This is a genomic window from Limnothrix sp. PR1529 (assembly GCF_002742025.1).
Classification (GTDB): domain Bacteria; phylum Cyanobacteriota; class Cyanobacteriia; order CACIAM-69d; family CACIAM-69d; genus CACIAM-69d.
Window position 1 is genome coordinate 1 of record NZ_LIRO01000025.1, and the last position, 49529, is coordinate 49529.

The 49529-nt window shown below is 55.2% G+C and carries 40 protein-coding genes and 1 pseudogene; 28 read left to right on the plus strand and 13 right to left on the minus strand.

Annotated elements, in window-relative coordinates; translation table 11 throughout:
* Positions 1–211 (plus strand): hypothetical protein (locus tag AMR42_RS21040; RefSeq protein ID WP_234406590.1); only part of this gene is annotated, 211 nt, incomplete at its 5' end.
* A gap of 18 nt (positions 212–229) precedes the next feature.
* Here AMR42_RS21040 and petH read toward each other — a convergent pair.
* Positions 230–1456, minus strand: a complete 1227-nt coding sequence (gene petH, locus AMR42_RS04300) for a ferredoxin--NADP reductase (RefSeq protein WP_099532238.1) — start codon at positions 1454–1456, stop codon at positions 230–232.
* An 825-nt stretch (positions 1457–2281) separates the two neighbouring features.
* Between petH and AMR42_RS04305 the strand changes: the two genes are divergently transcribed.
* From AMR42_RS04305 to AMR42_RS04325, 5 genes are all read left to right on the plus strand, one after another.
* The gene (locus tag AMR42_RS04305; RefSeq protein ID WP_099532239.1) at positions 2282–3283 is read left to right on the plus strand and encodes a phosphoribulokinase; all 1002 of its coding nucleotides are present in this window, start codon (positions 2282–2284) and stop codon (positions 3281–3283) included.
* Between the two features lie 376 nt (positions 3284–3659).
* On the plus strand, positions 3660–7643 hold the full coding sequence (locus tag AMR42_RS04310; protein ID WP_099532240.1) for a PAS domain S-box protein: 3984 nt from the start codon (positions 3660–3662) through the stop codon (positions 7641–7643).
* Positions 7644–8087: 444 nt separating this feature from the next.
* Positions 8088–8873 carry a hypothetical protein gene (locus AMR42_RS04315; RefSeq protein ID WP_143472928.1) on the plus strand — a complete coding sequence of 262 codons (786 nt, stop codon included), beginning with the start codon at positions 8088–8090 and terminating at the stop codon, positions 8871–8873.
* A gap of 305 nt (positions 8874–9178) precedes the next feature.
* The gene (locus tag AMR42_RS04320; RefSeq protein ID WP_099532242.1) at positions 9179–9514 is read left to right on the plus strand and encodes a hypothetical protein; all 336 of its coding nucleotides are present in this window, start codon (positions 9179–9181) and stop codon (positions 9512–9514) included.
* A 119-nt stretch (positions 9515–9633) separates the two neighbouring features.
* A complete protein-coding gene (locus tag AMR42_RS04325) occupies positions 9634–10575 on the plus strand; it encodes a cation diffusion facilitator family transporter (protein ID WP_099532243.1) in 942 nt (313 codons plus the stop codon).
* A gap of 280 nt (positions 10576–10855) precedes the next feature.
* On the opposite strand, the gene guaA is transcribed toward AMR42_RS04325, so the two are convergent.
* Positions 10856–12463 (minus strand): glutamine-hydrolyzing GMP synthase, encoded by a 1608-nt coding sequence (guaA, locus tag AMR42_RS04330; RefSeq protein ID WP_099532244.1) that lies wholly within the window; start codon positions 12461–12463, stop codon positions 10856–10858.
* Between the two features lie 604 nt (positions 12464–13067).
* Between guaA and moaA the strand changes: the two genes are divergently transcribed.
* From moaA to rpoD, 9 genes are all read left to right on the plus strand, one after another.
* Positions 13068–14060 (plus strand): GTP 3',8-cyclase MoaA, encoded by a 993-nt coding sequence (moaA, locus tag AMR42_RS04335; protein WP_099532245.1) that lies wholly within the window; start codon positions 13068–13070, stop codon positions 14058–14060.
* Between the two features lie 328 nt (positions 14061–14388).
* On the plus strand, positions 14389–15135 hold the full coding sequence (locus tag AMR42_RS04340) for a DUF928 domain-containing protein (protein WP_158234350.1): 747 nt from the start codon (positions 14389–14391) through the stop codon (positions 15133–15135).
* Between the two features lie 58 nt (positions 15136–15193).
* The gene (locus AMR42_RS04345) at positions 15194–17536 is read left to right on the plus strand and encodes a CHASE2 domain-containing protein (RefSeq protein ID WP_099532247.1); all 2343 of its coding nucleotides are present in this window, start codon (positions 15194–15196) and stop codon (positions 17534–17536) included.
* A gap of 144 nt (positions 17537–17680) precedes the next feature.
* Positions 17681–19144 (plus strand): cyclic nucleotide-binding domain-containing protein, encoded by a 1464-nt coding sequence (locus tag AMR42_RS04350; protein WP_099532248.1) that lies wholly within the window; start codon positions 17681–17683, stop codon positions 19142–19144.
* A gap of 285 nt (positions 19145–19429) precedes the next feature.
* Positions 19430–19762 (plus strand): DUF2605 domain-containing protein, encoded by a 333-nt coding sequence (locus AMR42_RS04355; RefSeq protein ID WP_099532249.1) that lies wholly within the window; start codon positions 19430–19432, stop codon positions 19760–19762.
* Positions 19763–19826: 64 nt separating this feature from the next.
* On the plus strand, positions 19827–20159 hold the full coding sequence (locus tag AMR42_RS04360; RefSeq protein ID WP_099532250.1) for a DUF2973 domain-containing protein: 333 nt from the start codon (positions 19827–19829) through the stop codon (positions 20157–20159).
* 13 nt (positions 20160–20172) lie between these two features.
* Entirely contained in the window at positions 20173–21006 is an 834-nt protein-coding gene (locus AMR42_RS04365) for a tetratricopeptide repeat protein (RefSeq protein WP_158234351.1), read from the plus strand.
* 236 nt (positions 21007–21242) lie between these two features.
* The gene (locus AMR42_RS04370; RefSeq protein ID WP_099532252.1) at positions 21243–22028 is read left to right on the plus strand and encodes a polysaccharide deacetylase family protein; all 786 of its coding nucleotides are present in this window, start codon (positions 21243–21245) and stop codon (positions 22026–22028) included.
* 729 nt (positions 22029–22757) lie between these two features.
* On the plus strand, positions 22758–23918 hold the full coding sequence (rpoD, locus tag AMR42_RS04375) for an RNA polymerase sigma factor RpoD (protein WP_099532253.1): 1161 nt from the start codon (positions 22758–22760) through the stop codon (positions 23916–23918).
* A gap of 252 nt (positions 23919–24170) precedes the next feature.
* Here rpoD and AMR42_RS04380 read toward each other — a convergent pair whose 3' ends face one another.
* On the minus strand, positions 24171–25271 hold the full coding sequence (locus AMR42_RS04380) for an alpha/beta fold hydrolase (protein ID WP_234406592.1): 1101 nt from the start codon (positions 25269–25271) through the stop codon (positions 24171–24173).
* A gap of 114 nt (positions 25272–25385) precedes the next feature.
* On the opposite strand from AMR42_RS04380, the gene AMR42_RS04385 reads away from it, so the two are divergent.
* Both AMR42_RS04385 and sat read left to right on the plus strand, forming a co-directional pair.
* Positions 25386–26057: a hypothetical protein gene (locus AMR42_RS04385; protein WP_143472929.1), complete on the plus strand. Its 672-nt coding sequence runs from the start codon at positions 25386–25388 to the stop codon at positions 26055–26057.
* A 130-nt stretch (positions 26058–26187) separates the two neighbouring features.
* Positions 26188–27372 (plus strand): sulfate adenylyltransferase, encoded by a 1185-nt coding sequence (gene sat, locus AMR42_RS04390; RefSeq protein ID WP_099532255.1) that lies wholly within the window; start codon positions 26188–26190, stop codon positions 27370–27372.
* A 181-nt stretch (positions 27373–27553) separates the two neighbouring features.
* Here the strand turns inward: sat and mutY are convergent, their stop codons facing one another.
* The 3 genes from mutY to AMR42_RS04405 form a co-directional block, all read right to left on the minus strand.
* Positions 27554–28681, minus strand: coding sequence for an A/G-specific adenine glycosylase (gene mutY / locus AMR42_RS04395; RefSeq protein ID WP_234406594.1), 1128 nt, complete (start codon positions 28679–28681; stop codon positions 27554–27556).
* 41 nt (positions 28682–28722) lie between these two features.
* The gene (locus AMR42_RS04400) at positions 28723–29070 is read right to left on the minus strand and encodes a DUF760 domain-containing protein (protein WP_099532256.1); all 348 of its coding nucleotides are present in this window, start codon (positions 29068–29070) and stop codon (positions 28723–28725) included.
* 267 nt (positions 29071–29337) lie between these two features.
* Positions 29338–29544 (minus strand): DUF2949 domain-containing protein, encoded by a 207-nt coding sequence (locus AMR42_RS04405; RefSeq protein ID WP_099532257.1) that lies wholly within the window; start codon positions 29542–29544, stop codon positions 29338–29340.
* On the opposite strand from AMR42_RS04405, the gene AMR42_RS20220 reads away from it, so the two are divergent.
* Complete coding sequence (locus tag AMR42_RS20220) at positions 29539–29703, plus strand: hypothetical protein (RefSeq protein ID WP_158234352.1); 165 nt, start codon at positions 29539–29541, stop codon at positions 29701–29703. The two genes, AMR42_RS04405 and AMR42_RS20220, sit on opposite strands and share 6 nt — an antisense overlap.
* A gap of 403 nt (positions 29704–30106) precedes the next feature.
* On the opposite strand, the gene AMR42_RS04415 is transcribed toward AMR42_RS20220, so the two are convergent.
* Positions 30107–30919: an ABC transporter permease gene (locus AMR42_RS04415; protein ID WP_099532275.1), complete on the minus strand. Its 813-nt coding sequence runs from the start codon at positions 30917–30919 to the stop codon at positions 30107–30109.
* 612 nt (positions 30920–31531) lie between these two features.
* Here AMR42_RS04415 and AMR42_RS04420 point away from each other — a divergent pair.
* The 3 genes from AMR42_RS04420 to AMR42_RS04430 all read left to right on the plus strand — a co-directional run bounded on the left by AMR42_RS04420 (position 31532) and on the right by AMR42_RS04430 (position 33732).
* On the plus strand, positions 31532–32587 hold the full coding sequence (locus AMR42_RS04420) for a lysophospholipid acyltransferase family protein (RefSeq protein WP_234406596.1): 1056 nt from the start codon (positions 31532–31534) through the stop codon (positions 32585–32587).
* Between the two features lie 295 nt (positions 32588–32882).
* Complete coding sequence (locus tag AMR42_RS04425; RefSeq protein ID WP_099532259.1) at positions 32883–33194, plus strand: DUF433 domain-containing protein; 312 nt, start codon at positions 32883–32885, stop codon at positions 33192–33194.
* 199 nt (positions 33195–33393) lie between these two features.
* A complete protein-coding gene (locus AMR42_RS04430) occupies positions 33394–33732 on the plus strand; it encodes a DUF5615 family PIN-like protein (RefSeq protein WP_143472930.1) in 339 nt (112 codons plus the stop codon).
* A gap of 110 nt (positions 33733–33842) precedes the next feature.
* Here AMR42_RS04430 and AMR42_RS04435 read toward each other — a convergent pair whose 3' ends face one another.
* The 5 genes from AMR42_RS04435 to AMR42_RS04460 form a co-directional block, all read right to left on the minus strand.
* Entirely contained in the window at positions 33843–34115 is a 273-nt protein-coding gene (locus AMR42_RS04435; protein ID WP_143472931.1) for a hypothetical protein, read from the minus strand.
* A 112-nt stretch (positions 34116–34227) separates the two neighbouring features.
* A complete protein-coding gene (gene msrP / locus AMR42_RS04440; protein WP_099532262.1) occupies positions 34228–35226 on the minus strand; it encodes a protein-methionine-sulfoxide reductase catalytic subunit MsrP in 999 nt (332 codons plus the stop codon).
* 385 nt (positions 35227–35611) lie between these two features.
* Positions 35612–36592: an NAD(P)-dependent alcohol dehydrogenase gene (locus AMR42_RS04445; RefSeq protein WP_099532263.1), complete on the minus strand. Its 981-nt coding sequence runs from the start codon at positions 36590–36592 to the stop codon at positions 35612–35614.
* Positions 36593–36901: 309 nt separating this feature from the next.
* The gene (locus tag AMR42_RS19745) at positions 36902–37381 is read right to left on the minus strand and encodes a hypothetical protein (RefSeq protein ID WP_158234353.1); all 480 of its coding nucleotides are present in this window, start codon (positions 37379–37381) and stop codon (positions 36902–36904) included.
* 445 nt (positions 37382–37826) lie between these two features.
* Positions 37827–38801 carry a restriction endonuclease gene (locus AMR42_RS04460; protein ID WP_099532266.1) on the minus strand — a complete coding sequence of 325 codons (975 nt, stop codon included), beginning with the start codon at positions 38799–38801 and terminating at the stop codon, positions 37827–37829.
* Between the two features lie 412 nt (positions 38802–39213).
* Here AMR42_RS04460 and AMR42_RS04465 point away from each other — a divergent pair, with 412 nt between their 5' ends.
* Entirely contained in the window at positions 39214–40431 is a 1218-nt protein-coding gene (locus AMR42_RS04465) for an ABC transporter permease (protein ID WP_099532267.1), read from the plus strand.
* A 14-nt stretch (positions 40432–40445) separates the two neighbouring features.
* Entirely contained in the window at positions 40446–41552 is a 1107-nt protein-coding gene (locus AMR42_RS04470) for a glycosyltransferase family A protein (RefSeq protein ID WP_099532268.1), read from the plus strand.
* 346 nt (positions 41553–41898) lie between these two features.
* Here AMR42_RS04470 and AMR42_RS20225 read toward each other — a convergent pair whose 3' ends face one another.
* On the minus strand, positions 41899–42339 hold the full coding sequence (locus AMR42_RS20225) for a hypothetical protein (protein ID WP_158234354.1): 441 nt from the start codon (positions 42337–42339) through the stop codon (positions 41899–41901).
* 16 nt (positions 42340–42355) lie between these two features.
* On the opposite strand from AMR42_RS20225, the gene AMR42_RS04475 reads away from it, so the two are divergent.
* The 5 genes and pseudogenes from AMR42_RS04475 to AMR42_RS04495 all read left to right on the plus strand — a co-directional run.
* Positions 42356–43258, plus strand: coding sequence for a Calx-beta domain-containing protein (locus AMR42_RS04475; RefSeq protein ID WP_158234355.1), 903 nt, complete (start codon positions 42356–42358; stop codon positions 43256–43258).
* A 574-nt stretch (positions 43259–43832) separates the two neighbouring features.
* Complete coding sequence (locus AMR42_RS04480; protein WP_099532270.1) at positions 43833–46157, plus strand: Calx-beta domain-containing protein; 2325 nt, start codon at positions 43833–43835, stop codon at positions 46155–46157.
* Positions 46158–46201: 44 nt separating this feature from the next.
* Positions 46202–47434: a hypothetical protein gene (locus AMR42_RS04485; protein WP_099532271.1), complete on the plus strand. Its 1233-nt coding sequence runs from the start codon at positions 46202–46204 to the stop codon at positions 47432–47434.
* Between the two features lie 78 nt (positions 47435–47512).
* The gene (locus AMR42_RS04490; protein ID WP_099532272.1) at positions 47513–49024 is read left to right on the plus strand and encodes a cobyric acid synthase; all 1512 of its coding nucleotides are present in this window, start codon (positions 47513–47515) and stop codon (positions 49022–49024) included.
* Positions 49025–49028: 4 nt separating this feature from the next.
* A pseudogene (locus AMR42_RS04495) lies at positions 49029–49529 on the plus strand (hypothetical protein); the annotation flags it as partial.

A 49529-nucleotide genomic window follows, 5' to 3' on the forward strand; every position in this document is an offset into this window, starting at 1 on the left:
GGTAGAGCTTGAATTGGTAGAGCTTGAGTCGGTAGAGCTTGAATTGGTAGAGCTTGCACTCGCCATTCAACGCCCATTCAACCCAAAGCCAATCAAACTCAATACCCAATACAATACCCAATACAAAGGGGCCGTCGCGATCGCAACGGCCCCCTCAATTTCGTGGCAATCTCTAAACCAACTCAGCCATTCCAGCCCAAAACCGGGGTAGGAGCTGAATCCTCAAGGTTTAGTAGGTTTCCACGTGCCAGCGCTCTTCCTTGCGCATCTGCTTCTGATAATCCGCCCAGTTCACACCAAACTTAGACGCGGCCGCCGACATCCCCTCATCAATGCCCGGCTCCATACCGCGCAGACCGCAGATGTAAACATGGGTATTGGGTTGTTGCACCAACGCCCACAGCTCATCCGCATTTTCCTTAATGCGGTCTTGGATGTACATCTTGCCGCCTTGGGCGTTCTTCTGTTCCCGGGAAATGGCGTAGGTGATCCGGCAGTGGTCAGGGTTTTCCGCCTGCATTTTTTCCAGATCGTCCTTGTACAGGACGTTGCCGGTATAAGCCACACCAAAGAACAGCCAAGCAAGACCCTTGAATTGGTAATCCGGGTTGTTTTCCTTAAACATCCGCCACAGGAAGGCGCGGAACGGTGCAATCCCGGTTCCAGTCCCCATCATGATGATGTTGGCACTCGGATCCACGGGCAACAGCATTTCCTTGCCCACGGGCCCCGTGATGGTCACGTCATCGCCGGGCTTCACGTTGCAAAGGAAGGTGGAACAAACCCCTTCAACCCGCTCGCCCGCTTCGTTGGTGTAAACCAATTGGCGAACACAGAGGGAAACCGTTTTGTCATCGAGCAAGTCACCATGCTGCGTCGAGGCGATCGAGTACAAACGCAGCTTGTTGGGTTTGCCGTTCTTGTCCGTTCCGGGCGGGATAATACCGATGCTTTGGCCTTCCAAATAGCGCAGGTTGCCGCCGCTCAGGTCAAAGGTGATGTGTTGCACCACCCCTTCGCCACCTTCGCGCACCAGACCTTCATTGGAAATCACCTTGCCCGTGAAGGGATTTTTGGGCTTGTAGGTGTTGACCGGTACATTAGTGGGGAAAATATGCTCATGGCTGACGGCGGCGGGCGGCTCGGCCGGAGCACTAGGGGTCGGTTCCGGAGCGGCGGCGGCGGCCACCGGAGCGGCTGGGGTCAAGCCATCATGGCCCGAATCCACGGTCACCGCCACAATGTTGACGATTTTGCCCCCGAGCCGAGCGATGCGACGCATGAAATCATTCATGCGGCTGTAGGGCACGTTAAAGAACACGCTGCCACTCTTGCGAATCGCGTAACCGTTTTTATCGGATTCACTGCTTTGACGTAACCCGGTTACTTCGTAACGAAATACGCGGTTTCCGGCAGTTGTGTTGCTGGCGCTCCCGGCTGCACTGGGACTATACATGACTTGCTATGACTCTAATCAACGTTTAGGAGTGGGTTTCGATCTGCAAAGATTTTAGCCCCTCTGATGCAAGGCCTTCGCTGGGATTCGAGAAACGGTTGCGCTTGCGGGGGCAATGGCAGCTCGCTGGCCAGGTAAAGAATGGGGCGATCGGCCAGGCAAGACCCCCATTAACCTAAACTTGCACGAACGATATCAGTCTGATACGCTACTGACGGTTCGCTTGGTAAAAATACTTAACGAACTATTAATTTTAGACAACGTGCTCGTTAAACAACTTGTGCGATCGCAACGTTGCGGTTAACGCTTGCGGAAGTTGCTTGGGGAGCACTGGTTTCCAGCAATCCTTTGGTCACCAATCCCCTGGTAACCGGCTTCCGGTAATGCCTTTCGGCAATGCCCTGCTTCCGGTAATGCGTTGATGACCGATCGCGGTTTCGTTATTTCGCAACGGTAACTTCGCAACGGTCACCCAGCAATTGACGAAACAGTTCGATCGGCCCCGGCCCTGCACATCGCTGGTCGCAGCGATCGCGACAGGTCAATGGCCGCTTCATTGGGGTCTCGAATCAGCACTTGCTGCCCTCTCCTTTGGAGATCATCAATGGCCGATTCATTTCCCAAAGCAACGGTTCTCGGTGTAATTCATGCCCTTGGGGTTCATGCCAAATAGAGCGCAGACCCGATGTCGTGCATGATTTTGATCGAGTCGCTTTGATCGTGCATCAATTGACTGCGATAATTGCAGGGATTTTCTTAGGCGTTGTTCGCTGCCGAGCACGCCACACATCCCAGCCAAAGTGTCTAGTGATATAGAGGAAACTTATGACCAGCAAGCCAGATCGCGTCGTCTTAATTGGTGTGGCCGGCGATTCCGGGTGCGGTAAATCGACCTTTTTGCGTCGCCTAGAAGACTTGTTCGGCGCAGAGTTAATGACCGTGATCTGTCTGGACGATTACCACAGTCTAGACCGCAAGCAACGTAAGGAAGCGGGTGTGACGGCTCTGGATCCGAGAGCCAATAACTTTGATCTGATGTATGAGCAGATCAAAGCCCTTAAGAATGGCGAAACCATCAATAAGCCCATCTACAACCACGAAACCGGCCTGATCGATCCGCCGGAAGTGGTACACCCCAACCACATTGTGGTGATTGAGGGCTTGCACCCGCTCTATGACGAGCGCGTTCGCAGTCTGTTGGACTTTAGCGTCTACCTCGATATCAGCGATGAGGTGAAAATCGCTTGGAAGATTCAACGCGACATGGCTGAACGGGGTCACACCTATGAGGATGTGCTGACCGCGATCGAGGCCCGTCGTCCGGACTTTGAAGCTTACATTGACCCGCAAAAGACCCACGCCGATGTGGTGCTGCAAATTCTGCCGACGCAGTTGATTGCCAACGACGAAGAGCGCAAGATCCTGCGGGTGCGGATGATGCAGCGCACGGGTGTTGAAGGATTCGAGCCGGTGTATCTGTTTGATGAAGGCTCCACGATCCACTGGACTCCCTGCGGCCGCAAGCTGACCTGCTCTTACCCCGGCATGAAGCTGTTCTATGGGCCTGACACCTACTACGGCAACCAAGTTTCGGTGCTGGAAGTGGATGGCCAGTTCGAGAATCTCGAAGAAATGATCTACGTAGAGAGCCACCTGAGCAACACCTCTGCGAAGTACTACGGCGAAATGACGGAGCTGTTGCTGAAGCACCGTGACTACCCCGGCTCGAACAATGGTTCGGGTCTGTTCCAAGTGCTGACGGGTCTGAAGATGCGGGCGGCCTATGAGCGTTTGACCCAAAAGACGCTGGTGGGTGTGGGTCTGTAAGCGTTCTGAATTCTGGCCTCGAAGCTGGTTCGAGACTAGGCTGAGGAAACAGATAGAAACCCGCCTCGAAGCAGGTTTGGAAACTCAATTTCTGGATCCTTTTCGTTGAAATCCGGGGATCTGAAACAATTTGAAGATAATGGTGGGGATGTTCCATGGGGACATCCTCCTTTTTTGTCGATCGGGATGTCGATCGGGGTGGAGATCGAAGTGGCGATCAAGGTGGTGATATTGGATTGATGATTTTGTTGATTAAGCTAGGACATGAGCGCAGGACAAACTGGACGCAGCGAGGCTGATGGGCTGACCAAAGCCTGATAAAAGGGGTTGGGGCCGCGCGATCGGGTTGCCCAACGGCCACAAAGGAACGAAGCGAATGGGTTTGGTGGGAGGACAGACAGGCGATGGCATCGGCGGCAGCCCAAGGCGGTTGTCGTTGCGTTGGCTGCTGGGGCTGGGGGTGGTGCTGCCGGTGGGGGTGGCGTTGGTGATTAGCCAAGGGATCTACGGCTGGCAGGTGCGCGATTTAAGCGATCGCACGGCCCAACGATGGCAGCAGGTGTTGGGGGCCCGGGCTAGCGATCGACTGGTGAGCCACTTGCAAGGTGCAATTCAGCTTAATCAATCCTTGGGCGATGGGGCCCGCTGGGGCCAGTGGGCCCAAAGTCCCCAAGACCTGGAGCGTTGGCTGTGGCAACAGTCCCAGCGGTCGCGGTCCCTGCGATTTGCGGCCTTTGGCCGAGACAATGGGGCCCTGACGGCGGTGGAGCGCACGGAAACGGGATCTTTGCTGCTGTGGGCTGCGCCGCCGAAACCGAATCAGGGGCTGGCCATTTACAACACCAACAGCCAAGGAGATCGATCGGGTCTGCTGCGCAGCCAGGGCGATTTTGCGATCGAGCGGGAGGCTTGGTTTCGGGCAGCCACCTTGGCGGGCCGGCCCACTTGGTTTCTGTGGCCCCTGAGCGAACAGACGGCAACCCCGATCGCGGCGATCGCGGAGCCGGTGGTGGGGGCCGATGGCCGGCGCTTGGGGGTGTCGGTGTCGGCGGTGTCTTTGCAACCGTTGGGGGTGGAACTGGCCCAATTGGGGGATGTGGATGTGGCGGTGGTGGATCGATCGGGGCAACTGTTGGCCCTGAGTGAGCGATCGACCCAGGCCGGTCAGCCGTCAGCCCGCAATCGCTGGCCCCTGTTGTTGGAGCGTTGGCAGCAGGCCAGCGGCCCCTTGGAACAGTGGGATGGGGAGCGATCGACCACAATTCGCCTGGGCAACCAAACCTATCGCCTTTGGGCCCAACCCCTGAAGAATCCGAATTTACCTAACTGGGTGGTGTTGGTGGCCGCCCCGATCGATAGCCTCAGCGATCCGGGTAGCAATGCCCTCACCGTCGCCGTTCTTTTCCTTTCCCTGGGCTGTGCCCTGGGTGTGGCCTGGTTGTTGCTGCGGCTGATTGAGCAGCCCTTAGCCCGGTTTGCCCAAACGGCCCAAACCATGGCCAGCGGTCACATTACGGGGCCCATTGAACCCACGGGACTACGAGAGCTAGATGAAGCGGCCCGCCAAGTGCGGCTGATGATGCGGGAGTTGCGGGCGGCCATGGCGGCCTTTGAGCGCGATCGGGACACCCTCCAAGAACGCATCCGTGAACGCACCAGCGCCCTCAGCCTTTCCGAAACCAAGTTTTCCAAAATCTTTTACGCCAGCCCCAGCGGCATTTGTCTGATGCAACTGGATAACAGTTGTGTTTTGGACTTCAACGACAGTTTCCTCGACATTTTTGGCTATAGCTTCGAGGAAATGATGGGCTTTGCCAGCATGGAATTCAACATCTGGCTGCGAGCGGAAGATCGCCTGGCCGTGATGCAGGCCCTGCAACGGGGCAGCAGCATCCGCAACCAGGAAATTCCAGTCCGCACTAAGGGCCGAGATATCCGCACGGTGCTGCTGTCGGCGGAGTTGCTCTACCTCCACGGAATGGAATGCGCCCTGTTGGTAGTCCATGACATCACGGACTACAAAGGCCTAGAAGAAGACCTGCGCTATTCCCAACAGCGCCTGGAGGAAATGGAGCGGCGGCGGGCCTTGGCGCTGTTGGAGGTGTCCCGCGATGAGTTGCGATCGACCCTAGAGAAGCTGGAAACGGTTCTTGGCTCCGTACGCGATGCCCTCGTTTGGACGGATCCAGCGGGCAAGGTGCAATGGTGTAATCCTGCCTTTGAGCGGTTAGTCCAGCAGTCCCATGAGCAAGTCATTGGCCAAGATTTAATTGACTGCTTGCCTCTGATCCATCGTGGCAAACAACTGCCCGCACCTCTGCATCCGGTCACCCGGGCGTTGGAAATCGGTTCGGGCAACACGGCTTATGAATTTCACAACTCAGCAGGCGATCGCTATTCCCTGGAAATTGCTTGGTCTAATGTGACGCTACCGGATCCCGACGGCGCACCCAACCACAACCAAACCAGTGCCGTTCTGGCGATTCGAGACATCACCGAGCGCAAGCGGCTGATTGCCGAGGTGCTGCGGGCCAAGCGCTTCATCGACGGCATCATTGAACATATTCCGTTGGCGGTTTATGTCAAGGATGTGCGGCAGAATTTCCGGTTTGTGCTCTGGAATCGAGCCAGCGAAAAGCTCTTTGGCATTCCGCGCGATCGGGCATTGGGCAAAAACGCCGATGATTTGTTTCCCATTAAGCGAGCCACCACCATCCTGGAACAGGACGTGCAGGCCGTGGAAGAACGGCGCGAGCTGGAAATTCCCGAAGAGCAGGTGACTGGGCCCAATGAATCCCTGGTGTTGCGCACGGTGAAAGTGCCGCTGTTTGATCCCAACGGAGGCGTGGCATATCTGCTTTGCATTACGGACAACATCACCCAGCGCAAACAGGCGGAACAGGCCCTCAGTGAAAGCCAAGCCCAATTCCGAATGCTGACGGAACAGGCCAGCGGCGACCTGATGTTGGTGCATGACGTGCATGGGCAGATTTTGGATGCGAACCAACAGGTTTGCACCGTGTTGGGCTACTCCAAGGCGGAGTTGCTGCAAATGAATGTGCGGGCGATCGACACCCTGGCTTCCTTGGATCAGCACGATCGAATCTGGGCCATGATGAAACCGGGGCAACCCGTGACCGTAGAAGGCATGTATCGCTGCAAGAGCGGCCGCACTTTGCCCGTGGAAACCCGGGTGGGAATGCGCGAATCCCAAGGCCAGAAAATTTTCCTGGCGATGGCCCGGGATGTGACCGATCGCAAGCAAATGGAAGAGGCCTTGCAACGGGCCGAAGAAAACTACCGCAGCATTGTGGAAAACGCGGTGGAAGGGATTTTTCAGTGCGCCCCCCATGGTCAGTTTTTGGGGGGTAACCAATCCTTGGCCAAGATGTTTGGCTTTGACTCGATCGAGGAAATGCTCGGCCCCTTGGGCTTAAACCGCACCCGCCGATTCTATGTAGATCCAGAACGATGGGGCAGCTTCCTCACGGTCATTGCAGATCGAGGCACGATCTATAACTTTGAGTCGCAAGTGTTCGATCGCGATGGCGATACCTTTTGGGTTTCCGAAAATGCCCGCACGGTGTTTGATGGGGATGGGCGACTGCTGTATTACGAAGGCACAATCCAAAACATCACCGAGCGCAAACAGGCGGAAGAAGCCCTGGTGATGGAGCAAGAAAAGTCCGATCGCCTGTTGTTGAACATTTTGCCCAAGGCGATTGCCGAGCGACTCAAACAGGGCGAAGGATCCTTGGCGGAACAATATGCCGAAGCAACCATTCTGTTTGCCGATTTGGTTGGTTTCACGCCCGTTTCTGCCCAAATGCGCCCGATCGAGCTGGTGAACCTCCTCAATCAAATCTTCTCCACCTTTGACCAACTGGCCGAAAACCACGACCTCGAAAAAATCAAAACCGTCGGGGATGAATACATGGCCGTGGGCGGCTTGCCCGTCCCCAAGCCCGACCATGTGCAAGCCGTGGCCCAACTGGCCTTGGACATGCAAGCGGCCATCTCCAAATTCACCACCCCCAGTGGCAAGCCTTTCCAAATTCGGATTGGGATCAACACCGGCTCCGTGGTGGCCGGGGTGATTGGCATCAAGAAATTTGCCTACGACCTGTGGGGCGACACGGTGAACGTGGCCAGCCGCATGGAAACCCAGGGGGAACCCGGCAAAATTCAGGTTACCGAAGCGGTTTACGAAATTTTGCGCCAAGAATTCCTCTTAGAGCCGCGCGGTGAACTGGAAGTCAAAGGACGCGGCATGATGACCACCTATTGGCTCTTAGGTCGTAAACCCCAATCTCAAAGCGAAACGGATGAGGCTGAGGCCATGTCTATTTTTAGCAATTAGCAATGAATAGCAAACAAGCGGGTTGGCCAATGGCAAATAATGAATAAATCATTGGCAAATCATTGGCAAGTTAATCACTAGTAAATGGCTGGCGATCAAGGCGCTAGTCACGAGTCGATGATCGCTGGTTCATGCTTGCAATGTTGCTGTCACGAATGAATCGCAATCATGGTTACCAGCAAACGGCAATGATTAGCAGTTACGAAGCCATGATGGAGCAATTCTGAGTGACAGTTCATGAACTTGAGTCTTCCTTTTCAAAGAATTTGGGTTATGAAGGATAAGGAACGGTAGTCTGAGTGATCACCGAGGTATTTTCAGCCATCTCAGGTATTGATCAGCACCGATTCTGATAGGCGATCGATCCATAGGTAATTTCCCTGATGGCCCCGATCGCCCCAATGCTTCCCCTCCCCAGAACGCTACTTTCTAGAAGGCTTGCCCATGTCTTGTGTTGCATCTCGTGAATACAAAGTAATTTTGCAGGCTAATCAATTTACCGATCGAGCGGCTGGAGTCGATCGATTTTGGTTAGTTGTGCGCAACCTCGCAGAAGGTTTGGGTCTGAAGGTGACAGGCGAACTCAGCGAATTGGTGAAGCGAGAAGTGGTGTTTTTGGACACACCAGAACATGACCTGCTCGACACCGGCTACATCGTGCGCCGTCGGGTGGAACTGAAGGCTGGCAAACCCGCCCGCACGAAGGTGATGCTGAAGTATCGATCGCCCGATCGCTACATTGCCTGGGGTGCAGATGTTTCCACCCCCACGCTCAAGGGCGAAACCAAATTTGAAGAGGACATTGTTCCCCCCTTCCGCAGTCAGTTTTCCCATTCCACGAGTGCCGTTGTGGAATCAGCAAATTGGACAACGATCGGGGACTTGGCCACCAACTTCCCGGGGGTTGATTCCCTGGAGCTATCGGCCAGCAAACCCTTGACCGTTGTGAATCAGTTTGTTGCCAAAGAGTTTGTGCAACGCGGGGCGATCATTGACTTTGGCAAACAGGATGCAGAAGTGGCCCTCACCGCCTGGTATGTAGACCCCGATCGCCAAAAGCAGCCTTCAGTGGTTGAGTTTTCTTTTGCTTACGGAGAAGACGCGGAAAACTTCTCCGCCCGCAGCGCTCTCCGGGCCAAAAAACTGTTTGATGGACTCCAAGCCCTCACCGATTGGTATGACCCGAAGGCGATTACTAAAACACAGTTTGCCTACCAGTTTTCGGGCTAGTTTTCTGGTTGGTTTTTGGTTGTCTGGTTGGTTTTCTAGTTAATCTTCTGGTTGGTCTTCTAGTTAATCAGCCAAACTCATTCACCAGAAAGATAATTGGCTGGCAAATCAGTTAATTCACATCAGTTAATTCACACTGAACTGGCGCTGAATTGATGGTGATTTATTCTGAGTTTGCACTTGTGAATGAGTTACCGATGAACTAGCTGACAATAGACTAGTTACTAACCAACAAGTCACTAACCAACAAGTTGCCAACCAACAAGTTGCCAAACACCCCATCTTTCCAATCACTGACAAGGCTCATGGAAACGCTCGATGCTGGTTTGCAGTTCCTTTATGGTTGGATGCCCATCCTAGCGGCCCTCGCAGGCATCTGGATTTGGCAACGCTATGGCCAATTGGGTTGGGGTTTGTTTGGCACGATCGCCCTGTTGCAATTCGTTGCTCCCTACGTTTGGCCAGCGGTGGCCCTGGGCGCTTCTAACGATCGCGTGAACTGGTTTGCGATCGCCCTGGTGTCGTTTTGGTCTGCTGGCATTTGGCAACAATTCCAAGAACAACGGGCGAAAAAGTTGGATGTTGAATCTGCTCCCGATCGCCCCGCCCTCGATGCATCCAGTCACTCTGATGAGTCTTGATGCCCAGAAGCAATGCCCAGAAGTAATGCCCAGAAGCAATACGCAAAAGTGATGCCCAAAAGCATCAATCCTTTTTCAACCTCCCTCGCGGTCCCTTGGCTTGACCACCGCCTAACACCATGTCTGCCTCTGCCAGTTTCCTTAGCCCCGATAAACGTCAGCGAAAGATTCGGTATATCCTGTGGCTGACGCTGCTGCTGAATCTTTTGGTGTTGGTGATCAAAGCCCTCGTGGGTTGGGCCACCGGTTCCCTGAGCCTGTTGGCCGATGCCCTGCACAGCGTGACGGACAGCGCCAGTAATGTGCTGGGGTTGGTCACCAGCCAGCTCGCCGATCCTCGCCCCGATCGGGAACATCCCTACGGTCACCAAAAATACGAAGCCCTGGGAGCCTTGGGGATCGCTGCGTTTTTGGGAGTGGCTTGCTTTGAAATTACGCAAGGGGCGATCGAGCGATTAACCGGCCAGGGCGAGGCCGTGAACGTCTCCGGCCCTGCGATCGGGCTGACCGTGCTGGTGTTGGGGATCAATATTTTGGTGGCCCTCTACGAACGCCATTGGGGCCAAAAGCTCCACAGCAACATTCTGCTAGCCGACGCTCGCCACACCATGGGTGACGTATGGATCACGATGACCGTGATTGGGGGGTTATTGGGCGTTTGGTGGGGACAGCGCTGGCTGGATGTGGCCCTGGCGTTCCCCGTGGCCCTGTTGGTGTTCAAGAGTGGCTGGGATGTGTTGCGATCGAACCTGCCTTGGTTGATTGATGCCATGGCTGTTCCCCCCGAAGAAATTCACAGTCTGGTGATGAGCGTGCCGGGTGTGGTCAATTGCCACGACATCGCCTCACGGGGCGTATTGGGGCGGCAAGTCTTTATGGAAATGCATTTGGTGGTGGAGGCGGAGGACGTGCGCCGGGCCCACGACATCACGGAAGCGGTGGAGTCAGCCCTTTGCGATCACTACCATCCCGTGCGCATGACCATCCACGTGGAACCCAACGGTTATCAGAGTGATCAGTTGACCTACAGCATGGACTCACTCACCCATAAGGAAGTTTAAAGAAGATTTAATAATTGGTTAAAAATCCTGAGTTTTCCACAAGAGCGGCCGAGTTTTCCACAGAAAATGTTTAGTTTTCCACAGGATAACCGTCCCCGCATCAACGAATTGAGCGGGGAAATTGGGGGGCGATCGGTTTAATTGGGGAAATTTCGTTAAGCTGAAGGATTTGCTTTGGAGAGCACCTGGTTCGATCGACCTCAAGGGATCTCGATCAAGCTCCGTGAATCGAGGTCAATCGAGATTAATCAAGGTCGATCGAGCTAACCCCTAATCAGCCCTATTCCCACTCGATCGTGCCCGGCGGCTTGGAGGTCACATCATAGACCACCCGGTTGACCCCTTCCACCTCGTTCACAATCCGGTTGGAAATGGTCTCCAGCAAATCGTAGGGAACCCTGGCCCAATCGGCGGTCATGCCGTCTTCGCTGGTCACCATCCGCAGCACGATCGGGTAGGCATAGGTGCGCTTATCGCCCATCACCCCCACACTACGCACGGGCAACAACACCGCAAACGCCTGCCAAACGTCGTTGTAAAGGCCGGCGCGGTTAATTTCTTGCCGCACAATCAAATCCGCATCCCGCAGAATATCCAGCCGCTCATCGGTGATTTCGCCCAAGATCCGAATGGCCAAGCCCGGCCCGGGGAAGGGCTGCCGCTTCACGATCTCTTCGGGCAAGCCGAGGGCCCGGCCCACCTTGCGTACTTCATCTTTGAACAGCTTCCGCAGCGGTTCCACCAGCTTGAAGCGCAAGTTGTCTGGCAACCCGCCCACATTGTGGTGACTCTTGATTTTCACGGCAACGCGCTCGCCGGTTTTGGGATCCATGTTGGTGTCCGCCGACTCAATCACGTCGGGGTACAGGGTTCCCTGCGCCAGGTAATCGAAGGGGCCCAAGCGGGTGGATTCTTCTTCAAAGACGGCAATGAATTCATGGCCAATGATTTTGCGCTTCTGCTCAGGATCGGAAACTCCATCCACAGCATTGATGAAGCGGCGACGGGCGTTGACATATTCCACGGGAATGTGAAATTCCTCTTGGAACAGCTTCAACAGTCGCTCTGGCTCGCCTTTGCGCATGAAGCCCTGGTCAATGAACATGCAGGTGAGGTTGTCCCCGATCGCCTTGTGCAGCAAAAAGGCCAAGGTGGAAGAATCAACCCCGCCCGACAGGGCCAACAGCACCCGCTTATCGCCCACGCGGGCCCGCACTTCGCGCACGGACTCTTCCACAAAGGCTTCCGTGGTCCAGGTGGGTTGGCAATGGCAGATGTGATAAACAAAGTTGCGAATTAGGGCCGCGCCTCCGACGGAATGCACCACTTCCGGGTGGAATTGCACGCCGTAGAGTTTGCGTTGGTGATCGGCGATCGCGGCGCAGGGGGTGTTGTCCGTGTGGGCCAAAACCTCAAACCCGCTGGGCAACTGGGTGCAAGAATCGCCGTGGCTCATCCACATGGTGGAACCGTCTTCCACATTGGTGAGCAAGTCGGTGGGATCATCCACAAACAGGGCCGCTTTGCCATATTCGCCCCGATCGGCTGCTTCCACGAGGCCGCCCAACTGCTGCACCATCAACTGCATTCCGTAGCAAACGCCCAGCACAGGAACGCCCAGGTTCCAGAGTTCCGGGTCGCACAGGGGCGCACCATCGGCATAGACGGAACTGGGGCCGCCAGAGAGAATGATGCCCTTGGGGCTAAGTTGCCGCAGTTGCTCTGCGGAGGTGCGATAGGACAGAACTTCGGAATAAACCTGGGTTTCGCGAATCCGACGGGCAATCAGTTCGGAATATTGGGAGCCAAAGTCCAAAATGGCGATGAACTGGCGATTGACTCGGGAGTCAGGCGCAGCGACGGTGGGCGATAGGGTTTCGGTAGTCACGGGTCGTCAGCGAGAAGGTAGACGGAATAGCATATCGGACAGCCTCGCTGCCAGCGGCCATTTTGATGAAGAAATCAATAGGGGCGATCGGGCTAGGCCAGTCAGTTACCGTGACTGCCAAGGCAGGATGCTGCGGCCCGACGCTAGGTTATGAAAACTGGTTGATCCGAAAAATCCGCAAAGTCCGAAAGATTGGACTCAGGATTGGACTCAGGATTGGACTAAAAAATTTATAAATTGCGGCGGCTGAATGGAAGGCCCTGAGCTGGCGAATCGTTGGCTGGCAACGAAGACACCAAGCGCGATCGACCAAACCGAATGAAGCGGGCGGGCGATCGGCGGCGGCTCAGTCCACGGCGGACAGCGCGGGCACAGCCAGCCCTGAGGGGCTAACGAGCCAAAAGAAGTGTACCAACCTAGATGGCCGTTGAATGCCCCGATGATAACCCATGGGGCGGATGAATGAACCAAGTAAACCGGTTAAGGATAACCCATTAGGTATGAACGAACCCGTCAAGAAAAAGCACGGATTTTGGTCGAGATCCTGAATAATGATTGGCCACATCGCCACGAACAAGTTCGTCAGGAACTGGGTTGGGCACTTATGGCCGCTGAAACGATTGATTATCTGCGCATCAGTTTGATTGACCGCTGCAACTTCCGCTGCCAGTACTGTATGCCTGAGGGAACAGATTTGCAGTTTGCGTTGCAACAGGATTTGCTGACCGATGGGGAGTTGCTGCTGTTGTTGCGGGAAGTGCTGATGCCGGCGGGGTTTCGGCGCTTTCGACTCACGGGGGGAGAACCCCTGTTGCGGCCGGGGGTGGTGGAAATTACCCAGGCGATCGCGCAGTTTCCAGAAACCCTAGACCTGTCCCTCACCACCAATGCCTTTTTGCTGAAGGATTTGGCCCAACCGCTCTACGACGCAGGATTACGACGGATTAATATCAGCTTGGATTCCCTGATTCCAGAAACCTTCGATGTCATTATTGGGAATCGGGGGCGATCGCGCTGGCAACAGGTTTGGGATGGAATCCAAGCGGCTCACCGGGTGGGCTTCGATCCGCTGAAGCTGAATGTGGTGGTGATCCCGGGCATCAATGACCAAGAGGTGGAAGCCTTGGCCGCCCTGACGCTCGATCGCCAGTGGCATGTGCGGTTCATTGAGTTCATGCCGATCGGGAATCAGGATCTGTTTGCCGATCGGGGTTGGATTGATTCAGAGCAGTTGCGCCAACGGATCCGATCGCGCTGGGGCCTGACCACGGGTTGGGTCACCGGCAATGGCCCCGCCGATGTGTTCCAAATTCCGGGGGCCAAGGGCACGATCGGCTTCATTAGCCAAATGTCTGAATGCTTCTGCGATCGCTGCAATCGAATGCGCCTTTCGGCCGATGGCTGGTTGCGCCCCTGTTTGCTGAATGAGTCGGGGCAAATTGACCTCAAAAGCCAACTGCGATCGGGCGTTGACCTCCAGGACTTGCGGGCCCAAGTCAGCCACCTGATCCAAGCCAAACCAGAGATCAACTTCAAAAATCGCGAATCAGGAACCACCGGACGCTACGCCCGTACCATGTCCCAGATTGGTGGCTAGGGGCAAACTGAAAACAGCCAGCTAAGATTGGAATCAGCCATTACCAGCCATTACTAAGATTCCATTTCTATTGCCCAGAAGCGGCGAGATCCAGGGCAGTCAGACCATTTCAGGGCGCTGGCTCCCCGCTGATCTCACCGTTGCCAACCTCGCCCTTGGAACCTGTGGCACTCCTTCTCTCGTCCAAAACTCCTATCGCAGGGTGTAATCACCCCGTCAGGCAATGCAGGTGCAAGCCAGTGCAACACACGCTGGAGAACCAGTCATGAGCGACCCTCAGAATAAAACGCCCACTCGGAACCCATTGGCAACCCGAAGCGCAGTTGCCATGCTGCTATGCGGTGGCATTGCCCTCTCCCTGGCCCCTGCCCAGGCCGCCTCGATCGCAGGGCCCGCTTTCCCCAACACCGAAAACCGGGGCGGCCCCAACCGCACGATCGGGGGTGGCACTCGCTTTGGGGCACCTCGCTCCGGGCTGCGGTTTCCCCAAACGGAAGATCGCGGCGGCCCCAATCGCACCACTGGCGGTGGCACTCGAGGCGGTGAATGTATTGCGGCCACGGGGCCCAACTTGACCCTGTTGTTGCCCCAAAACCAGTCAGGCCAAGCCACCAGCGCCAACCCAACAGTCTTCGTTTACGTGCCCTCCACGGTGGTCAAAACCGCAGAGTTGGTGGTGGCCGATCAAGACGGCAATTTGATCGATCGCCAGGCCGTGCCGCTCACCGGCCAGGCAGGGATCTTAAAAATTTCCCTCCTCAGCCCTGGCAAGGCGCTGCAAACGGGCAAAACCTACAACTGGGCTTTTTCGATTGTTTGTGACCCCAGCGATCGAGCCAGCGATGTGGCCGCGATCGGGGAAGTGAAACTCGTGGCCCTGCCGGACAGCGTTAACCGCCGCCTCAGCGCAGTCCGCGATCCCTTCCAACGGGCCCAAGTCCTGGCAGAAGCACGCCTGTGGTACGACACGTTGGCCACGGCCATTGCCCTCCAAACCACCCAACCGGATCAATGGCAAAGCCTGTTGGAATCGGTGGGACTGCAAAGCCTCGCCAGCGCTCGACTCCTGAATTAGCCTGAATTAGGTTGCCCATGCCGCTTCCCCCATCCGGTTCTATGGTTAATCGGTAGTCATGAAATCCTGGGCCAAAATGCTCAAACGGTGGGTTTGGCAGTGGCGGGGCGTGCTGCTGGCGGTTCCCACGGCCACCGGCTTCGTTTTGGGAATGCGGGAGGTTGGCCTCCTGCAAGGGCTGGAATGGTTGGCCTATGACCAAATGCTCCAAGCCCGGCCGGCCGAGGCTCCCGATCAGCGCGTGGCAATTGTGGGGATCACCGATGCCGACTTGCAACGGTTTGGCACCACAACCCTGCCCGATGGGGTCTATGCCCAGGCGATCGAACGGTTAAAGGCCATGGGCCCCCGGGCGATCGGGCTGGATATTTACCGTGACTTGCCCCAGGAACCCGGTCACGCCAGCCTGGTGCGCCTGTTTAACAACACGGATTACCTGGTGGGCATTGCCAAGGTGCGGGGGGAAACCGCCGCCGATCGGGTTGCCGCGCCACCCGCCCTGGCCGCCAAAGGGCAAGTGGGCACTAATGATTTTGTGGTGGATGCGGATGGCAAAGTGCGGCGGGTTTTGATTGATACCCAAGACACCGAAAACAACAAAATCTACGGTTTGGGTCTTTACCTAGCCCTGCTCTATCTGGATCCAGAAAACATTGCGCCCGAAATCGTGGCCGCCGAACCCGGAGCCTTTCAGCTCAAAAACGCCATTTTTCGGCGGTTTCGGAGCCATGACGGCGGCTATATTCGGGCCAACGATGCGGGCAATCAACTGCTGCTGAACTATCGCGGCGGGAGTGGCTCCTTTGAAACCGTTTCCTTGCGGGATTTGGTGGATGGCAAACTCCCCACCAACTGGGCCCGCGATCGGGTGGTACTCATTGGCAACATCAGCGAGAGCGGCCGCGATCTATTCCTCACGCCCTACAGCGGCAAACCCCTAGAGCTGCCCCAAAGAATGGCCGGGGTTGAAATCCATGCCCACTTCACCAGCGAAGTAATTGCCGCCGCCCTCGACAATCGCCCCCTCCTCACCACCTGGCAGGAGCCGATCGAGTGGTTGTGGATTGTGGGCTGGGCTGCCATTGGTTCCACCCTGGCCTGGTTGTTGCGACTGCCAGACTCGCGCCGTTGGATTGCCATTTGGGGCATTGGAGGTTCCGGCGGTCTGGTGTTGCTGTTGTGGGGAATTTGCCAAGGGGCCATGATTCAAGGCCTGTGGATTCCCTTTGTGCCGCCCCTGTTGTCTTGGTTGGTGGGAGCGACCATGGTGGCCCTTTACCTGGCCCGCACCGCCGGACAGATCCGCAACACCTTTGGCCGGTACCTGAACAATGAAGTCGTCGCCAATCTGCTGGAAGATCCCGAGGGCCTGAAAATGGGCGGGGAGCGGCGCAAAATCACCATCTTGACCTCCGATTTGCGAGGGTTCACGGCCACCGCCGAACGGTTGCCCCCGGAAAGGGTGATCGAAATCATTAACCTTTACCTGGAAGCCATGGCCGATGCGATCACGGACTTTCAGGGCACGATCGATGAGTTCATGGGGGATGGGATTTTGGTGCTGTTTGGGGCCCCCACCACCCGATCGGACGATGGCAAACGGGCGATCGCCTGTGCGATCGCCATGCAGCAAGCCATGGGCGGCGTGAACGCCAAAATGCGCGAAATGGGCTACCAACCCTTGGAAATGGGCATTGGCATCAACACGGGCGAAGTGGTGGTCGGCAACATTGGTTCCTACAAACGAGCCAAATATGGCGTGGTGGGGGCCCAAGTCAACCTGACCTATCGCATTGAGTCCTACACGATCGGGGGGCAAATTCTGATTACCGAATCGGCCCTTGAAGAAGCTGGCGGCTCCGATTACGTCAAAATCGCTGCCACCCAACAGGTGCAGCCCAAGGGCGTTCCTGAACCGATCACCATCTATGACGTGGGTGGCGTGGGTGCGCCCTATCACCTCACCCTGGAACGGGCCCAGGAAACCTACTACCCAATCGCCCCCCTCCAATTCACCGCTCAGCCCCTGGATGGCAAACATGTCAGCAGTCAGGCTTGGGCCGTTGCCTTGGTGGAACTGTCTACCAAAGGCGGTTGGCTGAAAATCCAAGGGGCAATCAACCCGGCCAGCAAGGCCCCGGCCCCGAACCCCCAGGCCTTAACCAAGCCCCTAACGAATCTCAAGCTGAACCTGGCGGAAGCCTCGGCCCCAGATACCTTGCCCCCAGGCCCGGAAAACCGCGAAGTTTACGTCAAAGTGCTCCCCAGTCCCGATCGCCCGGATCACGTTTTGGTGCAATTCACATCTAAGTCTCCGGCCCTGGGTCAATGGCTGCAATCCCTGGGCGATCGGGCCCAGGCCACAGCCTCAGAATCGAACACCACTGCCCCTCAAGCTTAAAAATCACCGGTTCCCGGCTGAAAAATCACACTATTCTTGCTTCAGCATCAATTCCTCACCCGAGCAACTCAACTACAGTAGTGCGGTCAAATAACGGCTAGTCTGGCTTGATTTCAGCCTCTAGGTTGCTCACCTCTCCCTAACATGAACTGGTTCAAACCCCTTCAGCAAGGCCTTCTGGATTTGCTGCAAACGCCCCTGTTTCAATTGGGCGAAACGGTTATTTCGCTCGGGTTTTTACTGCAACTGGTGCTCTACAGCGCCCTGGTTTACGGCGGTGCGCAAATCATCAAGGGATTTCTGCAAAACCGCCTGCTTGCCAAACTCCGCATTGATGAGGGCAATCGCGGCCCGATCGCCGGCATTGTTAGCTACGGCATCGGCGTTTTGATTTTCGTTGCGCTCTTACAAAGTGCCGGATTTAATCTCAATTCCCTCGCTGTGCCGGCCGGCGCTTTGGGGGTGGGCGTGGGTTTGGGCCTGCAAAACATCACCAAAAACTTTGTGGGCGGCTTAAACCTGCTGTTGGAACGCAAGCTGAAGGTGGGGGATTTCATTGAATTCGATGGGCTGGCGGGTCATGTGGTGGAGGTGGCCCTGCGATCGGCCGTGATTCGCACCCTGGATGGGGCCCATGTGATCGTTCCCAACAGCGATTTAGTGGAAAAACGGGTCATTAATTGGCACTACAACGACCTGGCCGCAAGGCTGCATATCAAAGTCAGCGCGGCCTACAGCAGTGACCCGTTGGTGGTGACGGAATTGCTGTTGGATGTGGCCTATTCCGAGTCCATGGTGCTGGATGATCCGGCTCCCACGGTGATTTTGCTGGGGTTGGGCGATCATGGGCTGGACTTTGATCTGCGGGTTTGGATTCGGGGCTATGAACGGGAGTTTGATGCTCGCCATGCCCTCAACTGCGCGATCGAGTATCGATTTCATCAACAGGGCATTGAAATTCCCTTTCCCCAACGGGATTTGTGGCTTCGGAACCCGGAAGTGCTCTATCCCCTCGGGCGCGGCAGTGATCCAACGGCTGCTATATCCCCTGCACCCTTGGCCCAACGCCAAATTTCCAGCGAAACGCGATCGAGCCTGCTGACGGAAGCCCTGAAACGGGTTCACTACTTTTCGCATTTGAATGATTTGGATCTGCGGCGGGTGATTGAGTGCGGTTATCGTCAGCGCCTCAAGCCAGATGAGCTGCTGTTTCGGGAAGGGGATCCGGGCAATAGTTTTTACATTGTGCTGTCGGGATCGGTGAAGGTGTTTGTGGCGGAGTTGGATAAGCACCTGACGGATTTGGAGGCGGGGAGCTTTTTTGGGGAGCTGGCGCTGATGCTGGGCATTCCGCGCACAGCAACGGTGAGCGCCACTGAGGAAACCTTGCTGTTTGCCATTAATCAGCGGGGGTTCACGGAGTTGTTGCAAAAACATCCCCCGATCGCGGAGGTGATTGTGCGGGAACTGTCCGTGCGCCAAGAGGAATTGCGCGATCGACAGGCCCAGCTTCGGGCCTTGGGTTTGATTGCGGCCGATGAAGATGACAGCAACCCGGTGCAGTGGGTGCGCAAGCGGATTGCTCGCCTGTTTGATTTGGGGCTTTAGGGCTAGTTGTCCAATTGCCCGAAACCCTGATTCCACCGTGACGAGTCGTGGGGGCAAGGGGCTTAAGCCCCTTGTCTGGGGTGGTTAGGGCATGGAAGAGTAGCCGGTTTTGCGTGATCCCAAGACATGACGACTGGCCCCATCCTGACCATGGCTTGGCCCTTGGTGCTGAAAGAGATGAAAGGGAAATCGCTGAAAGAGACGATGCGAAATCTTCCAAAAAAATGTTACGAAAGATGAATAGCGTTAAGCTTGTATGTAGATTGGTTAGTTTCTACTTTGCCTATGTCGGCTCCTACCCCTCCCGATCCCAATCTGCTGAAGACCGTCTTGCAGCCGCTGCTTGAAGATTTTCAATATTGGTTTGGGCGATCGCGCACCTTGCTGGAATCGGAGCGCTTGTCGTTTCTGAGCGATGAGCAACAGGAAAGCTTGCTGGCAAGGGTCAAGCAGGCCCAACAGGAAGTGAGCAGCACTCAGTTGCTCTTTGAGGCCATGGGGGCCCAGGTGGGTGTTGAAACGTCAACCCTCATGCCTTGGCACAACCTAGTTCAGGAATGCTGGCATGTGGCAATGCGGTTCCGGGCTGAACAGAATCCTTCGGGTTCGGCGGGGTAATCGCCTTCTCAGATCATGTTAGAGACTATTTATTTAGAGATCATCCGTTAGGGAGACGACGGCCGTGCTACAGGTGTTGTATATCCTGGCCTTTGCAGTGTTGGCATTCTTGGCGATCGGGAATTTAGTCCGCAATCTCTTCACACTGGGAACTGAGGCGGGCCGCACGGCCGATCGAGTGGATCATTCAGCGCGGGCGGTGGCTCCGGCCCAACCGCCCATCTCGTTGCACCCGGAAATGTTGGACGATCGGGGGCAGCCGATTCGTGAACCCCTGTTGGTGATGAAGTCAATCACGGTTGAAGATGCCCGCAGCCGTCTGGATGCGTTGTTTGATGCTTCGCCGGGAGATTCGTCTAACCCTTCTTCTAACTCTCAACCGACGGATGAGGCTTAAGGATCCACAACGATTGACTCCACCGGTTCTCGGGCAATTTCCGGGCGATCGGAATGGCCGACCTAGGGGTGAGTGGTCTGGGTTCGGCTGGCAGCCATTCAACGGAAAGGGGCGGCGATTTTGCGTACTTTTGGGGGCGATCGGGCTGCTTGGGTGGCCGATCGCGCCGGCCGCTCAGGCCCAAGGGCCATCCCAGCCGCGCCGTCCCCAACCGACCAACCCGACCCGCTCCCGATCGCCCCAACCGGCCCGCAATGCGCCACCGGGCCCGGCACAACCCAAACCAGCCCAGCCCAATGCAGCCCGCAGCCAACAGGCCCAAGCAGCCTATGCCAGGGGAACCACCTTGGCGGCGGCGGGCAAGCTTCAGCAGGCGATCGAGGCTTTTTCAGAATCCCTGCGGCTGAATCCGGCTTTGGTAGAGGCCTATAACGATCGGGCGACGGCCTACGCGGCCCTGGACAATTCCTTGGCGGCCATGGCGGACTACAACCGAGCGATCGAGCTGGATCCTCAATACGCCAACGCCTATTTCAATCGGGCTAATTTGCTGGTGCAACAGCAGGCCTATTTCCGGGCCATTGAGGACTACGATCGCGCCCTGGCGATCGCGGCGGACGATGCGGAGGCCTTTCACAATCGGGCGATCGCCCAAGCGGCCGTAGGCAATTTGCAAGAGGCCGTGGATAACTTGCAACAGGCGGCCCGGTTATTTGCCCGTCGGGGCGATCGCGAGGGCTACGAACGGGCCCTCAACACGCTGCGGCTTTTGCAACCGGCCGAGGCGCTGCCCAATGCCAATCCTACGAACGCTAATCCTCCAAACACCAATCCTACGAACCCGTAACGTTCAGGCGGCACAACCCCTCGCCCCCGTCCGGCGCGATCGCCAATTGAGCTAGCCAACCTAGTAGCGCGGCTGCCCTAATTTGCTGGGTCAACTTACATGGCTGCTACCGTCACCTGATCGTTAAGCAGCAAGGGGCTTAAGCCCCTTGTTACCACGACTGGTTCCGCAACTTTGACCCAATCTATTCAGCCTGTCGCGCTACTAGTTTGCTAATTTAGCTGGCCCATTCAGCAATGCAATTTGCTTGGCTCTATCCACGCCTCTATCCAGTCTTGGCGGCCAGCTTTCCCTTGGGTCTGTGGGCCGGCAATCCCGATCGCCGGGAAATTGCTCTCAGCTTTGACGACGGGCCCCACCCGGAATATACGCCAGACCTGTTGCGCCTGTTGGATCAAGAACAGGTGACCGCTAGCTTTTTTTGGTTGGGCTGTTGGGTCGATCGGGCCCCTGCCGTTGCCAAACAAGTTTGGGACGCGGGCCACTGGCTGGGCCTCCATGGCTACCATCACCGATCGTTTCCTCGCCTCAGCGCAGACGAACTGCAACGGGATTTAAAACGCACCCAACGGGCGATCGCCCAGGCCTGTCAGCTTGATCCGGCTTGGGTGCAACACCATGTGCGAGATGTGCGGCCACCCAACGGGCTATTTTTGCCCGGGGCCTTGGCTCAGTGGCGCAGTTGGGGATATCGGCCAGTCCTGTGGAGCGTTGTGCCGGAAGATTGGACGCATCCTGGGCCGGCGGTGGTGCAGCGGCGGGTTTTGGATCAGGTGCAAAACGGTTCGCTGATTGTGTTGCACGATGGGCCCTGTGGCGGGCGGGATGTGGTCAAAACCGTGGCGCAACTGATTCCGACCCTGCGCGATCGGGGGTGGCGGTTTGTGACGGTCGATCGGCTGTGGGATTCGATCGAGCAAGATGCTCTCAACCCGGCTTCCCCAAAACCAACGGCTCACGAGATCGATCGGGCGATCGATCAAATGCCCAAACAAATGCCCAAACAAATGCCCAATGAATAAATAATCGTTGAATACTTGGTCAATCCTGAGTTGATGAATGCGCGATCGACTGGCCAATCACCCAATCCACAGAACTGTTCTTCACGCCCTGAAGGATGAGCCAATTCAAATCCCAAACATGAAAACTCGAAAAATGAAAACCAAATGAAATCAATAGCCCTGTGATTTAGAAAAGAGCGTGTTACAACAGAGGAAGGCACATGAGAACGTGGAAGCGTCACCTTGGAGGTCTGTAAATCAGCCCCAATCGAGCCTGTCTAGGGAGACAAAATCGCTGGAAGTATTTCAGCGACAATGACCGGGGCGATCGCGAGGAAAAAAGACTGTTCCTCTGCTGACAACATTTGCCGCTTATCCAGGGAAATATCAATAACTCATAACTTAAACCCTAGCCAAATTGCCCACTTCAGCCGACACCAGATCGGTCATGGGCGGCAAATCAGCGTCAAATCGGTTGTTTCGTGCCCGTTTCTTGCCTGTTTGTTGTGATTTTTGGAGTTAATTGCCAGCAAATTTTCGATCGTCCCGGCAAAATTTCGTAAGACAGGCTACAGTTTATTGGGACATTTCAAAAATCTGGGGCTAATCTGGATCTCGGCAAAAAATCCAGCCCAGACTGCGGCGTTGCCAGCCCTTCAGTGCCTGTTTCCGCAACCGTCGCAGTTTCCAACTTCCCACCGATCACTGCATATCTACCCTACTTCGTTGAAAGGAGCGAGAGGACTCGGCATGACCCAGGCCAAAACCGTACTCGAAGAAATGAATGTATTGACTGATGCTGTGGATGATGTAGAGGTCGAACTAGAGCTACTCACCACAGAGGACGAAGATGAGGTCGATATTGATGAGTATGATGACCCGTCTGCCGAACTCGACGAGGAAGACGAAGAGCAGCCTGGCAAAGCGGCCGCATCTCGTCGCCGTACGGCTGCTAAGAAAAAGCACTACACCGAAGATTCAATTCGGCTATATCTTCAAGAAATTGGTCGGATTCGCTTGCTGCGCGCCGACGAAGAAATTGAACTGGCCCGTAAAATTGCTGACCTGCTAGAAATCGAACGGGTTCATGAAAAGCTGCTGGATCAACTCGATCGCGCACCGAACGATCGGGAGTGGGCCGAAGCGTTGAATATGGGCTTGCCGGAATTCCGGAAGCGGCTGTATGTGGGTCGGCGTGCCAAGGACAAAATGGTGCAGTCGAACCTGCGCTTGGTGGTTTCGATCGCCAAGAAATACATGAACCGCGGCCTGTCGTTCCAGGATTTGATCCAAGAAGGTAGCTTGGGTCTGATTCGCGCCGCCGAAAAGTTTGACCACGAAAAGGGCTACAAATTCTCCACCTATGCCACTTGGTGGATTCGGCAGGCAATCACCCGGGCGATCGCTGACCAATCTCGGACAATTCGCCTACCGGTGCATTTGTACGAAACCATTTCGCGGATTAAGAAAACCACCAAGTTGCTGTCTCAAGAAATGGGTCGCAAACCCACGGAAGAAGAGATTGCAACGCGGATGGAAATGACGATCGAGAAGTTACGGTTCATTGCCAAGTCGGCTCAGTTGCCAATTTCGCTGGAAACCCCGATCGGCAAGGAAGAAGATTCGCGCCTGGGCGATTTCATTGAATCTGACGGCGAAACGCCGGAAGATCGCGTTTCCAAAAACCTGCTGCGGGAAGATCTAGAAAGCGTGCTCGATACGCTCAGCGCCCGCGAGCGTGATGTGCTGCGGTTGCGCTACGGCTTGGATGACGGTCGGATGAAAACCCTGGAAGAAATTGGGCAAATTTTCAACGTGACCCGCGAGCGAATTCGCCAAATTGAAGCGAAGGCCCTGCGGAAGTTGCGCCACCCGAACCGCAACAGCATCTTGAAGGAATATATCCGCTAGGAAGCTGGGTTCAATTCATCTCGCATGGGGCGATCGTCTGAGGGCGATCGCCCTTTTTTGGGCCTGTCAATCTGAACCGCGAGGATACGGCCTTTATCTCAAATAATTGGCACGCCATATCGCAGATGCCATGAAGCAACGACTCGGTGGGCAGTGCCCACCCTACGGACTACTGAGAATTGCGATGGGGAACCATCTGAAAAGCCGAAACTGATCCCTGATTGATCCCATTATTGAAGTGATTCACAGACCCTATTTTTTCAAGAAATTTTGAATTGCTTGGGCTGTGCGATCGGGCTGTTCCAAATGGGGCACATGGCCGCAATTTTCCACCCAAATAAATTGACTTTTGGGCAGCGCTGCTTGGAATTTTTGGGCAGTGGCTTTGGGCAAAATTTGATCGCGATCGCCCCACAAAATCAGGGTTTCTTGGGGCAGTTGGGCAATGCGATCACCCGTAATGGTGTAACCACCGTTGCGAGTGAAGGAAATGAGCGCCTCACTCCATCGGGGCATTCCCAAATGCAACGCACCGCAACGATAGGCCTCTTCGGTGGCACAACGATCGGGGTCGGCGTAGGCCTTGCGCCCAATGCCCGATCGAACCTTTTTATTCGCCAAAAATTGCGTGGCCCATTGTCCCAAGGGCGGAATCAAAAACCGACTGGCAATCGGTTTGCCCACAAATCCAGCACTATCCAGCAACACCACTTTCTGCACCGCCTCCGGATAGGTGAGGGCAAAATCCATCACGGCTGCACCTCCCATGGAAGCCCCCACCAACACCATCGGCCGCCCAATGATTTGCTGCCAAAAGCAATATAAATGGGTGCGAATTGCTTCAGCGGTAAATTCCAACTTCTCAGGGCGATCGGTGAACCCAAACCCCAACAAGTCCACGGCCCAAGTGACAGATTGCTGAACTAGGCGTGGGAACAATCGACGATATTCCAGCAGTGAACTGTCAAAGCCATGAACTAGCAAAATAGGCGGCGCATCGGGCAATCGATCGCGTGATTCTGGCGGTTGACCCGTGACAAAACTGGTTTCGATCGGCAATACACTATGGGGATAGGGCCAGGAAGTCTGGATCGTTTGGCGCTGAATTTGACGCACAAAGTCGATCGACTCTGATTCCGTTAAATTGGCCACTGCTTCAGGTAAAAATTCCGGAAATTCGCTCATGGCTTCTTGATGAGTTCCCTGACCAGATTCCTGATTGGTGTCCTGATGAACTTCCTGATTAACTTCCTGATTAGTATTTTGATTAATATCTCCCTGCACAATTACCACCTCAAATGAAAATTCAGTCCAAACCCAATGCGCCAAACCATGGATCATCCACCTACCCATCATCGTAGGGCAACACCCCAAAAATCAAATCGCCCTTGTTGGTCTCGTTGGTTTCCGTTTTCCACAATCTATCCCCGCCTAATGATCTGGGTTACAGGCACGATCGCCCTGCTAGTGACGATCGCCCTGCCCCAAGCGGCTTGGGCCAATAGCTGGCCACCCATGGCTGTCCCCCTGTTTAACTTGCCTCTTTTCGCATCATTCATCAGCTTTGGGTGGGGCTTGCTGGCCATCATTGCTATTGAAGCAATCACAATCCTTAAGCGCGAAACTTATTCCTCTAAGCGAGTTTGGATTGCAGTAACTGGCGCTAATTTGGTTTCATCAATCACAGGTCTTGTTTTTTCATTTGGGTTGGTTGGCATACCGTTTTTAAGCTACGGTGATGACTGGAACCGAAGAATTACTTTCGTACTCATTGGCTGCTTAGGTTTAATGGGACTGACAACCTATGATGCTTTACGGCAGCTAACACCCTGGTCTGTTGGCTGGCGATGGCTGTGGTTGTTGTTTTGGCCTTTTAATTTAGTATTGGCATTGGTCATTATTGGCATTATCAATGCCAAGTTTCCCTTTTGGATTGAGCTTTTCTGTGCCTTTACCTATTTTATGATTGGCTGGGCAATGAGTTGGGCGATCGAGGGAGCTTGTCTAGCGAAGTGGCTACCCAACCCTTCAGTTCATCTTGGCCGATCCATTGCCATTGCAAATCTTCGATCCTATGCCTATGTGGTCATTCCCCTCGTGATTGGGCTATATCTACAAACCAGGGCATTTTTTAACTAAAGAGCATTTTTTAACTAAAACGTGGTTGGAGATGAAAAACCCTGGCTATCCCCTAGCCGGCCACAAGGCGACCATTTTAGTGTTGAATTTTTACTGATTATTGTCTTGAAGCAACCTCACCCCGAGTTCCATGACCCGTATAGCCGACGCGATCGCCCCTCACGGCGGCACGCTGATTAACCGCATTGCCAGCCCTGAGCAAAAGGCCGAATTCCTGAGCAAGGCCGACCACCTGCCGCGCATTTCCCTGGACGATCGCGCCGTCTGTGACCTGATCGCGATCGCCATTGGTGCGTTCAGCCCGATCGATGGCTTCATGGGCCAAGCGGACTACAAGACCGTGGTTGACGACATGCGCTTGGCCAACGGGCTGCCCTGGGCCATTCCCGTGACCCTGCCCGTGACCGATGAGCAGGCCAACACCCTCAGCGAAGGGCAATTGGTGCGCCTAGACGATCCCACCGGTCGCTTCATTGGCGTGCTGGAGCTGACGGAGAAATATCACTACGACAAGACCCGGGAAGCCCTCAACGTCTATCGCACCAACGAAGAGAAACACCCCGGTGTGGCGGTGGTTTATGGCCAAGGGGCGACTTATTTAGCTGGGCCCGTTTGGTTGCTGGAGCGCGAGCCGGATTCTCGCTTCCCGCTCTATCAAATTGACCCGATCGACTCGCGCCATGCTTTCCGCGACAAGGGTTGGAAGTCGATCGTAGCCTTCCAAACCCGCAACCCAATCCACCGCGCCCACGAATACATCATCAAGTGCGCCCTGGAAATCACCGATGGCCTGTTCCTGCATCCCCTGGTGGGAGTGACCAAAAGCGATGACATTGCCGCCGATGTGCGGATGCGTTGCTATGAAATCATGCTGGAGCACTATTTCCCCCGTGGCCGGGTGATTTTGGCCATCAACCCTTGCGCCATGCGCTATGCGGGCCCCCGGGAAGCCATTTTCCATGCCCTCATTCGCAAGAACTATGGCTGCACGCATTTCATCGTGGGTCGTGACCATGCGGGCGTGGGTGACTATTACGGAACCTACGATGCGCAGTACATTTTCGATGAGTTTGCGCCGGGTGAGTTAGGAATCATGCCGCTGAAGTTCGAACACGCGTTCTACTGCAAGCGCACCCAAAGCATGGCCACCACCAAGACCAGCCCCAGCGAACCGGACGAGCGGATTCACCTGTCGGGCACGAAGGTGCGCGAAATGCTGCGTCGGGGCGAGTTGCCGCCGCCGGAATTCTCGCGGCCTTTGGTGGCGGCTGAGTTGGCCCGGGCAATGAAAATCCCTGAGAGTTACTCAATCTAGAGCTACTCAATAGACCTCTGACGCGAATTGGCTAGGAGCGTTCATCCCCCAACCCCTTCTCCCAAGGGGGGCTGATGGATGCAAGAGGTCTTGTGAACTGGTTTTCATCAATTCAGATCAAGCAGGGCGCACGATCGTGCGCCCTTATTTTTAGAGCCTGATTTTTTTGGAGCAATCTTCTCTAGGCATCAGGAAAGCGCTGCTTCAGGGCTTCGATGATGGTGGTGTTGGCCTTGGGGAAGGGAAATTGATCAATTTCGGCAAGGGTTACCCAACGCACTTCATCACACGCGATCGCCTGGGGTTCCCCTTGCAGATGCTCGCAAAGATGCACATGCAGCGACACTTTGAAGTGGGTGTAGGCATGATCCACCACAATCAGTTCTTCACCGACGGCAATTTCAATGCCTAATTCTTCTTGAATTTCCCGGCGGATGCAGTCAGAGATCGACTCATTGGGTTCCACTTTGCCGCCCGGAAATTCCCATAGGCCGCCCAATAGCCCTTCGGCGGGCCGGCGATCGATCAAGATTTGCCCCTGGGGATTGCGGATCACGGCCACGCCAATCACTTTGTGGGGAATCGGTGCTTTCGGTTCGCTCACGGGAATTTGCTGCTGCTGGTTGGTTTGGTACGCCTGACAGTATGCCATCCAAGGACAAACCAAACAGGCCGGTTTTCGGGCGGTGCAAACCGTGGCCCCCAAATCCATGAGGGCTTGGTTGAGGTCTCGGGGGCGATCGAGCGAGACGACCGCTTCGGAGGCGGCCCAGAGGCGATCGAGCGCTTTGGCTGGCGCAACGGGCAGCGCAATCAACCGCGCCAACACCCGCTTCACGTTGCCGTCCAAAATGGGCAAGGGCAAATTAAAGGCAGAACTCAGGATGCCGCCGGCCGTGGTGCGGCCAATGCCGGGCAGGGCGATCGCCTCGGCCAGGGTGCGGGGAAATTGTCCCCCATGCCGTTCCATCACCAACTGGGCAGCCCGGTGCAGATTGCGGGCCCGGCTGTAGTAGCCCAGGCCTTCCCAGGCTTTCAGCACCGCTTGCAAATCGGCTCGCGCCAAATCAGCGATCGTGGGGAATCGATCGAACCACCGTTGGTAGTAGGGCAAAACGGTTTTGACTTGGGTTTGTTGGAGGGCAATTTCCGAAACCCAAACCCGGTAAGGATCCAACACATCCGGGGGTTTTCGCCAAGGCAAGTCGCGGCCGTGGCGATCGTACCAATTCAGGAGCGATCGCTGCAAAACCGCCGCCGAAACCGGCAGCGGTTCTGAGGTTTCAGCAATTGAGGAACGCAAAATCACCCAAGGTTCATAAAACAACCGGCTACTGAACCGAATCGGGCCTAATCTGCCGTCGGCGCGTCGCCAGCCAAATCACCCGACCAGTTTTGCAAGGACTTTTCAAAACTCATCCGTTGCTCAGCATTCCGCAAAAAGTAGCCACTCATCATGGCCGAAGCCAGCAGCCGCCCCAAATGTTCGCGGTTGGTGGTGATGGACACATCAAACTGCTCGCCGGGCAACACGCCCAGCAAACCCACGATGTTGTGCTCCATCATCCGAATCGTTTCCGGGGAAGCCGGCCGCGACAGATGGGCGATCGTTTCCGGATTGAGGGATTGGATGTATCGCATCAACGATTCGCTCGGTTCGCGATCGGTGATTGGCTCGCTTTTCCAAAAGTTAGACATGGGGTTCAGTTCTGGGGCCACGATTCAAACCTCGCGGGTGGACGGTGCGCATGGTCTCCGATGAACAAGCACAATCTAACAAGCAAATGAGCAACTGGGGGGTCGTCAGAACCGAACCGCCTTGGCGCGATCGCCCAACGCGCTTTTAAGCCTTGGGCCCTGAATCTGCTTGGCATCGGCTTTGGCTTTGCTGGGAGCTACTTTGCACGGCTCCGAGCTGGGCCAAATTTGTCCAACCACCTGTTCTCAACCGCGCACCGCCAGCCGTTAAATTCCTTCGGGCGACATCCACCGTTCCAGCCAATCGAACACCCGATCGAGCTGTTGCGTGGTAATTGCTCCGTATTGCCACAAAATCGTTGGCAAATTATTGCCACTGTCGGGGTGCTTGAGGGCCAGCGCCAAATCTGCGGCACTCAACTGCAAATCTTCTTGCAAAAACCGAACCAGACCTTCTAATCCCTGACGTTGCATAGCTTTTTACCTCCTAGCCACCGTCGTCAACGGCTGGATTGGATTGGCAACAAGTGCCTGATTCTGACCGGTCTCGATCGCGCCTTGGTTTCGGCGGCAATTAACAGGGTTCACACTGCGATCGAGGCGGGGCTGAATCACCATCCAGCGGTTTTCTGACTCTCTGTTTCGGGGCCCTGGCTCAGGCTCAGGATCACGTTGTCCAGTTTCTGAGCTGTCCTGTGTTGAGGAATGGAAGCACCGGGCGCACCCAACCCAAGCACTGGGTCAAGAGTTGCGAGAGTACAGGGTTAGAGACTATGAAGCGCTCTAGCCTTAAGTTTCGGCCGCAAACCCGCTAGAGTCTGCGATCGCGATCGCCTGATGTTGCGATCTTGATCCCCATTGACTGGGTATGGCTTCTGGCGGTTCCGGCGAACCCATAACGGCTCAGCCAATTACGACCGATCGCCACTGAGGTGCTACCAATCAAGACCGATCGAAACCCAAGCGCGATCGACTGCTGCGAAACCATGGCAACCGATTCCCAGCAATCGCCATCCATTCACCCCGGGGACAGTCGCTAATCTTGCTGCTGAGAAAACCGCTGGGCCCCCAAAAACGCCAACACCGTGGCCACCGCCAGCAAAATTGGGATGCTGTACCAAGGAAACTCGCTCAGGGGAAGGTAAGCAGCCGATCGCAGGCCAATGCTGGTGTAGGTCAAGGGCAGGCAATAGACGATCGGTTTCAGCAGCGGCGGCAACTTAGCCGGGTCAAAAAACGTGGCCCCCAAAAAGGACATGGGCACAATCAGAAAATTGTTGTACAGCCCCACCATTTCCAGGGACTGCACCGAAAGGCCCACAATCACCCCCAAGCCCGCAAACACAGCACAGTTGAGCACCAGCAACAGCAAAAAGAGCGGATTTAAAAAGCTCCAAACCTTGCCCGTAAACAGAACCGCCACCAAAATCACCGAACCAGCCGTCAGCAGGCCGCGCACAATGCCCGCCATCATCCGTCCCAGATGCATGGCCAAGGGATGCACCGGCACAAGCAGCATTTCCTCAAAGGTCTTGGTAAACAGGCGATCGCCGCAAATTGAAAATGTTGTGCCCCCAAAGCTAATGGCCATGGAAGACAGGGCCACCATCCCCGGCAAGATAAATTCCAAATAGCTATCGCCTGCGGAAGGCTTAGCCACGGCATCAAGAGAGGTTCCCAACCCCAACCCGAAAGCCAGGATATAAATCAGCGGGGACACCAGCCCCGAAGCGGCCACCTGCCCAACCCGCACCCGCAACTTCAGCCAGTCGCCCCAAAAAACGGATAGGGCATCGGCCCAAAAGGTTTTGAAAAGGGCGGGCTGGGGTCGATCGCCCTTGGGAGTCATGATGGGGCGATCGTTCGATCGGGCAGTAGCTTCGTACATAGGGTTTTGGCAAAGGATTTAGCAAAAGATTCGGACAGCGCTCAGAAAAAGCCCAACAGGCTCAGGGTTTGCGCAAGCTTGGCTGGGAATCAACTTGGGGATCAGCTCGGGAATCAACTCAAGACCAGTCCAGACCCGCGCAAAAAACTTAATTCAGCAAGATTGAACCATCAGAAAGATTGAACCAACAGGAGCGCGGGATTGAGCCAAGATTTCGCAGGCATTTCGCAGAGATTTTGCAGAAATTGGGTAGAAACCTGGCGGCCATGAGCTGGTAATCGCGATCGGGGTGAAATTCCATAGGGGTGAGATCCCATAGAATGATTATTAAGGATTTGTTACAAAAAGCAATCCACCCATCAACGTACCTGGTCAACAAAGTTGCGCTCACTGCGGGTCTGCCCCAGTTCGCCCAAGGCTTGTGGTGGCGAGAACGCCGGCCCCCAGCCACCGATCCCCGCCCCGGCTCTTGTCCAGACGGTGCATGAACTGGCCAGCAGAATCAACCTGGTATTGTTAGCCTCAGAAACCATGAAGAATATCCAACCGGTCGGGGAACTCTAGCTGCCCATGATGCGTCTAAACTCTGCTTCTACTGAGGTTGTGCCGAACGCCCCGACTGTCCAAGGGCCATCCAGACCGGCCAGCAGCACCGTCACCATGTCGATGGTGAGTGATTCGGTGCCAGGGACGGCGCGGGGGACGGTAATGCAGCTAGACGACCCGCTGAATGCGGAACGCAATCTTTCCTCCAACAACGGCGATCGGGCAGATTCTCCCAGCGAACAGCAGCCCGCCTCCCCAGCAGCGCCGGGGCCAACCCATCAAGCCACAACTCAAGCCCCGACTCACCCAACCCAGGATTGCCAAACCCCGACTCACCCAACCTCGACCCATCAAGCCACGACTCATCAAGCCATGGATCATGTGGTTGATTCTGGGTCGATTCGCTCCTGTGTGTTGCCTTGGCTCGCGCGGGTGCTCTATCCCCTGGCCCGACGGGTTGTGTTGCCAACCTATTTTGGTTCCGTGACGATCGAGGGCTTGGAAAACCTGCCCCAAAACGCCCGATCACTCCTATTTGCCCCCACCCATCGATCGCGCTGGGATGCCTTGGTGGTTCCCTGCGCCATTGGCCGGCCCATCTGCCCCGCCGATTTGCACTTCATGGTTTCGGCCAACGAAGCTTCCCGAGGCCTCCAAGGCTGGTTTATTCAGCGCATGGGTGGATTTCCCGTAGACACCACCAACCCCAGCATTGCCAGCGTTCGCCATGGCATCAAAGTGCTGGAAACGGGCAAGGCCCTGGTGATTTTCCCGGAAGGCGACATTTTCCGCGATGGCCACCTGCACCCCCTCAAGCCCGGTTTGGCGCGAATGGCAATCCAGGCGGAACGCAGCCATTCGGGTGTGCATATCGTGCCGATTCATGTGGAATATGGTTCGCCGGAGGTGGGTTGGCGCTGTGGTGTGCGGGTGATGATTGGGCGATCGCTCCCGTTGGCACAATATCTCGATCGCCCGGCCAAGGTGGCCGCCCCCACCCTGACCCAAGATTTAGCTGATGCCTTGAATCAACTGGCACAGTCTCCTACGGAGCCACTGAACGGCAGTGATTTGCCCCGCTAGTCTCGCTAGTTTGCCCTCCGAATTAAGGGCTTGACCCTGACCGGCAAAGATCCCCGCGCTCTCTTAAAATCAAAGCTTGAACCAGCAATCCAATCACCCGGATTTTGGCCATACTCCTGGCCATGTCATTGGCGGCCCAAAAGCTGACCAAAGTGTGACAATCGCGACGGGGCCGCATCGGAACAGCCTCTCAAAATTTGAGCCAAGTTCAACCTCGATGCGCCGCCAGTACATGTCCAAACATACATGTCAGAAAATACACGTCAAAATGGGTACTCTTGCACAGCCCAGTTCGATGAGTAAAAGCTTGTCACGCCATATTGAAACCACACCGGGGATTCGGGGCGGTCGTCCGCGGCTGGCCGGAACCCGGATTACCGTGACCGATGTGGCCCTGATGCATCTACGACTTGGCCAATCGATCGAGGAAATCGCTGGGCGCTATCAACTGCCCCTGGCGGCCCTCTATGCAGCCATGGCCTATTACTTTGACCACCGCAGTGAAATGGACTTGGCCATTCACGAAGACCTGGCCTTCGTTGCCGGATTTCAGCGAAGCCAAGTCTCCGTTCTTCAGGAGCGCCTCAGTGAGCTACGCGGAGATTAGGGCTGAGTGCGTCCTTAACTGAGCGTTTTTCGGTCAAGTGATTGAGTGCCGATCGAGCCGGTAGCCCACCTCATCCCTGAGCGTTGTGGCGATCGCTCCGGAGCGGCCGCGAAAGGGTGCGGAAAGTTTCAGGAAATTGCAATCGATCGCGCTTCAGGCTATATCCAATCCTGAGATGCTCTTGACACCCCCGCAACCCGTGAGCCAACCACGCTTGGGATTTTACCTAGACGACAGCCTTGATCCCGCCGTCAGCGCAGCCCTGCGCGGCTATGGGGTGCGGGCCACCCGGCCCACAGAGGTGAAGCTCCAGAACCAGAGCGATGCCACCCAGCTTTTGTTTGCCTATCGCCACCAATTGGTTTTCGTGACAGCGGAAGTGACGCTGGTGAAGTTTGCCGGATCGCAAAAAGATCATGGGGGCGTGGTTTATAGTCCGCTGGCCCTCCCGATCGGGCGGATAGTGCGTCAATTGCTGTTGCTCTATGAGACCTTTCAGCCGACGGAATTAGCTGGCAAAATCGAAATTTTGAGCTAATTTTTCAGCAATATGAGCTAATTTTTCAGCAATCAGCGATTCATGCGGCACGGTTCACCAATTGTCAGAAATTCACCATGGGATCAAGGGCAATTAATAAGGGTAATTGATTAGGAATCCGTAGCCGTGGCTTGCCAGGGCGATCGCCAAATTTCACCCCGCACCCGCAACACCAAGCGCTCAATGCCAAGCTGACAGGCCGCTTGATTAAGTTGGGCCCGCTGTTCCCAAAGCTTGTGAGCCGCACTCTGGGCCCGGCAATCAATGGCCAAGACCGATCGCCCCTCCAATACATCCAAATACATGGCATACCCCGCAACGGGTCGGCAGCGGGCCAACTGCCAAAACCGCATCACCAAAGCTCTTTGAAAGTCGATCGGCATTGGATCGCCTCCTCTGCTGGCCGGTAAATCCTGAACTTTGGCCATTGTGGCTTGTGGAGAATTCAGCGGTCGAGGCGATCGTTACAGCTTGATGATCATTGCAATAATTAACCTACGCATAAAGACCAGAAACCCATTGTCCATAGCCGTTGTAGGGACGGGTGGGAACCGTTTTCCAGGCGAGCGGCGGGCCCGATCCCAATAACCGCTCCGTGGCCTGCGACCAGCGGGGGTGGGGAACCAGGGGATCCACATTGGCCTCAAAGCCGTATTCATCAGGAGCCAGAGTGTTCCAAAAGGTCAGGGGCTGCCGGGGCAAAAACTCAATTTTGACGATCGACTTAGCCCCTTTAAAGCCATATTTCCAAGGCAGGACAGCCCGAATCGGTGCGCCATGCTGCTTCGGCAAAATTTGCCCATAGTTACCCACCGCAAAAAAGGCGAGGTCGTTAGCCATTTCCGCCAGCGTGAGGCCTTCGGTGTAGGGCCAAGGGAGGTCGCGATAGGCCCAGGCCGGCCCGATCGCGATGTCTTTGTTGTAGTAGGAGGTGAAGCGGACAAACTTGGCATCGGGCAAAGGATCGACGGCTTCGATCAGTTTGCGCATCGGAAACCCGAGCCAAGGCACAACCATCGCCCAAGCTTCGACGCAGCGAAACCGATAGATGCGTTCTTCAATCTCAAAGGCTTTGATTAAATCCTCGATCGCCCAAGTTTTAGGCTGCTTGACCAATCCCGACACTTCCACGGTCCAGGGATTGGTGGGCAACCGTTGGGCCCGCTGGGCAATGTCCTTTGTGCCGCCAAATTCATAGAAGTTGTTGTAGCGGCCGGCTAAGTCTTGGGGCGTGACAGCTCGCTGCGGATCGGCAAATTGGGAATTGCGCTGCACCCCAACGAAGGGCGATCGCATGGTGGTGGGGCCGGGGGGTGGGGCCGCTTCCAGCTCGCCAGTCGGTGCATTTTGGCAACCCGTCAGCGACAGAACACCACCGGCAATGCTGAACCCGGCGAGGGATTGCAAAAATCGGCGGCGATTGAGAAACAGGGCTGGATCCGTTGCTTCGCGATCGCGCAATTGCCAGTCGGGGCGCAGATTAAAGAAGGTCATGGGATAGACAGGGCGGGCAGTCAGCGCGGTGAGTCGAGCACAGTCGATCGGGTGCGATCGCGGCGGCAACTAGGGCAGGCGATCGCTAGAATTACAGCTTCTCGGGAAAACACCCAAGCCAAAATTATATTCTTCCTCAAGAATACCTAGTAGCACGGCTGCCTTAATTCACTGGGTTAAATGATATGGCTGTTACTGTCACCTGATCGTTAAGCAGCAAGGGGCTTAAGCCCCTTATTACCACAACTGGCTCCGCAACTTTGACCCAATATTTTAAGGATGTCGCGCTACTAGAACCCTTTGTAGTCTAGCGGTTACATTCACCAAGCGCAGACAGGTTTTAGAAGTTAATAGACCCTATTGAAAATTCTGGTGCAGCGCGTTGTTAGGTTTTGTTGCTTTGCGCCACAGTAATGACAACATTCCCTTTCTTGTGTCCTTGTTCAACATACCTGTGCGCTTCGGCAGTCTGTTCCAGTGAATAACGCCTGTCGATGATCGATTTCATCCTGCCCATTTCAATTAACTCTTTCAGGAAAATTAGATCTGCTTTACGCTCGATCGCTACCCCACCTATGACTTTCTTGCTGCTGGTAATTGAAGTCCACAGCCCTCGGACTATCGGCAATAGATTGATATGAACAGCTCTAAGATAGATGCCATTATTTTTTAGCGACCTGAGACAGCCTGAAAATGGACTTTTGCCGCTTGTGTCGAAAATAATATCGTAGGTTTTACCATTTTGAGTGAAATCCTCTTTCGTATAGTCAATAACGTTGTCAGATCCGAGAGATTTCACCAATTCTAACTTCGCTGTACTACACACTCCGGTCACTTGTGCGCCAAAGAATTTGGCAAGCTGCACGGCAGCCATCCCTACTGCTCCAGAAGCGCCATAGATCAAAACTTCCTGCCCGCTCTGAATCTTTCCCTTATCTCTTAGGAAAATCAATGCAGTTGTTGCCCCAAAAGGAATGGCAGCAGTTTCCTCATAGGTCATATTGGTAGGCTTGATCGCCACCGCTCCTGCTTCAGGCAGACAAATATACTCAGCATTTGCACCGAGGCTAGTTCCTGCACCAGCAAATACTTGGTCACCTGCTTTGAATTGTTTTACATTTTCACCAACTGCTTCAATTTCTCCGGCCAGCTCCGACCCAAGTATGGTGTTGTTTTTAGGTCTTGCGAAACCGTAGAAAAATCTTACGGGGAATGGGTCAGCCTTTCGGATGCGAATGTCTGCTGACGTTACTGTTGTTGCATAGATTTTAATTAGCACCTCATTTGCTTTAGGAGTAGGTTTCTCTACTTCTTTAAGCTGCATAGCATCAGGAGATCCATACTTTACACATACAATTGCTTTCATGAATTTTCCTCAAAGATAGCTTTAGTTTGCCATATTTTTTATTCATTGACTTTGCGAAACCCAACGTTTCTGGTCAGCGACTTTAATCCTCGTCACGTTTCTTATAAATCAATTTTCGACAGCCCGCCGCACTAGAATTCTTAGATCATGCCGCTTCGTCAATAACTTGAGAACAATCATCTTACAGCCTTTACCTAAAATAATTGGCACGTCATATTGCACATGCCATGAAGCAACGGTTTGGTGGGCACTGCCCACCCTACAGGCGACTGTGCTTAGTAATCGAAGTAAGGGCTGTATTAGGAGGTATTACTGAAAAGCGCCCTCATTTGATTGACGAATTTTGTTGATAACTTTTAAAATAGCTTCTCGGTTCTTAGCTGATTGAATCCATTTCGGCAAGCGCGAAAATAAGCTACGATTCGACCAAAGATCATTTTCGTCGCGTTGACTTTCTCGCAATCTTGCGCTGACAAATGCTTCAATAAAATCTAAATTTTCAAAATTGTAAGCCCAAAGCGTTTGGCCACAACAAGGCGCTTGCAACCATAAAGGGTAATGAAAATAATCATCTACTGGTGGCTCATTTTTCCAAGTTCTTGAAATTGTGCTTTCAGCCCAATCCTTGTAGGAGCCACAGGCTTTGCAGGAAAACCTGCGAGGAGAAAACCGAAAATTTTCAGGAGTGGTGCAACGCACAACAGCACATGAACCACAATGAGGACAGCGCACAAGAACTTGATCTTGAAATGATTGAACTGTCTCTCCTGTGTCCTGAAATCTTTCCATCATTTAAGTTGAAATACTTCATTTCCTAGCCCAGAGTTTAGCGGTCTAACTCCGGCATTATGGGCGTTGTCCTGTCGCTGCGGAATATGCTCTCATTTACGGGACGTTGACCGCAACTCGTAGGGCGTGGGTCAACGTTGCGGAGGTAGTCGTGGTGATCAGGAGATTAATACCTTCGCTGCCTACCGATCGAGTAGCAGCAACAGTCATTTGACCTGACCGATCGAATTAAAACAGCCGTGCTACTAGGCTCAGCGATCACTAGGATTACAGCTTTTCAGGAAAACACCCAAGCCAAAATTATATTCTTCCTCAAGAATACTTAGAACCTTTTGTCGCATAACGGCAAAATGCAGCGGCAGCAGATAACCTCGAACTCAGTACCAGCAGTTTTCAACTGTCCGCTGCCATGAAGTGTTAGGTGTGCCATACAACACTCAACTCGCTAGATCGTATCTTCAAAAAGAACTTCAGCTAACTTCTCAGGTGGGGACCAAATTCCTGATTTAGCCTTCATATAAGTACGTGAGAGAGCTACTATTTTTTCTTGCTTCCCGAACCGCAATCTCTGTCGCTCTATTTCTGTAAGTTGTTCAAAAGCATTGTCACAAAAACCATAGGTAGATAGGAATAATCCACCATCACGTCCTTCATGAAGGATTACATTGAGAAAATCTCGCAAATCCCCACCTCCAACACGAGAACGAGATCTCCAATGTTTAATTTCCACAATATACTTCTGATGCTGTCCTTGAACTTGACACTTCAGAATTATGTCTTTGCCACCATCTTTACTTGGTGGTGTTAGAGTAACATCAAAACCAAGTCCATCAAAGATTTCAGCTATAGTACGCTCCAGATCTCGCCACTCTAGGTCGTTAAGAATATTTGGCTGCTGGGCAATTAGCATCGCAAATTGCTGGCTAACAATTTTAAGGATCTGTTGAACTTCACCTATGAATTTTTCATCGTCAACCTGCAAACGAGATACCCAAGCACGAAGAGCATCTAAATCAATTAATTCTAGCTGAAGGGGAAATTCGTGTTTTGAAGTTTCTAGTGCAGCCTTTGTAAATCGTGTATTTATAAGAAGAATGGCTCTATCAACTTGATTAAAGAGTGCCGCACCCACCAGTTCACGAACTTTATCAGAACCTATAGCATGACCAGATCGATAGTACTTGAATTGAATTCCGAGTTTTTGAGAAGTGAGAGTCTCAGTAGATGGACGAGTTGCTACAAAGTCGAGTCCTCCATCAGCTAATCTTGCAGTTTTACTAACTTCATATCCATCCTCGATAAGCAGTGGCAGCAGAACATTAGTGTAAATATCTTCTGCTTCAAGCGGACTCAGCTTTGTTGATTCTGAGGCGAGATGATCGATCCTATCTAGAAGCTTGTTTCTGTCTTCCTTCTTCATATTAAAGGACAAAGATTGGGAGAGTAGATTGTACACCTAACTATGTATTAGACCGCAAGTGCAGGATAACTCTCCTCAGCAGGGTGTTGTCAAGCGTGTGCGGTCTAACTCCGATACTACGGGTACTATCCTGTCACTACGGGATATGCCCTCATTTACGGGATGCTGACCGCAACTCGTAGGGCGTGGGTCAACGTTGCGGAGTCAGTCGTGATGATCAGGAGATTAATGCTGCCTGCCGATCGCCTAACAGCAACCATCATTTGACCTGACCGATCGAACTAAAACAGCCACGCTACTAGGCTCAGCGATCGCCGCAGGGTTTTGGGAGTTCGCTAGGATGAACTCTGAAAGCAAAGTCCAAAGCAAATTCCAGTCCCCTCGTTGATCGCCCGGACGATCGCCCTTACCGATGAACCTCTGGGAAAGCCTCAAAATGGCGATCGCCACCTTGGCCGCCAACAAATTGCGCAGCAGCCTCACCATGCTGGGGATTGTGATTGGTAATGCTTCGGTGATTGCCACGATCGGGGTGGGCGAGGGAGCCCAACGGTTTGTGACCGCCGAGGTGCAATCCTTGGGCCCCAATACATTGTTTATTCGCCCCGGCAGCCCGGAGGCCGATCGTCGGCCCCTTTGGCCCCCACAAACCCTGGTGCTGGAAGATGCGGAGGCCATTTCTACAGAAGTGCCCACCGTGGTGGCTGTGGCTCCGGAGCTGACCGGGAACGAGGTGGTGAGCTACCGGGGCCGCAACGCCAGCGTCACCGTCATTGGCACCACGCCGGACTATACCGAAGTGCGAGATTTCCAGGTCGATCGGGGCCGGTTCATTTCCAAGCTCGATGGTCAACGGGTGCAACGGGTGGTGGTGTTGGGGTCTGAGGTGGCGCGGCAATTGTTCAACGGCCAAGACCCGATCGGGCAGTCTGTGCGCATTCGCAACCTGCGGGCAGAGGTGATTGGGGTGATGCAGCCCAAAGGATCCAGCTTTGGCATGGATATGGACATGACCGTGTTTTTGCCGCTGCGCACCATGGCGAACCGGTTGGTGGGTCGTCGATCGCCCTATGGAACCAGTGTTAGTTATATTTCCCTGTCAGCGCGGGATGAAACGGTGATGCGGGCCGCCCAATTCCAAATTGAGAACCTGCTGCGCCGACGACACAAAATTGTGGGCGAGGATGATTTCACCGTTCGTAACCAGCAGGATTTGCAAAACACTCTGGGGGCGATCACCGGCACGTTGCAGGTGATGTTGGTGGCGATCGCCAGTATTTCCCTGCTGGTGGGCGGCATTGGCATCACAAACATCATGCTGGTGTCGGTGGCGGAACGAACCCAAGAAATTGGGCTGCGCAAGGCGATCGGGGCTTCCCAACGGGATATTTTGATGCAGTTTGTGATTGAAGCGACGATTTTGGCTAGTTTGGGCGGGGCGATCGGCACGGCCGTTGGCGTGGGCGGCTTGGCCTTGGTGAGCGCGGCCACGGACTTGGAAGCGGCCCCCTCCAGCACCGCGATCGGGGTGGCTGTGGGTGTCTCAGGCGGGATTGGTCTCTTTTTTGGCGTAATTCCAGCCCAACAGGCGGCCAAGCTGGATCCGATCGTGGCCCTTCGCAGTGCTTAGGTAGCACCTAGATCATGGCCACGGAAGCCACCGAACCCGAAACCAGCAGCACCGAGGACAACAGCACCGAGGACAGCCACCGGCCGCAAGTGTCGATCGTGCTGCCGGTGTTCAATGGGGCAGACACCCTGGCGGATACGGTGGCCTCGATTTTGGCCCAAACGGAACCCGATTGGGAACTGTTGATTATTGACGACGGCAGCCACGATCGCTCCCGGGCCTTGGCTGAGTCGATGGCGGCCGCCGATGGCCGGATTCGGGTTTATGCCTTTGCCAACGGGGGACAGGCGATCGCCCGGAATCGTGGGATCGATCGGGCGCGGGGGAACTGGATTGGGTTTATTGATGCGGACGATCGCTGGCATCCCGACAAGCTGCGGGCCCAACTGGCGGCCCTGGCGGCCAACCCCGCCGCCGGTTGGGTTTACAGTTGGACCCAACTCACCGATGATTCGGGCCGGGCGATCGGGCAGCCGGTCACCAGCCCCTTCAGCGGTTGGATCTATGGGCCCCTGTTGGTCACGGATTTTGTTTCCAGCGGGTCTAATGTGCTGGTGAGTCGATCGGCCTTGAGCCAAGTGGGCGGTTTTCAGCCAGACTTGGTTCCCTCAGAAGATTGGGATTTGTGGCTACGATTGGCTTGGCAGTTTCCAGCGGCCCAAGTGCCCGAATGCCATGTGTTCTATCGCCAACGGCCCACCTCCTCATCGGAAAACGTGTGGCGACAGGAGCGCGTCAGTCGGCAAATTTTGCAAACGGCGATCGCCCGATCGCCCAACCAGCTCACTCCCCATCGGGCAATCATTTGGGGCAACCGCTACAAATATCTGCTCTTTAAGGCGTTGGACGGCCCCGCCCAGCCGCGCCGCGCCAAAACCGCCACCCGCTTTGCCTGGCAAGTGTTGCAGTGCCATCGCGGGGTCTTGAAGCAATGGCCCTTGGTGGCGCAAATCTTGCTCAAGATGGGGCTGATGGGGCTACCGGGGACGATCGGGCAAAGGGCGATCGAGCAACTAGGGCTACAGCGCATCCAGGATCGAATCTTGGCCCTGACCCTCGTGCCCCGCTTTCAGGAGCCAATTCATTGCCAGCTCGATCGGTTCGATCGCCCCAAAGGCTGATCGCTCCTTGGCGTTTGTCTATCCGGCTGTCAATACCCCTTCCGTAAGTCAAAGCAACCGATTTGACGCACCGTGGGTAAAAAATTTGACTCCTGACTTTGCCCGAGGTTAATGCTAGGTGGGAGTATTTCGCCAAAGTGCCCATTGCTTCAATTTTTTCCAATTGAAGCCAACAATCTAATCTGATTCCAAGATCTCAAAAGCCACCTAAGTTACTGATCGAATTGAATTGAATTCACGGAACTTTTTCTGATTATGCATTTTATTTTTCATAATCCATTCTCATCAGAACATAAGCTTTTTTAATTGAAAAGCGTTTTCATGAGTGCGCTTTGGCACTTTGCCTTTACAAAATAAAACTATCTTTTAGATCCGGTTTCAATTCTAAACTTCTGAAGAAAAAATTATATTCCCTAAAAATCAGCCACGACTGACGGAGTTTTCCCATGAACTTTAACGAGTTTGGTGTGGCAAATTTTGCTTGTCGAGAATCAAATTCTGGGGCGCAAACGTTTGAAATCAGCCGCTCCTCGAACCCAAGTTTCCCAAAATTCAGCTTCTGGCACTTGGCATCCAACAATTTCCCAGTCAACCAAGTTTCTAGAAGTGAAAACTCTGTTTCCGAAACGGTTTCAGTAGCGGCTTCAACAGCAGATTTCTTGCTCAATGCGGCAGCGAGCAATTTAGTCGCCAATTCTGCAATTCTGGCCACCACGCCTGTCTCCCCATCCAACGGTGAATTAATCCCCCCGATCGCCCCAGGAACCCGGGAACGCCGCAGCGCCAATGATGGTTTTTATCGTGTGGAGCTAACCACCGAAAACGCCGATTTGGTTCTTGGGGGCATTGGCCGGGACTGGATTCAAGGTGGCGGTGGTGATGACGAATTACACGGCTTGGATGGGGACGATCGCCTGTTGGGCAACCAAGGCCGTGATCAGCTATGGGGCGATGATGGCCATGATTGGATTCAAGGGGGACAAGGGGCAGATAGCCTGTGGGGCGGCAGCGGCAACGATCAGTTACTGGGGGATTTGGGAGACGATTGGCTCGCGGGCGAATTGGGTCTTGATACGATGACTGGCGGCTTGGGGGCCGATCGCTTTTTGATTGGGATGGCGACGGATGGGGGCGCGATCGACCAAGCGGATTTGATTTTGGATTTCCGAACCAGCGAGGCAGATCAGTTGGTGCTGCCCAGCGGTCAACGGTTTGAAGATTTGGACTTCATCGCCGGAACGGGAAACAACAGTGGCGATACGATCGTGCGCGATCGGGCGACGGGCCGAAACTGGGTGATCCTGAAGGGAATCAGCCCCAGCAGCTTCAACGCTAGCAATGTGGTGTCCCAAGATAGCTTGGCTCCAACCCCGGCCGTGATTCGGTTCAGCAAGGGTAATTTTCTGGGCGTTGAGCTGGACGGCAAGGCGACCATTACCCTAGAGCGATCGGTGAACACGACAACGGACGTGAGCGTGAGCTTCAGCACCAGCGGCGGCACGGCCACCCCCAACCAAGACTTCACTCCCATCACCGGCTCGATCGCCTTTGGGGCCGACGAAACCCGCAAAACAATCACCATCCCATTAACAGACGATCGGCGCACGGAACCCAACGAAACCGTGATGCTGCTGCTGTCCAATCCCGTTGGAGCTGAGCTGGATTTGGCAACCGCTACCCTCACCATCAGTGATCATGGTCTTTGAGCAGCGTTGAAGTGGGCCGAGTAGTTGCCCATCGTCAATTTCGCATTTGAATCCAGAGCGATCGGGCATGTCGATCGGCGTGCCCCTGCTCCATTAAGGTTGGTCAAAAATTGATTGATCAGAAAATTGATTGATCAGAAATGGGTCAACGATGCCTCAAAAACATCTCGAAAAAGCGATAGAATCTCGACCCCTTTTCGTTGTTGATCGATGAAATTGCTGATGAAATTTGCAAATAGCCATTTTGGCTTTTTAGACATCTTGATTAAATTCCCCTTTGCATTATTTTTACAGCTCCTCTGATTCCCCAAAAACCATCCAATTCAGTTTCAGAGCGCAATTCCGGTTTCTCAGGAAAACTTTCGAAAAGAAACGTTAGGGTCTGTCATCAAATCCTCGCAATCCTGATCCTGTCCTGATCCGAGGGCAGGAGGCCAAAAACTGGAGCCTTCGTGAAAAACCGGTTTCAGCGGTCAGGGCCCACGGTCGATCGCACCGGCATCAGGGATTCAGTGAATGCGATGACAGCTCCTACCCTTCCCTGCGAATCAGTTTTGCTAGACGGAGCCGATCTATGGATTTCACCGGTTTTGAGGTGGCGAGTTTTGCCTATCGTGAAGCGGATTATTTAGCCCGAAATCCCGATGTGAACCTTGCGGTGAGCGGTAATTTGCTGCGATCGGGCTTTGCACATTTTTCACAGCATGGTTTCAGCGAAGGCCGCAGCCCCAGCGGTGATTATGAAATTTTGCAAGCGGTGTTGCCGCTTTACAACGAAGCAAACTATTTAGCCCAAAATCCCGATGTGCAAGGGGCGATCGGGCGGGGTCAACTCACTTCGGGCCTGGAACATTTTGCGCGATCGGGATTTCGAGAACGGCGCGAACCGGGCGGCGGGTTCAACCGCTTCAACTTTGGCAGCGAGTCGGCCGATTCGCTCACGGGGGGCGCTGGTCGCGATTTGCTGTTGGGTTGGAATGGTGATGATCAAATCCAGGGGCTAGCGGGCGATGACCAATTGGCTGGCAACCGTGGCCGCGATTTGATCTTTGGCAATGAGGGCAACGATCGACTGCGCGGCGGCAAGGAAGCCGATACCCTCTGGGGCGGTGCGGGCGATGATCAACTGCTGGGCGACCTGGGTGATGATCTGCTGTCGGGGGATTTGGGAGCCGACACCCTGGCCGGTGGCGCTGGGGCCGATCTGTTTTTGATCAGTGCGGTGGCGGGTGGCAGCTCGATCGCCTCGGCCGATGTGATTTTGGATTTTTTGCAGGAAGGAGCCGATCGGCTGGTCGTGCCCAGCGGTCAACGGTTTGAAGATTTGGACTTCACGGCTGGCATCGGCGTTAACAGCGGCGACACAATCGTCCGCGATCGGGCGACGGGCCGCTATCTGGCCGTTCTCAAGGGCATCAACCCCAATAGCTTCAGCGCCAGCAACGTGATTTCCCAAGAAAGTCTGAACGCCAACACCGCGATCCTGCGCTTCCTGGGCAGCGGCTTTGTGGGCAACGAGCCAGATCGCAACGCCGTGATTACCATTGAGCGTTCCGGCAACCTGCAAACCGCCGCCCAGGTCACCTTCAGCACCGGCAGCGGCACGGCCACCCCCAACCAAGACTTCACCCCCGTGAACAGCGCGATCGCCTTTGCTCCCGGCGAAACCCGCAAAACCATCTCAATTCCCCTAACAGACGATCGCCTCACGGAAACCGATGAAACCGTGGCCCTGCTGTTGTCGAATCCCGTGGGGGCCCAGCTCGATCGAGCCACCGCCACCCTCATCATCCGCGACGGCAGCGGCGGCGGCAGCAGCACGACCCCCACCGGCCCCACCGTTTCCCTGGATGGCAACAGCTACAGCATCAACGAAACCGGCGGATCCCTCGCCATCCCCGTGCGACGGACTGGCGACCTGTCCCAACCCCTGTCGGTGACCTACGCCACCAGCAACGGAACCGCCCTGGCCGGTCTCGACTACAGCGCCATCAACGGCCAGCTCACCTTCGCCGCTGGCCAGAGCGTCGCCAGCCTCACGATCCCGATCCTGAACGACAGTTTGGCCGAGCCAACGGAAACTTTCCAACTCAACCTCAGCAGTCCCACGGGCGGACAACTGGGCAGCATCAACGCCGCCACAATCAGCATCATCGACAGCGCCGCCAGCGGCTCCAGCGCGACCACCACGCCCACCAGTGGCCCGGTGCAATCCTCCGTGGCCAGTGCCGTTGCCTTCAGCCCCAGTGATTCGGAAGCCGCGATCACCGCCAAAAATGGCCCCAAAATTACCCTCGGCAACACCAACATCTACATCGGCTATCAACAGGTGTCGGCCCTCAATCAAGATCCGATCTTGGTCAGCTTCACCAACGGCGTGCGCAATTGGGTACGCACCGACTACGAAACCACCGCCGATGATGGAACAGGCACGGGCTTGGCTTGGGATGGCTCCAATCTCTATGCCGTCTTCACCTCCACCGGCAACCAACCGGGGAATAACCTCAGTCGCTTCACGGGCAGTGGCTGGCTCACGGGCTACACAGACGGCAGCCCCAGCGGCGGCGGCGGCGGCAAAGTGGGGATTTTGGCCAAGGTTGACCCCACCACGGGCAACATCCAAAGCGCCACTTACCTGACGGCTCGCAATGACAAGGGAACCGCCACCCTCGGTGACGACACCACCAACTCCCTGTTTGTGCGGGGTCTCAGTTTCACGGGCGGCAATGTGCTGGTGCAAGCGGATTCGGCCTATGCGCCGCGCCGTCCCGACAAAACAGCCATGACCCAAAGTGTTGGCAATGGTGCGCTGCCCGCCAGCACGGGCTACAACTACGAAGTGGTACTCTCAGCCAATTTGGGATCTGCCCTGTCCACGCGGGCCAAAGATTTCATTTGAGGCCTAGGATGCCAGGGCCCGCTCACGATCGTCTGGAGTTCTTGATGGCATCTACTGATTTTGAGGGAGGAAGCTTGGCCAATTCGGCAACGGCTGTTCTGGGCCAAGGCATTGAGCCACGTTGGACGATGGGTTCCAGTTGGGTTGCATCCTACTTTCTGCCCACCCATGCTCACAATTCCGGAGGCGGCTTCAGCACCCATCACGCGATCGAGACCCAAAATTCTGAGACCCAAAATTCTGAGATCAAAAACATTGATCACGTTTCCGAATTTCTCAGTACAAAGCAGCTTCTTTCTGGAGTTGATTGGCCTGAACATTCTTCGGTTGATGCTGGAGTGAATGATCAGGTTAATTTGGGTCAGATCAGTGATGATTTTTGGTTGAATTCCTGGGGACAAAATCGCAACCTGAGGCGCGGTGGAACGGGTGGCGATTTCAATCAGGATTGGGATCATCTTGGTCGTCGATCGGGAACCGATGCCCCCGATCGCCCGCTGGATCCCCTGACCGGAGCGCCTCAGGAGGAGGCCGCCGCAATCGCCCCAGATCTGCCCCGATCGATCAATGTGCCTCGCAACGGTGTGCAATCTTCGGTGAAAAACGCCGTTACCTTCGGAATCAACGACTCGGAAGCCGCGATCGCCGCGAAAAACGGCCCCAAAGTCACGATCGGCACCACCACCGTCTATATCGGCTATCGCCAAGTGACCTCCGCCAACAAGGATCCGATCCTGGTGAGCTTTAACAACGGGGTCAGACGATGGGTGCGCACGGACTACGAAACCACCAACGATGACGGCACGGGCACGGGTTTGGCTTGGGATGGTTCCAACCTCTACGCCGTCTTCACCTCCACGGGCACTCAGCCGGGCAATGGCTACAGCCGATTCACGGGCAGTGGTTGGCTGCGCGGCTACACGGATGGCAGTCCCGGCGGAGGCGGTGGCAGCCGGGTCAGCATTCTGGCCAAGGTTGACCTGGCCACGGGCAACATCCAAAACGCCACCTACCTGACGGCTCGCAACGATCGGCGCACGGTCAGTGTTGCGGATGATCGAACCAATTCCTTAACGGTCAAGGGGCTGCAATTCTCGGGTGGGACTGTGATTGTTCAGGCCGATTCCACCTATGCCCCTCGCCGGCCCGACAAAACCTCCATGACCCAACGGGTGGGCGGTGGCGCATTATCGGCCAACAGCAGCTACAACTACGAGGTGGTGTTGGCGGGCAATTTGGGATCTGCCCTTTCAACCAAAGCGAAGGATTTTGTTTAATCGCCAATCCAGCGCTAGAGTGCTGAGGGGCAAGGGTTTTGACCTTTTCCCTCAGCATTTCGACCCGAATCAGAACCCATGAAGTCGATCGCAGTTTTAGGAACCTCCTCCAACGCGGGCAAAAGTTGGGTAACCACGGCCCTTTGCGCTTGGTTGCGGCGGCGAGGTCTGCGGGTTGCGCCGTTCAAGGCCCAAAACATGTCCAATAATTCCTTCGTGACCCTGGAAGGGGGCGAAATTGGGCGGGCCCAGGCGGCCCAGGCGGAGGCTTGCGGGTTGCGGCCCGTGGCGGAGATGAATCCCATTTTGTTGAAGCCTTCGGGCAATAGCCGATCGCAGTTGGTGCTGTTGGGCCAAGCCGGGGAACATATTGCGGCGGCGGACTATTACCAACATATCGATCGCCTGTGGGAGGTGGTGGCGCAAACCCTGGCGGACTGGCGCGATCGCTGTGATGTGTTGGTGCTGGAGGGGGCGGGCTGCCCGGTGGAATTGAACTTGATGCACCGGGATTTGGTGAATTTGCGCCCGATCGAGCATCTCCAAGGGCGCTGGCTGTTGGTGGGCGACATTGAACGAGGCGGCATTTTCGCCCAAGCGGTGGGAACCTACCAACTGATGCCCCGATCGGCTCAGGCCTTGGGATTGGGCTTAGTGGTGAATAAGTTTCGGGGCGATTTGCGGCTATTTGCCGATGCCGATCGCTATTTTCAGCAGCATTTGCCCCACCTGCCCTACTTGGGAACCTTACCCTACGCGGCGGAGTTGCAACCGGAAAGCGAAGATAGTCTCTGTCGATCGGCCGAAGAGACTCCTATGGAATGCGATCACCCTGTGATTGCCTGGGTTCGGTTTCCGTTTTTGTCCAATTCCCAAGACAGCCAACCTTGGTCGATCGATCAAGGGGTGGCGGTACGCTGGGTGACGCGGCCGGCCGAGTTGGCCACCGCCCGGGCGATCGTGTTGCCGGGCAGCAAAAACACCCTGCGGGATTTGGCTTGGCTCCAGGAAACGGGACTGGCAGCGGCCATTCAACGGGCCGCCGCCCAGGGTGTACCGGTGGTGGGCATTTGTGGGGGCTATCAAATGTTGGGCCGATCGCTGGTCGATCGCACGGGCATTGCGGGGGCCGCGGGCGAGATGGCGGGGTTGGGTCTGCTGCCGGTGGAAACGGATTATTTTCCACAAAAAACCGTGCGCCAAGTGACGGCCCATTGGCCCAACCAGGCCGGTGCAACCTCACAGCACGACATTCCGCAACTCGATCGCTGGCAAGCCTATGAAATTCACATGGGTCAAACCCGCCCGATTGCCCCTTGCGATCCATTGTTGACCCTGGAGCCGATCGGGCAACCACCGGAACCGGAAGGGGCCCGATCGGCCCAAGGCTGCGTTTGGGGAACCTATGTCCATGGTCTGTTTGAGTCGGCGGCGGTGCGCCAAACCCTGACCCGCTTGGCCGGCATCACCACCCATCGCCCCAACCCCCAATCCTGGCAACAACATCGGCAACAGTTGTACGATCGAATGGCCGACCTTTTGGAAACATCCTTAACCCTGGATCGGCTGTGCGACTACCTGGAGGTTTGAGCCGATGGTGTTCGATCGACCGATGGTTTCTCAGTGGCAACTCGCGATCACCACCGTGATCACCAGGGGTGTAGGGGCGATCGGGCTGTTGGCCCTTGTGACCTTGGGCACACCCACCGCCCAGGCCCAAAGTCCCGGCCTGTTGGACTGTATGCGCCGCGCGGGAAATGATCCCTATGCCCTGGCCCGTTGCCGCAACCCCAACGCCCAGGCTCCCAACCTCGAAGAACCGATTACGCCCTCGCCCGGCAGCGGCAACTCCGGCGGGCCGCCGCCCAGCCAACCCAATTCCGCCAGCGGCCCTAGCAGCAACCCCAATCGTGGCAGTGGCTCCGCCGCCACCAGCACCGGTGTTCCGGCCAGTCGCTACAACTCCGCCAATCGATCGAGGATCACGATCGACTGCATGAGTGCCTACAGCGACCAACCCAGCGCCCTCCTAACTGAATGTGGTGCTTGGGCCCCTAGACGCAACACCCCCACCCCTTCCGCAACGCCCCAATTC

Bases quoted from the DNA above. Each gene is read 5' to 3' on its own strand.
- msrP (WP_099532262.1), bottom strand. From the start codon at position 35,226: ATGACCTTCTTTAATCTGCGCCCCGACTGGCAATTGCGCGATCGCGAA.
- AMR42_RS04315 (WP_143472928.1), top strand. From the start codon at position 8,088: ATGTCTTGTGTTGCATCTCGTGAATACAAAGTAATTTTGCAGGCTAAT.
- AMR42_RS04480 (WP_099532270.1), top strand. From the start codon at position 43,833: ATGGATTTCACCGGTTTTGAGGTGGCGAGTTTTGCCTATCGTGAAGCG.
- AMR42_RS04325 (WP_099532243.1), top strand. From the start codon at position 9,634: ATGTCTGCCTCTGCCAGTTTCCTTAGCCCCGATAAACGTCAGCGAAAG.
- AMR42_RS04490 (WP_099532272.1), top strand. From the start codon at position 47,513: ATGAAGTCGATCGCAGTTTTAGGAACCTCCTCCAACGCGGGCAAAAGT.
- AMR42_RS04470 (WP_099532268.1), top strand. From the start codon at position 40,446: ATGGCCACGGAAGCCACCGAACCCGAAACCAGCAGCACCGAGGACAAC.
- AMR42_RS04380 (WP_234406592.1), bottom strand. From the start codon at position 25,271: ATGGGTAGGTGGATGATCCATGGTTTGGCGCATTGGGTTTGGACTGAA.
- AMR42_RS04305 (WP_099532239.1), top strand. From the start codon at position 2,282: ATGACCAGCAAGCCAGATCGCGTCGTCTTAATTGGTGTGGCCGGCGAT.
- sat (WP_099532255.1), top strand. From the start codon at position 26,188: ATGACCCGTATAGCCGACGCGATCGCCCCTCACGGCGGCACGCTGATT.
- AMR42_RS04485 (WP_099532271.1), top strand. From the start codon at position 46,202: ATGGCATCTACTGATTTTGAGGGAGGAAGCTTGGCCAATTCGGCAACG.
- AMR42_RS04345 (WP_099532247.1), top strand. From the start codon at position 15,194: ATGAAATCCTGGGCCAAAATGCTCAAACGGTGGGTTTGGCAGTGGCGG.
- AMR42_RS04310 (WP_099532240.1), top strand. From the start codon at position 3,660: ATGGGTTTGGTGGGAGGACAGACAGGCGATGGCATCGGCGGCAGCCCA.
- AMR42_RS04400 (WP_099532256.1), bottom strand. From the start codon at position 29,070: ATGTCTAACTTTTGGAAAAGCGAGCCAATCACCGATCGCGAACCGAGC.
- AMR42_RS04465 (WP_099532267.1), top strand. From the start codon at position 39,214: ATGAACCTCTGGGAAAGCCTCAAAATGGCGATCGCCACCTTGGCCGCC.
- petH (WP_099532238.1), bottom strand. From the start codon at position 1,456: ATGTATAGTCCCAGTGCAGCCGGGAGCGCCAGCAACACAACTGCCGGA.
- AMR42_RS04355 (WP_099532249.1), top strand. From the start codon at position 19,430: ATGTCGGCTCCTACCCCTCCCGATCCCAATCTGCTGAAGACCGTCTTG.
- AMR42_RS04435 (WP_143472931.1), bottom strand. From the start codon at position 34,115: ATGCCGATCGACTTTCAAAGAGCTTTGGTGATGCGGTTTTGGCAGTTG.
- AMR42_RS04370 (WP_099532252.1), top strand. From the start codon at position 21,243: ATGCAATTTGCTTGGCTCTATCCACGCCTCTATCCAGTCTTGGCGGCC.
- AMR42_RS04340 (WP_158234350.1), top strand. From the start codon at position 14,389: ATGCTGCTATGCGGTGGCATTGCCCTCTCCCTGGCCCCTGCCCAGGCC.
- rpoD (WP_099532253.1), top strand. From the start codon at position 22,758: ATGACCCAGGCCAAAACCGTACTCGAAGAAATGAATGTATTGACTGAT.
- AMR42_RS04415 (WP_099532275.1), bottom strand. From the start codon at position 30,919: ATGACTCCCAAGGGCGATCGACCCCAGCCCGCCCTTTTCAAAACCTTT.
- AMR42_RS19745 (WP_158234353.1), bottom strand. From the start codon at position 37,381: ATGGAAAGATTTCAGGACACAGGAGAGACAGTTCAATCATTTCAAGAT.
- AMR42_RS04425 (WP_099532259.1), top strand. From the start codon at position 32,883: ATGAGTAAAAGCTTGTCACGCCATATTGAAACCACACCGGGGATTCGG.
- moaA (WP_099532245.1), top strand. From the start codon at position 13,068: ATGGCCGCTGAAACGATTGATTATCTGCGCATCAGTTTGATTGACCGC.
- AMR42_RS04445 (WP_099532263.1), bottom strand. From the start codon at position 36,592: ATGAAAGCAATTGTATGTGTAAAGTATGGATCTCCTGATGCTATGCAG.
- AMR42_RS04320 (WP_099532242.1), top strand. From the start codon at position 9,179: ATGGAAACGCTCGATGCTGGTTTGCAGTTCCTTTATGGTTGGATGCCC.
- AMR42_RS04350 (WP_099532248.1), top strand. From the start codon at position 17,681: ATGAACTGGTTCAAACCCCTTCAGCAAGGCCTTCTGGATTTGCTGCAA.
- AMR42_RS04405 (WP_099532257.1), bottom strand. From the start codon at position 29,544: ATGCAACGTCAGGGATTAGAAGGTCTGGTTCGGTTTTTGCAAGAAGAT.
- AMR42_RS04460 (WP_099532266.1), bottom strand. From the start codon at position 38,801: ATGAAGAAGGAAGACAGAAACAAGCTTCTAGATAGGATCGATCATCTC.
- AMR42_RS04420 (WP_234406596.1), top strand. From the start codon at position 31,532: ATGCGTCTAAACTCTGCTTCTACTGAGGTTGTGCCGAACGCCCCGACT.